The sequence below is a fragment of the Rossellomorea pakistanensis genome (genome assembly GCF_016908495.1).
Classification (GTDB): domain Bacteria; phylum Bacillota; class Bacilli; order Bacillales; family Bacillaceae_B; genus Rossellomorea; species Rossellomorea pakistanensis.
Genome location: NZ_JAFBDZ010000010.1, coordinates 1 through 48,996 on the forward strand (window position 1 = coordinate 1; position 48,996 = coordinate 48,996).

General features: G+C 39.3%; 61 protein-coding genes, 1 pseudogene and 2 other annotated features. All 62 genes and pseudogenes read right to left on the minus strand.

Annotated elements, in window-relative coordinates; translation table 11 throughout:
* Nucleotides 1-79: 79 nt before the first annotated feature.
* A pseudogene (locus JOC86_RS23715) lies at nucleotides 80-808 on the minus strand (DNA-directed RNA polymerase subunit alpha); the annotation flags it as partial.
* Between the two features lie 183 nt (nucleotides 809-991).
* A complete protein-coding gene (gene rpsK, locus JOC86_RS23720; protein ID WP_205176024.1) occupies nucleotides 992-1,381 on the minus strand; it encodes a 30S ribosomal protein S11 in 390 nt (129 codons plus the stop codon).
* A gap of 24 nt (nucleotides 1,382-1,405) precedes the next feature.
* Nucleotides 1,406-1,771 carry a 30S ribosomal protein S13 gene (gene rpsM / locus JOC86_RS23725; protein WP_205176026.1) on the minus strand — a complete coding sequence of 122 codons (366 nt, stop codon included), beginning with the start codon at nucleotides 1,769-1,771 and terminating at the stop codon, nucleotides 1,406-1,408.
* 24 nt (nucleotides 1,772-1,795) lie between these two features.
* Nucleotides 1,796-1,909, minus strand: a complete 114-nt coding sequence (gene rpmJ / locus JOC86_RS23730; protein ID WP_003156543.1) for a 50S ribosomal protein L36 — start codon at nucleotides 1,907-1,909, stop codon at nucleotides 1,796-1,798.
* Nucleotides 1,910-1,947: 38 nt separating this feature from the next.
* Nucleotides 1,948-2,166 (minus strand): translation initiation factor IF-1, encoded by a 219-nt coding sequence (gene infA, locus JOC86_RS23735; protein ID WP_003217190.1) that lies wholly within the window; start codon nucleotides 2,164-2,166, stop codon nucleotides 1,948-1,950.
* The gene (locus JOC86_RS23740) at nucleotides 2,153-2,479 is read right to left on the minus strand and encodes a KOW domain-containing RNA-binding protein (protein WP_205176027.1); all 327 of its coding nucleotides are present in this window, start codon (nucleotides 2,477-2,479) and stop codon (nucleotides 2,153-2,155) included. The genes infA and JOC86_RS23740 overlap by 14 nt, the downstream gene beginning before the upstream one ends.
* 16 nt (nucleotides 2,480-2,495) lie before the next feature.
* Nucleotides 2,496-3,242 (minus strand): type I methionyl aminopeptidase, encoded by a 747-nt coding sequence (gene map, locus JOC86_RS23745; RefSeq protein WP_205176029.1) that lies wholly within the window; start codon nucleotides 3,240-3,242, stop codon nucleotides 2,496-2,498.
* Nucleotides 3,243-3,244: 2 nt separating this feature from the next.
* A complete protein-coding gene (locus tag JOC86_RS23750; protein WP_205176031.1) occupies nucleotides 3,245-3,892 on the minus strand; it encodes an adenylate kinase in 648 nt (215 codons plus the stop codon).
* Between the two features lie 62 nt (nucleotides 3,893-3,954).
* Nucleotides 3,955-5,247, minus strand: coding sequence for a preprotein translocase subunit SecY (gene secY, locus JOC86_RS23755; RefSeq protein ID WP_205176033.1), 1,293 nt, complete (start codon nucleotides 5,245-5,247; stop codon nucleotides 3,955-3,957).
* Nucleotides 5,247-5,687 (minus strand): 50S ribosomal protein L15, encoded by a 441-nt coding sequence (gene rplO, locus JOC86_RS23760; RefSeq protein ID WP_205176034.1) that lies wholly within the window; start codon nucleotides 5,685-5,687, stop codon nucleotides 5,247-5,249. Before rplO ends, secY begins: the two co-directional genes overlap by 1 nt.
* Before the next feature lie 33 nt (nucleotides 5,688-5,720).
* Complete coding sequence (gene rpmD / locus JOC86_RS23765) at nucleotides 5,721-5,903, minus strand: 50S ribosomal protein L30 (protein ID WP_205176036.1); 183 nt, start codon at nucleotides 5,901-5,903, stop codon at nucleotides 5,721-5,723.
* A gap of 12 nt (nucleotides 5,904-5,915) precedes the next feature.
* On the minus strand, nucleotides 5,916-6,416 hold the full coding sequence (gene rpsE / locus JOC86_RS23770; protein WP_205176038.1) for a 30S ribosomal protein S5: 501 nt from the start codon (nucleotides 6,414-6,416) through the stop codon (nucleotides 5,916-5,918).
* 20 nt (nucleotides 6,417-6,436) lie between these two features.
* Nucleotides 6,437-6,799, minus strand: a complete 363-nt coding sequence (gene rplR / locus JOC86_RS23775; protein WP_205176040.1) for a 50S ribosomal protein L18 — start codon at nucleotides 6,797-6,799, stop codon at nucleotides 6,437-6,439.
* Between the two features lie 32 nt (nucleotides 6,800-6,831).
* The gene (gene rplF, locus JOC86_RS23780) at nucleotides 6,832-7,368 is read right to left on the minus strand and encodes a 50S ribosomal protein L6 (protein ID WP_205176042.1); all 537 of its coding nucleotides are present in this window, start codon (nucleotides 7,366-7,368) and stop codon (nucleotides 6,832-6,834) included.
* 31 nt (nucleotides 7,369-7,399) lie between these two features.
* A complete protein-coding gene (gene rpsH, locus JOC86_RS23785) occupies nucleotides 7,400-7,798 on the minus strand; it encodes a 30S ribosomal protein S8 (protein ID WP_205176044.1) in 399 nt (132 codons plus the stop codon).
* Between the two features lie 30 nt (nucleotides 7,799-7,828).
* A complete protein-coding gene (locus JOC86_RS23790) occupies nucleotides 7,829-8,014 on the minus strand; it encodes a type Z 30S ribosomal protein S14 (protein ID WP_205176053.1) in 186 nt (61 codons plus the stop codon).
* A 13-nt stretch (nucleotides 8,015-8,027) separates the two neighbouring features.
* Nucleotides 8,028-8,567: a 50S ribosomal protein L5 gene (rplE, locus tag JOC86_RS23795; protein ID WP_205176055.1), complete on the minus strand. Its 540-nt coding sequence runs from the start codon at nucleotides 8,565-8,567 to the stop codon at nucleotides 8,028-8,030.
* 26 nt (nucleotides 8,568-8,593) lie between these two features.
* The gene (gene rplX, locus JOC86_RS23800; RefSeq protein WP_205176057.1) at nucleotides 8,594-8,905 is read right to left on the minus strand and encodes a 50S ribosomal protein L24; all 312 of its coding nucleotides are present in this window, start codon (nucleotides 8,903-8,905) and stop codon (nucleotides 8,594-8,596) included.
* A 38-nt stretch (nucleotides 8,906-8,943) separates the two neighbouring features.
* Nucleotides 8,944-9,312 (minus strand): 50S ribosomal protein L14, encoded by a 369-nt coding sequence (gene rplN, locus JOC86_RS23805; protein WP_205176059.1) that lies wholly within the window; start codon nucleotides 9,310-9,312, stop codon nucleotides 8,944-8,946.
* A 43-nt stretch (nucleotides 9,313-9,355) separates the two neighbouring features.
* On the minus strand, nucleotides 9,356-9,619 hold the full coding sequence (rpsQ, locus tag JOC86_RS23810; RefSeq protein WP_205176062.1) for a 30S ribosomal protein S17: 264 nt from the start codon (nucleotides 9,617-9,619) through the stop codon (nucleotides 9,356-9,358).
* 20 nt (nucleotides 9,620-9,639) lie between these two features.
* Nucleotides 9,640-9,843 carry a 50S ribosomal protein L29 gene (gene rpmC / locus JOC86_RS23815; RefSeq protein WP_205176064.1) on the minus strand — a complete coding sequence of 68 codons (204 nt, stop codon included), beginning with the start codon at nucleotides 9,841-9,843 and terminating at the stop codon, nucleotides 9,640-9,642.
* Nucleotides 9,833-10,267, minus strand: a complete 435-nt coding sequence (rplP, locus tag JOC86_RS23820; protein ID WP_205176073.1) for a 50S ribosomal protein L16 — start codon at nucleotides 10,265-10,267, stop codon at nucleotides 9,833-9,835. Before rplP ends, rpmC begins: the two co-directional genes overlap by 11 nt.
* Before the next feature lie 2 nt (nucleotides 10,268-10,269).
* Complete coding sequence (gene rpsC / locus JOC86_RS23825) at nucleotides 10,270-10,926, minus strand: 30S ribosomal protein S3 (RefSeq protein WP_205176075.1); 657 nt, start codon at nucleotides 10,924-10,926, stop codon at nucleotides 10,270-10,272.
* Nucleotides 10,927-10,929: 3 nt separating this feature from the next.
* Nucleotides 10,930-11,271 carry a 50S ribosomal protein L22 gene (gene rplV, locus JOC86_RS23830; RefSeq protein ID WP_205176077.1) on the minus strand — a complete coding sequence of 114 codons (342 nt, stop codon included), beginning with the start codon at nucleotides 11,269-11,271 and terminating at the stop codon, nucleotides 10,930-10,932.
* Between the two features lie 19 nt (nucleotides 11,272-11,290).
* A complete protein-coding gene (rpsS, locus tag JOC86_RS23835; RefSeq protein ID WP_205176079.1) occupies nucleotides 11,291-11,569 on the minus strand; it encodes a 30S ribosomal protein S19 in 279 nt (92 codons plus the stop codon).
* A gap of 60 nt (nucleotides 11,570-11,629) precedes the next feature.
* Nucleotides 11,630-12,460, minus strand: a complete 831-nt coding sequence (rplB, locus tag JOC86_RS23840; protein ID WP_205176081.1) for a 50S ribosomal protein L2 — start codon at nucleotides 12,458-12,460, stop codon at nucleotides 11,630-11,632.
* 33 nt (nucleotides 12,461-12,493) lie between these two features.
* A complete protein-coding gene (gene rplW / locus JOC86_RS23845; protein ID WP_205176083.1) occupies nucleotides 12,494-12,778 on the minus strand; it encodes a 50S ribosomal protein L23 in 285 nt (94 codons plus the stop codon).
* Nucleotides 12,778-13,401: a 50S ribosomal protein L4 gene (rplD, locus tag JOC86_RS23850; protein ID WP_205176085.1), complete on the minus strand. Its 624-nt coding sequence runs from the start codon at nucleotides 13,399-13,401 to the stop codon at nucleotides 12,778-12,780. The genes rplW and rplD overlap by 1 nt, the downstream gene beginning before the upstream one ends.
* A 30-nt stretch (nucleotides 13,402-13,431) precedes the next feature.
* Entirely contained in the window at nucleotides 13,432-14,058 is a 627-nt protein-coding gene (gene rplC, locus JOC86_RS23855; protein ID WP_205176087.1) for a 50S ribosomal protein L3, read from the minus strand.
* Nucleotides 14,059-14,091: 33 nt separating this feature from the next.
* A complete protein-coding gene (gene rpsJ, locus JOC86_RS23860) occupies nucleotides 14,092-14,400 on the minus strand; it encodes a 30S ribosomal protein S10 (protein WP_007085291.1) in 309 nt (102 codons plus the stop codon).
* Nucleotides 14,401-15,147: 747 nt separating this feature from the next.
* Nucleotides 15,148-16,338 carry an elongation factor Tu gene (tuf, locus tag JOC86_RS23865; protein WP_205176088.1) on the minus strand — a complete coding sequence of 397 codons (1,191 nt, stop codon included), beginning with the start codon at nucleotides 16,336-16,338 and terminating at the stop codon, nucleotides 15,148-15,150.
* Between the two features lie 129 nt (nucleotides 16,339-16,467).
* On the minus strand, nucleotides 16,468-18,546 hold the full coding sequence (gene fusA / locus JOC86_RS23870) for an elongation factor G (protein ID WP_205176090.1): 2,079 nt from the start codon (nucleotides 18,544-18,546) through the stop codon (nucleotides 16,468-16,470).
* Between the two features lie 54 nt (nucleotides 18,547-18,600).
* Nucleotides 18,601-19,071, minus strand: coding sequence for a 30S ribosomal protein S7 (gene rpsG / locus JOC86_RS23875; RefSeq protein WP_205176092.1), 471 nt, complete (start codon nucleotides 19,069-19,071; stop codon nucleotides 18,601-18,603).
* A 46-nt stretch (nucleotides 19,072-19,117) separates the two neighbouring features.
* Nucleotides 19,118-19,540: a 30S ribosomal protein S12 gene (gene rpsL, locus JOC86_RS23880; protein WP_205176094.1), complete on the minus strand. Its 423-nt coding sequence runs from the start codon at nucleotides 19,538-19,540 to the stop codon at nucleotides 19,118-19,120.
* A gap of 105 nt (nucleotides 19,541-19,645) precedes the next feature.
* Complete coding sequence (locus JOC86_RS23885) at nucleotides 19,646-19,894, minus strand: 50S ribosomal protein L7ae-like protein (RefSeq protein WP_205176096.1); 249 nt, start codon at nucleotides 19,892-19,894, stop codon at nucleotides 19,646-19,648.
* A 199-nt stretch (nucleotides 19,895-20,093) separates the two neighbouring features.
* Nucleotides 20,094-23,690, minus strand: a complete 3,597-nt coding sequence (gene rpoC / locus JOC86_RS23890) for a DNA-directed RNA polymerase subunit beta' (RefSeq protein WP_205176098.1) — start codon at nucleotides 23,688-23,690, stop codon at nucleotides 20,094-20,096.
* 62 nt (nucleotides 23,691-23,752) lie between these two features.
* Nucleotides 23,753-27,310 (minus strand): DNA-directed RNA polymerase subunit beta, encoded by a 3,558-nt coding sequence (gene rpoB, locus JOC86_RS23895; RefSeq protein ID WP_205176100.1) that lies wholly within the window; start codon nucleotides 27,308-27,310, stop codon nucleotides 23,753-23,755.
* A 250-nt stretch (nucleotides 27,311-27,560) separates the two neighbouring features.
* The gene (locus JOC86_RS23900; RefSeq protein WP_205176102.1) at nucleotides 27,561-28,160 is read right to left on the minus strand and encodes a class I SAM-dependent methyltransferase; all 600 of its coding nucleotides are present in this window, start codon (nucleotides 28,158-28,160) and stop codon (nucleotides 27,561-27,563) included.
* 154 nt (nucleotides 28,161-28,314) lie between these two features.
* Complete coding sequence (gene rplL / locus JOC86_RS23905) at nucleotides 28,315-28,677, minus strand: 50S ribosomal protein L7/L12 (RefSeq protein ID WP_205176104.1); 363 nt, start codon at nucleotides 28,675-28,677, stop codon at nucleotides 28,315-28,317.
* A gap of 67 nt (nucleotides 28,678-28,744) precedes the next feature.
* Nucleotides 28,745-29,245 (minus strand): 50S ribosomal protein L10, encoded by a 501-nt coding sequence (gene rplJ / locus JOC86_RS23910; RefSeq protein WP_205176106.1) that lies wholly within the window; start codon nucleotides 29,243-29,245, stop codon nucleotides 28,745-28,747.
* 42 nt (nucleotides 29,246-29,287) lie between these two features.
* Nucleotides 29,288-29,432, minus strand: a sequence feature (ribosomal protein L10 leader region).
* A gap of 56 nt (nucleotides 29,433-29,488) precedes the next feature.
* Nucleotides 29,489-30,187: a 50S ribosomal protein L1 gene (gene rplA, locus JOC86_RS23915; RefSeq protein ID WP_205176108.1), complete on the minus strand. Its 699-nt coding sequence runs from the start codon at nucleotides 30,185-30,187 to the stop codon at nucleotides 29,489-29,491.
* 128 nt (nucleotides 30,188-30,315) lie between these two features.
* Nucleotides 30,316-30,741 carry a 50S ribosomal protein L11 gene (rplK, locus tag JOC86_RS23920; RefSeq protein ID WP_205176110.1) on the minus strand — a complete coding sequence of 142 codons (426 nt, stop codon included), beginning with the start codon at nucleotides 30,739-30,741 and terminating at the stop codon, nucleotides 30,316-30,318.
* A gap of 178 nt (nucleotides 30,742-30,919) precedes the next feature.
* Entirely contained in the window at nucleotides 30,920-31,453 is a 534-nt protein-coding gene (nusG, locus tag JOC86_RS23925; protein ID WP_205176112.1) for a transcription termination/antitermination protein NusG, read from the minus strand.
* Between the two features lie 164 nt (nucleotides 31,454-31,617).
* A complete protein-coding gene (gene secE / locus JOC86_RS23930) occupies nucleotides 31,618-31,791 on the minus strand; it encodes a preprotein translocase subunit SecE (RefSeq protein ID WP_205176114.1) in 174 nt (57 codons plus the stop codon).
* Nucleotides 31,792-31,831: 40 nt separating this feature from the next.
* Nucleotides 31,832-31,981 carry a 50S ribosomal protein L33 gene (gene rpmG, locus JOC86_RS23935; protein WP_205176116.1) on the minus strand — a complete coding sequence of 50 codons (150 nt, stop codon included), beginning with the start codon at nucleotides 31,979-31,981 and terminating at the stop codon, nucleotides 31,832-31,834.
* 80 nt (nucleotides 31,982-32,061) lie between these two features.
* Nucleotides 32,062-32,667: an RNA polymerase sporulation sigma factor SigH gene (gene sigH / locus JOC86_RS23940; RefSeq protein ID WP_239587829.1), complete on the minus strand. Its 606-nt coding sequence runs from the start codon at nucleotides 32,665-32,667 to the stop codon at nucleotides 32,062-32,064.
* Nucleotides 32,668-32,783: 116 nt separating this feature from the next.
* Nucleotides 32,784-33,293 carry an NYN domain-containing protein gene (locus tag JOC86_RS23945; RefSeq protein WP_205176120.1) on the minus strand — a complete coding sequence of 170 codons (510 nt, stop codon included), beginning with the start codon at nucleotides 33,291-33,293 and terminating at the stop codon, nucleotides 32,784-32,786.
* 2 nt (nucleotides 33,294-33,295) lie between these two features.
* Nucleotides 33,296-34,042, minus strand: a complete 747-nt coding sequence (gene rlmB / locus JOC86_RS23950; protein WP_205176122.1) for a 23S rRNA (guanosine(2251)-2'-O)-methyltransferase RlmB — start codon at nucleotides 34,040-34,042, stop codon at nucleotides 33,296-33,298.
* Between the two features lie 3 nt (nucleotides 34,043-34,045).
* Nucleotides 34,046-34,471, minus strand: a complete 426-nt coding sequence (locus JOC86_RS23955) for a Mini-ribonuclease 3 (protein WP_205176124.1) — start codon at nucleotides 34,469-34,471, stop codon at nucleotides 34,046-34,048.
* 2 nt (nucleotides 34,472-34,473) lie between these two features.
* On the minus strand, nucleotides 34,474-35,871 hold the full coding sequence (gene cysS / locus JOC86_RS23960) for a cysteine--tRNA ligase (RefSeq protein ID WP_205176126.1): 1,398 nt from the start codon (nucleotides 35,869-35,871) through the stop codon (nucleotides 34,474-34,476).
* On the minus strand, nucleotides 35,852-36,517 hold the full coding sequence (gene cysE / locus JOC86_RS23965; RefSeq protein ID WP_205176128.1) for a serine O-acetyltransferase: 666 nt from the start codon (nucleotides 36,515-36,517) through the stop codon (nucleotides 35,852-35,854). The genes cysS and cysE overlap by 20 nt, the downstream gene beginning before the upstream one ends.
* Nucleotides 36,518-36,587: 70 nt before the next feature.
* Nucleotides 36,588-36,819: a binding site (T-box leader), on the minus strand.
* Nucleotides 36,820-36,864: 45 nt separating this feature from the next.
* Nucleotides 36,865-38,322, minus strand: coding sequence for a glutamate--tRNA ligase (gene gltX / locus JOC86_RS23970; RefSeq protein WP_205176130.1), 1,458 nt, complete (start codon nucleotides 38,320-38,322; stop codon nucleotides 36,865-36,867).
* 103 nt (nucleotides 38,323-38,425) lie between these two features.
* Entirely contained in the window at nucleotides 38,426-38,908 is a 483-nt protein-coding gene (gene ispF, locus JOC86_RS23975) for a 2-C-methyl-D-erythritol 2,4-cyclodiphosphate synthase (protein ID WP_205176132.1), read from the minus strand.
* 3 nt (nucleotides 38,909-38,911) lie between these two features.
* The gene (ispD, locus tag JOC86_RS23980) at nucleotides 38,912-39,601 is read right to left on the minus strand and encodes a 2-C-methyl-D-erythritol 4-phosphate cytidylyltransferase (RefSeq protein ID WP_205176134.1); all 690 of its coding nucleotides are present in this window, start codon (nucleotides 39,599-39,601) and stop codon (nucleotides 38,912-38,914) included.
* Nucleotides 39,602-39,619: 18 nt separating this feature from the next.
* Nucleotides 39,620-40,705, minus strand: coding sequence for a PIN/TRAM domain-containing protein (locus JOC86_RS23985; protein WP_205176137.1), 1,086 nt, complete (start codon nucleotides 40,703-40,705; stop codon nucleotides 39,620-39,622).
* Nucleotides 40,706-40,924: 219 nt separating this feature from the next.
* Nucleotides 40,925-41,998, minus strand: coding sequence for a DNA integrity scanning diadenylate cyclase DisA (disA, locus tag JOC86_RS23990; protein WP_205176139.1), 1,074 nt, complete (start codon nucleotides 41,996-41,998; stop codon nucleotides 40,925-40,927).
* 5 nt (nucleotides 41,999-42,003) lie between these two features.
* The gene (radA, locus tag JOC86_RS23995) at nucleotides 42,004-43,380 is read right to left on the minus strand and encodes a DNA repair protein RadA (RefSeq protein WP_205176141.1); all 1,377 of its coding nucleotides are present in this window, start codon (nucleotides 43,378-43,380) and stop codon (nucleotides 42,004-42,006) included.
* Between the two features lie 169 nt (nucleotides 43,381-43,549).
* Complete coding sequence (clpC, locus tag JOC86_RS24000; RefSeq protein WP_205176143.1) at nucleotides 43,550-45,991, minus strand: ATP-dependent protease ATP-binding subunit ClpC; 2,442 nt, start codon at nucleotides 45,989-45,991, stop codon at nucleotides 43,550-43,552.
* 2 nt (nucleotides 45,992-45,993) lie between these two features.
* Nucleotides 45,994-47,073 (minus strand): protein-arginine kinase McsB, encoded by a 1,080-nt coding sequence (locus tag JOC86_RS24005; protein ID WP_205176145.1) that lies wholly within the window; start codon nucleotides 47,071-47,073, stop codon nucleotides 45,994-45,996.
* Nucleotides 47,073-47,615, minus strand: coding sequence for a protein-arginine kinase activator protein McsA (locus JOC86_RS24010; protein WP_205176147.1), 543 nt, complete (start codon nucleotides 47,613-47,615; stop codon nucleotides 47,073-47,075). Before JOC86_RS24010 ends, JOC86_RS24005 begins: the two co-directional genes overlap by 1 nt.
* A 14-nt stretch (nucleotides 47,616-47,629) precedes the next feature.
* Nucleotides 47,630-48,091 carry a CtsR family transcriptional regulator gene (locus tag JOC86_RS24015; protein WP_205176149.1) on the minus strand — a complete coding sequence of 154 codons (462 nt, stop codon included), beginning with the start codon at nucleotides 48,089-48,091 and terminating at the stop codon, nucleotides 47,630-47,632.
* A 629-nt stretch (nucleotides 48,092-48,720) separates the two neighbouring features.
* On the minus strand, nucleotides 48,721-48,996 hold a 276-nt coding region (locus JOC86_RS24020; RefSeq protein ID WP_205176151.1), incomplete at its 5' end, for a hypothetical protein.

Below are 48,996 nucleotides of genomic sequence, written 5' to 3' on the forward strand. Positions count from 1 at the left end.
AATCAAAATTAAACCACATATATCAACAAAAAAAAAAAAACACTTAAACAAAACTAATATCTACAAATATAACAAAATTATCTTCTTCTTTTTCTACCATAATTTCTGCATTCTGAGCTTCGTCAGTTAGACCTACGAATATATTTAAATGTTCGTTTAGAATTTTTGCACCTAAAGAAATCGCTTCTTTTGGTCCAATACTTCCATCAGTCCAAACATCAAGAGAAAGTTTATCATAGTTCGTCATTTGACCAACACGAGTATTCTCTACTTGATAGTTAACGCGAGAAACTGGAGTGTAAATAGAGTCGATTGGGATCACGCCAATTGGAAGATCCTCACGCTTATTTTGTACAGCAGGATTGTATCCACGACCGCGTTGTGCAGATAAACGCATACGGAAGTGACTATTTGATGAAAGTGTAGCTAAGTGTAAATCAGGATTTAACACTTCAACATCACTATCATGAGTAATATCAGCTGCTGTTACCACTCCTTCACCCTGCACATCAATTTCAAGCGTTTTTTCCTCATCAGAGTAAATTTTCAACGCTAGCTTTTTGATATTCAAAATGATGGATGTTACATCTTCCACGACGCCTTCAATTGTTGAAAATTCATGCAGTACTCCATCTATTTGAATAGATGTGACAGCGGCACCTGGGAGTGAGGATAATAGGATACTACGTAAGGAGTTAACCAAAGTTTTACCATATCCACGCTCAAGTGGTTCTACGACGAACTTTCCAAACTTGGCATCATCGCTGATCTCAACCGTTTCAATTTTTGGCTTTTCAATTTCGATCATTAATATTTACCCTCCTTCAAAACGTCGAAACCCCGGTAAAATATCTATAAATGATCATTTAACCGAAATTCCTCATGTACGTTCCCGATTGTGCACCAACAACTGGATTAACATTTTCTGAATGAAACGTATCAATATATCATATCCCATTATTGACAAGGATACAAAATTTATACAGAAAAATTAAACACGGCGACGTTTTGGTGGACGGCATCCATTATGAGGAACTGGAGTTACGTCTCTGATTGCAGTAACTTCTAGACCTGCAGCTTGAAGAGCACGGATTGCTGCTTCACGACCTGCACCAGGACCTTTTACAGTTACTTCAAGAGTTTTTAAACTATGTTCCTGAGACGCTTTAGCTGCTGTTTCAGCTGCCATTTGTGCTGCAAATGGAGTAGATTTACGAGAACCTTTGAATCCAAGTGAACCTGCACTTGACCAAGCCACAGCGTTTCCATGAACGTCAGTGATTGTTACGATTGTGTTGTTAAAAGTTGAACGGATATGTGCAATACCTGCTTCAATATTCTTTTTCACACGACGCTTACGAGTGTTAGTTTTGCGTGCCATTTAGAAGGAACCTCCTTTACTTAATTATTTTTTCTTGTTCGCTACAGTCTTACGAGGACCTTTGCGTGTACGAGCATTGTTTTTTGTATGTTGTCCGCGAACCGGTAAACCACGACGGTGACGAAGACCGCGGTAAGAACCGATTTCCATTAGACGTTTGATGTTAAGAGAAACTTCACGACGAAGATCCCCCTCAACTTTCAATTTGTCAACGATATCACGGATTTTTCCTAATTCGTCATCAGTAAGATCACGAACGCGAGTATCTTCAGAAACACCAGCTTCTGCTAGAATTTTTTCTGCAGTTGTTTTACCAATACCGAAAATATAAGTTAGTGAAATGACAATACGTTTGTCACGTGGAATGTCTACACCAGCAATACGTGCCATAGTAATAGCGCACCTCCTTTAAGATTAGCCTTGTTTTTGTTTGTGTTTAGGGTTTTCACAGATAACCATTACTTTACCTTTTCTGCGGATGACTTTGCATTTCTCACAGATTGGCTTTACAGATGGTCTGACTTTCATCTTATTCTAACCTCCTTGATAGTACGGAGTGCAAAAGATTATTTATAACGATAAGTAATTCTTCCACGAGTTAAGTCATAAGGAGACAGCTCAACTGTCACTTTATCTCCAGGTAAAATGCGGATAAAGTGCATGCGGATCTTTCCAGATACGTGAGCAAGTACCGTATGACCATTTTCTAATTCTACCTTGAACATTGCGTTAGGTAAAGTCTCAGCAACTGTACCTTCCACTTCAATTACATCATCTTTCGCCATCGAATTCGTCTCCCTTCTTAACATCTTCTAAGACCTCATTCACAAACTTTGTAAGAGCATATCGCAACTTTCCATTTGTGACGCGCCCGGTCTCTAGTATACTGCTCTGAACTTCCGGAGAGATATAATCGTAAAACGTAAGGTGGGAGATGTTTTTTTTCTTAGGACGATCAAACTTTCGTTTCTCACCATCCGCAATCAAAACAAAGCGTTCATTAATCTGTTGAATAATAACAGCATGTTGGCTTGTGTCTCTTCCCTTATTAATTTTCACGATTTGACCTATTCTCGGAGTCGATTCGGACTCGATCAATTCAGATCACCTTCACTTAGGCTTTCGTTAATATCTCGTAACCTTCTTCTGTAATGGCAATGGTATGTTCGAAATGCGCACACATTTTACCATCTACTGTAACAACTGTCCAGTTATCCGATAATGTCTTTACATAGCGATTACCCGCATTCACCATTGGTTCAATAGCAAGTATCATGCCAGGCTTTAAGCGTGGACCTTTACCCGGTGGCCCGTAATGAGGAATTTGTGGATCCTCATGTAAGTCTTGACCAACACCGTGTCCAACATACTCGCGAACAATGGAAAATCCATTAGCTTCTACAAAGGTTTGTATAGCATGAGAGATGTTCGATAGACGTTCGCCTGGTTTTGCTTCTTTTAAGCCGATATATAAAGAATCTTCTGTTACATCTAATAGCTTTTGAGTTTCATCATCTATTGTGCCAACAGGATATGTCCAAGCAGAGTCACCATGGTAACCATTATATTTTGCACCTATGTCGATACTAATAATGTCGCCTTCTTTTAGACTGCGATCTCCCGGAATTCCATGTACAAGTTCGTTATTAACGGAAGCACAGATACTGCCACGAAACCCATTATAACCTTTAAATGAAGGAATTGCATCAGATGCCCGAATAAAATTCTCGGCAATTGCATCCAATTCTTTCGTTGTTATTCCTGGGGTAATGTGCTTTTGCAATTCCTTGTGAGTTAAAGCGACTATCTTACCTGCCGTACGCATAATATCAATCTCACGAGGGGTTTTACAAATGATCATTATTAATTGCCCCCAAGTAATTCATCAATGTCAGCAAACACTTGTTTGATGTCCTGCTGCCCATTTATATTTCTTAAATACCCTTTTTCTTCATAGAAGGAGAGTAGGGGTTGTGTTTGTTTAATGTTTACATCAAGACGGTTTTGAACCGTTTCTTCATTATCATCTGCACGTTGATATAATTCTCCGCCACAGCGGTCGCAAACACCAGATTCAGATGGTGGATTGAACACTAGATGATAGGTTGCGCCACAATTTTTGCAAATTCGACGTCCTGTAAGGCGTTCCATTAAAATACCTTTATCTACATCAATGTTAATCACATAATCTATTTTTTTACCAAGATCGGATAACATGTTTTCAAGAGCGTCAGCTTGTGCTACCGTTCTTGGAAACCCATCAAGCAAGAAGCCTTTATGACAATCTTCCTTGCTAAGACGTTCACGAACAATACCAATTGTAACCTTGTCAGGGACAAGCTCACCTTTATCCATAAAAGACTTAGCTTCCAATCCTAGTTCCGTACCTTCTTTGATAGCCGCACGGAACATATCTCCCGTTGAGATATGAGGGATTCCGTATTTTTCAACGATCTTTTCGGCTTGAGTTCCTTTTCCTGCACCTGGTAAGCCCATTAGCACAATGTTCACTCGTATTTCCCCCTCAGTCTCTTTTATGGTTTCAGGAACAATAATTGTTCCTAAAACCTTTTTTATTTAATGAAACCTTTGTAATGACGTTTAACTAACTGAGCTTCCAATTGTTTCATGGTTTCAAGAGCAACACCTACTACGATGAGCAAGCTCGTTCCTCCAATTTGCGCTGATTGTGGTAACCCGGCAAATTTAATGAAGAAAATTGGAAGGATGGAGATAGCAGCTAAGAAAATCGCACCTACAAAAGTTAGGCGGTATAGCACACGAGTCAAGTATTCTTGAGTGTTTTTCCCCGGACGAATACCTGGAATGTAACCACCCTGCTTTTTCAAGTTCTCAGACATTTGTTCTGGATTAACTTGGATAAAAGCATAGAAATAAGTAAATGCAATAATCAAAGCTACATAAATAGCCATACCAATCGGCTCAGTATAATCAAAGATATACTGAATCGTACTTGTTATGTCATTGGTTCCGAAGAACGTAGCAATGGTTTGCGGTGTAATAATGAAGGATATCGCGAAGATAACCGGGATTACACCAGCCGCATTTACTTTTAAAGGTAAGTGTGTAGATTGACCACCCACTGGATTGTTACCCGTTGAACGCTTAGCATATTGAATTGGAATTTTACGTAGTGCTTGTTGAATAAACACAGTACCAACCACAATAGCAATTACCGCTAATACAATTAATGCTAACACAACGATACGAAGGAATAACTGTTCTCCAGCTCCCTCAATCTGCTGAGCATAAATTTGGTTCACAGTGTTTGGAATAGCAGCAACAATTCCAGCGAAGATTAGAATGGAAATACCATTCCCTACACCCTTTGATGTGATTTGCTCTCCTAACCACATAAGGAAAGCAGTACCTGCTGTTAGCACTACAGCAATTAACAGGTAAGAAGTTACACTAGAGTCTTTGATTAAAACTCCACCATACATTTGGTTAAATCCATAGGACATACCTAATGCCTGGATGAAGCCAAGGATTATCGTGAAATAGCGGGTAAATTGAGCTAATTTACGTCTCCCTACTTCACCTTGCTTTGACCACTCTGTAAACTTTGGGACTACATCCATTTGAAGTAGTTGAACAATGATAGAAGCCGTAATATATGGCATGATTCCCATTGCCAGAATAGAGAAGTTAATCAAAGCACCGCCTCCGAATGTATTAAGGAAACCGATTAGACCTGCTTGATCCTGTGCTTTAAGGACTTCAGAGTCCACACCAGGAACCGGAATAAAAGTTCCAATTCGGAAAACGATTAACATTAATAGGGTGAAGATAATCTTTCTTCTTATATCACCCACGCGCATAAAATTGGAGATTGTCTGAAACATTAAATCACCTCAGTTTTACCGCCAGCAGCATCAATAGCTTCTTTGGCAGAAGATGAGAATTTGTGTGCTTTTACAGTTAGCTTCTTCTCGATATTACCTTTACCAAGAATTTTAATACCAGCTTTTTCACTGCTTACTACACCAGTTTCAATAAGAAGTTCTGGAGTTACTTCTGTTCCATCTTCGAAGCGATTTAATGCATCTAAATTTACGATTGCATATTCTTTACGATTGATGTTAGTGAAACCACGTTTAGGTAGACGTTGGAATAAAGGGGTTTGACCACCCTCAAAACCAAGACGTACTCCGCCGCCAGAACGTGCGTTTTGACCTTTATGACCTTTTCCAGCAGTTTTACCATTACCAGAACCGATCCCACGGCCTACACGATTACGCTTTTTGCGTGAACCTTCAGCAGGTTTTAACTCATGTAATTTCATGTCGGGCACCTCCTTGTTAAAAAAAGTATCTTATTAAACTTCTTTAACCGTTACTAAGTGAGCAACCTTATTAATCATGCCACGAATAGCAGGATTATCTTGCTGTTCAACTGTTTGATGAAGTTTACGTAAACCAAGAGCTTTAACTGTTTCGCGTTGGTTTTCTGGACGACCAATCACACTGCGAGTGAGGGTAATTTCTAGTTTGTTCGCCATTGTTATCCCTCCTTATCCTAACAGTTCTTCTACTGATTTTCCACGTAATTTAGCTACGTCTTCAGCGCGTTTTAATTGTTTTAGTCCTTCGATTGTTGCACGTACCATGTTAATTGGAGTGTTAGATCCTAGAGATTTTGAAAGGATATCTGATACACCAGCTAACTCAAGTACCGCACGAACAGGTCCACCTGCGATAACACCTGTACCGGCAGATGCAGGTTTAATAAGAATTTCTCCAGCACCAAATCGTCCGATAATTTCGTGAGGAGTTGTTCCACCTACCATTGGTACTTCAACTAAATTTTTCTTAGCATCTTCAATCGCTTTGCGAATTGCATCAGGTACCTCTTGAGCTTTACCAGTACCGAAACCAACGTGACCATTCTTGTCTCCTACTACTACAAGAGCAGCAAAACGGAAACGACGTCCACCTTTAACAACTTTCGCAACACGATTGACTGTAACTACGCGTTCTTCAAGTTCAAGTTTATTTGGATCAATACGACGCATGTAATTGTCCCTCCTTTTTATTAAAATTCTAAGCCGTTCTCACGAGCTGCTTCAGCTAATGCTTTAACACGACCATGATATAGGTAACCACCGCGGTCGAATACTACAGATTTTAACCCTTTTTCCACTGCACGTTTTGCTACTAATTCTCCAACTTTAACAGCAGCATCTACGTTACCAGTTGATTCAAGTCCTGCTTCCTTATCAACAGAAGAAGCACTTACGATTGTTACACCATTTACGTCATCGATAAGTTGAGCATAAATGTTTTTATTTGAACGGTATACGTTTAGACGTGGACGCGCTTCCGTTCCAGTAATCTTAGAACGTACACGAGCATGTCTTTTCTTACGTACCTTATTTTTATCTGGCTTAGTGATCATTGAGGTCACTCCTTTCCTCTACCTATGCGGCATTATTTACCAGTTTTACCTTCTTTACGGCGCACATATTCGCCTTCGTAACGAATACCTTTACCTTTGTAAGGCTCTGGGGAACGAACAGCACGAATGTTAGCTGCAGTTGCACCAACGCGTTCTTTATCGATACCCTTTACAGAAACTTTTGTATTAGCAGGAACATCGATTTCGATTCCTTCTTCAGGTTCAATCTCAACTGGGTGAGAGTAACCAACGTTAAGAACAAGTTTCTTGCCTTGTTTTTGAGCACGATAACCTACACCGATAAGCTCTAAATTTCTTTCAAATCCTTTAGAAACACCTTCAACCATGTTAGCAATTAGGGCACGAGTTGTACCGTGTAATGCACGATGATCTTTAGCATCTGAAGGACGAGTGATATTTACAATGTTCTCTTCCAATTCTACCTTAATATCCGGATTGAATGTACGAGATAATTCACCTTTAGGACCTTTAACTGTTACTTTGCTTCCTTCAATCGTAACTGTTACGCCTGCTGGAACCTCGATAGGTTTTTTACCTACACGTGACATATTGTTGCACCTCCATTCATTTCAAAAAATATTACCAAACGTACGCTAGTACTTCTCCACCAACTTGTTTCGCACGAGCTTCTTTATCAGTTATAACTCCTTGAGAAGTAGAAACAAGAGCAACACCAAGTCCGTTAAGTACTTTAGGTACCTCGTTAGCTTTAGCATATACGCGTAGTCCTGGTTTACTGATACGTTTTACACCAGTGATAACACGTTCGTTATTAGAACCGTACTTTAAGAAAATGCGGATAACACCTTGTTTGCTATCTTCAACAAATTCTACGTCACGTACGAAACCTTCACGTTTAAGAATTTCAGCGATTTCTTTTTTGATGTTAGAAGCAGGTACTTCTAACTTCTCGTGACGTACCATATTCGCATTACGAATACGAGTTAGCAAATCTGCGATTGGATCTGTCATTGTCATAATATTTTACCTCCTTCCCAAAATAGGGTATTACCAACTAGCTTTTTTGACGCCAGGAATTTGACCCTTATATGCGAGTTCACGGAAACAAATACGGCAAAGCTTAAATTTGCGGATTACTGAATGTGGACGTCCACAACGTTCACAACGTGTATACGCTTGAACTTGATGCTTTGGCGCGCGTTTTTGTTTCGCAATCATTGATTTTTTAGCCACATTTTCGCCTCCCTTACTTTTGGAATGGCATTCCGATTTGTGTCATTAATTCACGAGCTTCTTCATCAGAGTTAGCAGTAGTAACGATAACAATATCCATACCACGTACTTTTGAAACTTTATCGTAGTCAATCTCTGGGAAGATTAATTGTTCTTTAATTCCAAGCGTGTAGTTTCCACGACCGTCAAATGCTTTTTTAGAAACACCACGGAAGTCACGTACACGTGGAAGAGATACAGAAATTAATTTATCTAAGAATTCGTACATGCGTTCACCGCGAAGTGTAACTTTTGCACCGATAGGCATACCTTCACGTAAACGGAATCCTGCGATAGATTTTTTCGCTTTTGTTACAACTGGTTTTTGACCAGTGATTAATGCTAATTCTTCAACAGCAACATCTAATGCTTTTGCGTTTTGAACAGCATCACCAATACCCATGTTCACAACAATTTTGTCGATTTTAGGTACTTGCATTACTGATTTATAATCGAACTTGCTCATAAGAGCAGGCGTAATTTCACTATTGAACTTTTCTTTTAGGCGGTTCATGTAGAGTACCTCCCTTCTATTGAGAACTATTTATCTAAAACTTCACCTGATTTAATTGCTACACGTACATTCTTGCCATCAACCGTCTTAGATCCTACACGAGTTGGCTCGTTAGACTTCGGATCAAGTGGCATTACATTTGATACATGAATAGGTGCCTCTTGGCTGATGATGCCGCCTTGCGGATTAACTTGAGAAGGTTTTGAGTGTTTTTTAACAACGTTCACACCTTCAACAAGCACACGGTCTTTTTTAGGGAATGCTGCAAGTACTACACCCGTTTTTCCCTTGTCTTTTCCCGTGATGACCATTACTTTATCGCCTTTTTTTACATGCATTTTGTCGCACCTCCTTGAATGGCCAATTCAGTAATCTATTAAAGAACTTCTGGAGCTAAAGATACAATTTTCATAAAGTTGCTGTCACGTAGTTCACGTGCAACAGGTCCGAAGATACGAGTTCCACGTGGACCTTTGTCATCCTTGATAATTACACAAGCATTCTCATCGAATTTGATGTATGAACCATCATTACGACGAACACCACTCTTAGTACGAACAACAACCGCTTTTACAACGTCACCTTTTTTAACAACGCCGCCTGGTGTTGCTTGTTTTACTGTGCACACGATAACATCACCGATGTTAGCCGTCTTACGACCAGAACCGCCAAGTACTTTAATTGTAAGAACTTCACGAGCACCAGAGTTATCAGCAACTTTTAAACGTGATTCTTGTTGAATCATGTAGGTAACCTCCTTTCGGAATAAACATCAATCCGAACATATATTAGATAATTACTGCTTTTTCAATTACTTCAACTAAACGGAAACGTTTTGTAGCTGAAAGTGGACGAGTTTCCATGATACGCACGATATCGCCAATTTTAGCTTCGTTTTGCTCATCATGAGCTTTGAACTTTTTAGAGTACTTTACGCGTTTGCCGTATAGTGAGTGCTTTTTGTAAGTTTCAACCATTACAGTGACTGTTTTATCCATTTTGTCGGAAACAACACGCCCAGTGTAAACCTTACGTTGATTGCGTTCACTCATTGAAGCAAACCTCCTCTCAATTATCGATTATTTACGCCGATCTCTCTTTCACGAATTACAGTTTTCATACGAGCGATCGCTTTACGAACTTCACGGATGCGAGCAGTGTTTTCAAGTTGACCCGTCGCAAGTTGGAATCGTAGGTTGAATAACTCTTCTTTAAGAGATTTTACTTTTTGTTCTATTTCGGCAGTGGTTAAGTCACGAATTTCATTAGTTTTCATTTGATTCACCACCAATTTCTTCTCGTTTTACAAACTTACACTTTACAGGAAGTTTGTGTGCTGCAAGACGAAGAGCTTCACGAGCTACTTCTTCTGAAACACCAGCAATTTCAAACATGATTTTACCAGGTTTTACAACTGCTACCCATCCTTCTGGAGCACCTTTACCGGATCCCATACGTACTTCAAGTGGTTTAGCAGTATAAGGCTTGTGAGGGAAAATTTTAATCCAAACTTTACCGCCACGTTTCATGTAACGAGTCATTGCAATACGAGCCGCTTCGATTTGACGGTTTGTAATCCAAGAAGCTTCAGTAGCTTGTAAACCATATTCACCGAATGCTACTTCAGCACCGCCTTTAGTGCGACCACGCATTTTACCACGATGTTCGCGACGATATTTAACGCGTTTAGGTAATAACATAATTATTTTCCTCCTTCCTCAGATTTCTTCTTTGCAGGAAGGACCTCTCCACGATAGATCCACACTTTCACACCTAGTTTACCGTAAGTAGTATCTGCTTCAGCATGAGCATAGTCAATGTCAGCGCGAAGTGTATGAAGTGGAACAGTTCCTTCGCTGTAGTGTTCAGCACGAGCGATATCTGCACCGCCTAGACGACCAGAAACTTGAGTTTTGATCCCTTTAGCTCCTCCACGCATTGCACGTTGAATCGCTTGTTTCTGAGCACGACGGAAAGATACACGGTTTTCTAATTGGCGAGCAATGTTTTCAGCGACTAATTTTGAATCTAAGTCAGCTTTTTTAATTTCAACGATATTGATGTGTACGCGTTTACCAGTTAGGTCGTTTAACGCTTTACGTAACGCCTCAACTTCTGTACCACCTTTACCGATAACCATACCAGGTTTTGCTGTATGAACTGTAATATTGATGCGGTTAGCTGCACGTTCAATTTCTACTTTAGAAACAGATGCATCCACTAAACGTTTTGCAATATATTCACGTACTTTAAGGTCTTCGTGTAGAAGATTCGCATAATCTTTATCAGCGTACCATTTTGATTCCCAATCACGAATTACTCCAACACGCAGTCCGACTGGATGTACTTTTTGACCCACGAATTATCCCTCCTTCTTTTCTGATACCACTACTGTGATGTGGCTTGTGCGTTTTAAAATTTGGCTTGCGCGTCCCATCGCACGAGGACGGAAGCGTTTCAATGTTGGCCCTTCATTAACATAAGCCTCTGTAATAACAAGATTGTTAACGTCCATATCATAGTTATGCTCTGCGTTCGCTACAGCAGATTTTAATACTTTCTCAATCACTGGAGAAGCAGCTTTTGGAGTGTGCTTCAAAATAGCTACCGCTTCGCCTACTTGCTTACCTCGGATTAGATCTACAACTAAACGTACCTTACGAGGAGCAACACGAACTGTTCTAGCAACAGCTTTAGCTTGCATTAGGATAACCTCCTCTCAATTAGCGTCTTGATTTCTTATCATCACTAGCATGACCTTTGTAAGTACGTGTTGGTGCGAATTCACCAAGTTTATGACCTACCATGTCTTCAGTGACGTATACTGGCACATGTTTACGTCCATCGTAAACAGCGATTGTGTGACCGATGAATGCTGGGAAGATCGTTGAACGGCGAGACCAAGTTTTAATTACTTGTTTTCCCTCTGTTTCGTTCAGTTTCTCGATCTTTTCAATTAAATGATCATCAACAAAAGGTCCTTTTTTTAAGCTACGACCCATGTTTGAACCTCCCTTCGCGATTGCTCTACGGCTCTACATTTGAACCGTAGTACAACCCCGTTATTTTTTGCGACGACGCACAATAAATTTATCTGACTTATTGTTTTTCTTACGAGTTTTGTAACCAAGAGTTGGTTTACCCCATGGCGACATTGGTGATTTACGTCCAATTGGAGCGCGTCCTTCACCACCACCGTGTGGGTGATCGTTAGGGTTCATTACAGATCCACGTACAGTTGGGCGCTTACCTAACCAACGAGAACGACCTGCTTTACCAATGTTGATAAGTTCATGTTGTTCATTACCAACTTGACCTACTGTAGCACGGCAAGTTGCAAGAATCATACGAACTTCACCAGAATTTAAACGTACAAGTACATATTTACCTTCTTTACCAAGTACTTGTGCAGAAGTACCAGCTGAACGTACTAATTGACCACCTTTTCCAGGTTTAAGTTCAATATTGTGAACAACCGTACCAACTGGGATGTTGATAAGTGGTAATGCATTACCTACTTTAATATCTGCTTCAGGACCAGACATTACTTCCATACCTACTTCAAGTGACTTAGGTGCCAGGATGTAACGCTTTTCTCCATCCACGTAGTTAATTAGTGCAATATTTGCTGAGCGGTTTGGATCGTATTCGATCGTAGCAACGCGTCCTGGTATACCATCTTTTTCACGTTTGAAATCGATGATACGGTATTGACGCTTATGACCGCCACCTTGATGACGAACTGTTAACTTACCTTGGTTGTTACGGCCACCTTTTTTGTGTAAAGGCGCTAGTAATGACTTTTCTGGTTTGTCAGTTGTAATCTCCGCAAAGTCAGATGTAGTCATACCGCGACGACCATTAGAGGTAGGTTTATACTTTTTAATCGCCATATCTTTTCCCTCCTCTTCTAAATGCTTACTTTATTATACTTCAAAGAATTCGATTTCTTTGCTTTCAGTTGTAAGAGTAACTACCGCTTTACGACGTTTGTTGGTATAACCAGCATGACGTCCCATGCGCTTGAATTTACCTTTGTAATTCATGATGTTTACTTTTGCAACGTTTACGCCAAAGATTTCTTCAACTGCATCTTTAACTTGAGTTTTGTTCGCTCTAGTATCAACTTCAAAAGTATACTTTTTGTCAGCCATAAGATCAGTCGAACGTTCTGTGATAACGGGGCGCTTAATGATTTCGCGTGCATCCATTATGCAAGCACCTCCTCTACTTTTTCAACTGCTGCTTTAGTCATGACTAGCTTATCATGTCCAACAACATCAAGTACGCTAATTCCGTTTGCAGTTACAACAGTAACTCCAGGGATATTGCGAGCAGAAAGAGCTACGTTCTCGTCAAGACCATCTGTAACAACTAATGTTTTAGAGTTAACAGAAAGACCTTTTAATACATTAGCAAATTCCTTTGTTTTTGGAGCATCAAAAGCAAGTGCTTCTAATACTAAAATGTTTTCTTCTGCTACTTTAGTAGAAAGTGCAGATTTAATAGCTAAACGGCGTACTTTCTTTGGAAGTTTGTAGCTGTAGCTACGTGGAACCGGTCCAAATACAGTACCACCTCCGCGCCATTGTGGGGAACGAATTGACCCTTGACGAGCACGTCCTGTTCCTTTTTGACGCCACGGTTTACGACCACCGCCGGCTACTTCAGAACGGTTTTTTACTTTGTGAGTTCCTTGACGTAAGGAAGCTCTTTGCATTAGAACTGCTTCAAACAAAACTTGTTTGTTTGGTTCAACACCAAAGATTGAATCGTTAAGTTCGATATCACCAACTTTAGATCCGCTTTGATTAAATAAAGCTACTTTTGGCATTCCTTTTTCCTCCTTTCCTATAAGTCTCTATTATGCTTTAATCGCACTTTTGACTTTGATTAATGCTTTTTTAGGTCCAGGAACATTTCCTTTCACTAATAGAAGGTTGCGTTCAGCATCCACTTTTACGATCTCAAGGTTTTGGATCGTGATTTGTTCTCCACCCATACGTCCTGGTAGTAATTTACCTTTGAATACGCGGTTTGGATCAACAGGTCCCATTGAACCAGGGCGACGGTGGTAACGAGAACCGTGAGACATAGGTCCGCGGGATTGATTATGACGCTTGATCGCACCTTGGAAACCTTTCCCCTTAGATACTCCAGTTACATCTACAATATCGCCTTCTGCGAAAATATTAACTTTGACTTCTTGACCAACTTCGTACTCTTCCACGTTTATTCCGCGAATTTCACGGATGAAGCGCTTAGGAGCAGTTTCTGCTTTAGCAACATGGCCTTTTTCAGGTTTGTTTGAAAGCTTTTCGCGTTTGTCTTCGAATCCAACTTGGATTGCTTCATATCCATCAACATCAGTTGATTTCTTTTGAAGGACAATGTTTCCAGTAGCTTCAATTACTGTTACAGGGATAAGATCACCGTTTTCAGCAAAAACTTGAGTCATACCGATCTTTCTTCCTAAGATTCCTTTGGTCATGAGTCACACCTCCTAAAATATGTTTGTATAAGATTAAAGTTTGATTTCAATATCTACACCAGATGGTAAGTCTAAACGCATAAGCGCATCAACTGTTTGTGGTGTTGGGTTCACAATATCGATTAAGCGTTTATGTGTACGCATTTCGAATTGTTCACGAGAATCTTTGTATTTGTGTACAGCACGTAGGATTGTATAAACAGATTTTTCTGTTGGAAGTGGGATCGGTCCAGAAACCGCCGCACCAGAACGTTTTGCTGTTTCAACAATTTTCTCTGCTGATTGATCAAGGATTCTGTGATCATACGCTTTTAAACGGATACGAATTTTTTGTTTTGCCATTATTTTCCCTCCTTTATCGCCTATTTGAAATAGACATTCTCCATGGAAATTTCCCACGCACTCGCCATGGCAAAGCGGCCGGGTGTGTCAGCAACCTTCCATTTCATCGCAGTCAAAGACCAACATTGTCTATTATATCTAAAACACAAAGCGGATGCAAGATTTATTGCGGAAAATCTTTGTGTTTTGCACACTTTTTCTATTATACAAACCTAATAGACTCTTTTCAAGTGTGAATACTATTTTCGGAATATTTCTCAAGCCGTAAATACGATATAGAGAATCATTTTATAGGATGAGAAAAATGGATGGGAACAAAAATGGGAATCATGAATATCCAGAATCACTTGTTGGATTCCCCTCTCCAAGAGCACCAGAAGAAATTGTTCGAGGTAATGGGGGAAATGTTTAATTCGTCATTCAACAGTGTTAGGGAAAAAAGTTTGTCCACTTTCGTTAATCATTTGCCTGATACAGTATTATTTGTTCAGAATCAAAATAAATTGACCAGTCGACAAAATTAGGCATTTTCCGCACACCTGTTGCCAAACCCTTCCTTATACCATTTATGTACCCCATCAAGGTCACTCATTACATGGGACAAGCTGGGAATGATAGGGAACAAAGTAGTGAGCCTGCACCACATTAAACACATTCATTTCTAAGTATCAACATACATGTATTTTATATTTCTATACGAAAAAAAAAGTGGATGGGCGTCCCCATCCACTTTCGTGTTTATTGTAATTATTCAGTGATTGTAGCAACTACTCCAGCGCCTACAGTACGTCCACCCTCACGGATAGAGAATTTAGTACCTTCTTCGATCGCGATTGGAGAAATTAGTTCAACTGTCATTTCTACGTTATCTCCAGGCATAACCATTTCTACGCCTTCAGGAAGATTACAGATACCAGTTACGTCAGTTGTACGGAAGTAGAACTGCGGACGGTAGTTAGAGAAGAATGGAGTATGACGTCCACCCTCTTCTTTAGAAAGAACATATACTTCAGCTTTAAACTTTGTGTGTGGAGTGATTGTACCTGGCTTAGCAAGTACTTGACCGCGTTGGATATCTTCACGAGAAACCCCACGAAGAAGAGCTCCAATGTTATCACCAGCTTCTGCATAATCAAGAAGCTTACGGAACATTTCTACACCAGTTACAGTAGTTTTAGATGGCTCTTCTGTAAGACCGATGATTTCGATCTCGTCACCAACTTTAACTTGTCCACGCTCAACACGTCCTGTAGCAACTGTTCCACGACCTGTAATTGAGAATACATCCTCTACAGGCATCATGAATGGTTTTTCAGTGTCACGTTCTGGAGTTGGGATATATTCATCTACTGCATCCATTAATTCGTAGATTTTTTCTTCCCATTCTGCTTCACCTTCAAGAGCTTTAAGAGCAGAACCTTTGATTACAGGAACATCGTCGCCTGGGAAATCGTATTCAGAAAGAAGATCACGAACTTCCATTTCTACTAGTTCTAGTAATTCTTCATCGTCTACCATGTCACATTTGTTCATGAATACAACAAGGTAAGGTACACCTACTTGACGAGAAAGAAGAATGTGCTCACGAGTTTGTGGCATTGGGCCATCAGCAGCAGATACTACTAGGATTCCACCATCCATTTGAGCAGCACCAGTGATCATGTTTTTAACATAGTCAGCATGTCCTGGGCAGTCAACGTGTGCATAGTGACGAGTGTCAGTTTCATACTCAACGTGCGCAGTAGAGATTGTGATTCCACGCTCTCTTTCTTCTGGAGCACCATCAATTTGGTCGTATGCCATTGCAGTACCACGGTTAAATTTCTTATGAAGAACAGTTGTGATAGCAGCAGTTAAAGTAGTTTTACCATGGTCAACGTGACCAATTGTACCGATATTAGCATGTGATTTGGAACGATCGAATTTTTCCTTAGCCATTTGGAAATCCTCCTTTGATTTTAAAAGAAATAAGTATTTTATTTGGAAGTTTGAAGATGGTAGACTACCATCTTCAAAGCTACCATTGCTTACAATAGTAGTTATACTTTATAAGAGATGAGAAATCAATTACTCACCTTTATTTTTTTTGATAATTTCTTCAGAGATTGATTTAGGAACTTCTTCATAGTGATCGAAGTGCATTGAATATGTTCCACGTCCTTGTGTGTTAGAACGTAATGAAGTCGCATATCCAAACATTTCAGATAGTGGTACGAACGCCTTAACAACTTGAGCGTTACCGCGTGCTTCCATACCTTCTACGCGTCCACGACGAGAAGTTACGTCTCCCATAATATCTCCAAGGTATTCTTCAGGAATAACAACTTCAACTTTCATCATTGGCTCTAGGATTGCTGGATTACATTTTGACGCAGCGTTCTTAAGTGCCATAGATGCAGCGATTTTGAATGCCATTTCAGAAGAATCGACATCATGGTAAGATCCATCAACAAGACGAGCTTTAACATCCACAAGTGGATATCCAGCAAGTACTCCGTTATCCATTGCATCTTCTAATCCAGCTTGTACTGCAGGGATGTATTCGCGAGGAACAACACCACCGACAATCGCGTTTTCGAATTCAAATCCTTTTCCTTCTTCGTTAGGAGAGAACTCGATCCAAACGTGACCGAATTGTCCACGTCCACCGGATTGACGAGCAAACTTACCTTCAACTTTTGCATCAGAGCGGAAAGTTTCACGATAAGATACTTGTGGAGCACCAACATTAGCTTCTACTTTGAATTCACGCTTCATACGGTCAACGATGATATCTAGGTGAAGCTCACCCATACCAGCAATGATAACCTGACCAGTTTCTTGGTCTGTATGTGCACGGAATGTTGGATCTTCTTCTTGTAATTTTTGAAGAGCTGTAGTCATCTTATCTTGGTCAGCCTTTGATTTAGGCTCAACAGATAATGAGATAACAGGCTCAGGGAATACCATTGATTCTAAGATAACATGATCTTTTTCATCACATAAAGTATCACCAGTTCCAGTATCCTTCAGACCTACCGCTGCAGCGATATCTCCAGCGTATACTGTAGAGATCTCTTCACGAGAGTTAGCGTGCATTTGCAGGATACGACCTACACGTTCACGTTTCCCTTTAGAAGAGTTTCTTACATACGATCCAGAATCTAAAGTACCAGAATATACGCGGAAGAAAGTTAATTTACCGACATAAGGGTCAGTAGCTACTTTAAACGCTAGAGCAGAGAATGGTGCATCGTCGCTAGATGGACGACTTACTTCTTCTTCAGTATCTGGAATGAATCCTTTAATATCTTCAACATCAGTTGGTGCAGGAAGATAATCAAGAACAGCGTCGATCATTAATTGAACACCTTTGTTCTTGAATGCTGAACCACAAAGAACCGGGTAGAAATCTACTGTAAGGGTAGCTTTACGAATTGCTGCTTTTAGCTCATCGTTAGAAAGCTCTTCACCTTCTAAATATCTCATCATTAGTTCTTCATCAAAATCAGCTACCGCTTCAATCAGTTTTCCACGGTATTCTTCTGCTTGTTCTTTGTATTCATCAGGAATTTCACGAGCTTCTGCACGTGTTCCTAAATCGTCTTCATAGAAGTAAGCCTTCATTTCTACAAGGTCAATAATTCCATCAAATTCATCCTCAGCACCGATAGGTAACTGAATTGGATGTGCATTTGCTTGAAGACGGTCATGGATTGTTCCTACTGAATAAAGGAAGTCAGCCCCGATTTTGTCCATTTTGTTTACGAACACAATACGAGGAACCCCGTATGTTGTAGCTTGGCGCCAAACAGTTTCTGTTTGTGGCTCAACACCAGATTGTGCATCCAGTACAGCTACAGCACCATCAAGTACACGAAGAGAACGTTCAACTTCAACAGTGAAGTCTACGTGTCCTGGAGTATCGATGATGTTGATACGATGACCTTTCCATTGAGCTGTTGTCGCAGCAGAAGTGATCGTAATACCACGTTCTTGCTCTTGCTCCATCCAGTCCATTTGGGAAGCACCTTCGTGAGTTTCACCAATTTTGTGAATGCGTCCAGTATAGAAAAGGATACGCTCAGTTGCAGTTGTTTTCCCCGCATCGATGTGAGCCATGATCCCGATATTACGAGTCTTTTCTAAGGAGAACTCTCTAGGCATGTGGTCTTTCTCCTTCCTTATATGAGTATTATTTGTTTAGTAGTTAAGTAAAGATTACCAACGGTAGTGAGCAAATGCTTTATTTGCTTCAGCCATTTTGTGTGTATCTTCACGTTTCTTAACAGATGCTCCAGTGTTATTGGCAGCATCAAGGATTTCGTTAGCTAAACGCTCTTCCATCGTTTTCTCACCGCGAAGACGAGAGTAGTTTACTAACCAACGAAGACCAAGAGTTGTACGACGCTCAGGGCGAACCTCAACTGGTACTTGGTAGTTTGAACCACCTACACGACGTGCTTTAACTTCCAATACTGGCATGATGTTTTTAAGCGCTTGATCGAAAACTTCCATCGCGTCTTTACCTGAACGTTCGCTAATAATATCAAACGCAGCGTAAAGTTTCTTTTGTGCTTTACCTCTCTTACCGTCAACCATAATTTTGTTGATTAAACGAGTAACGAGTTTTGAATTATACATTGGATCTGGTAATACGTCTCTTTTTGCTACAGGTCCTTTACGTGGCATGTGTTTTCCTCCTTTCAATTCAGCTTTATGCAATTAATCTGTTAGATTATTTTTTTGCAGCTTTTGGTCGTTTAGTACCGTATTTAGAACGGCCTTGCATACGTCCTTCAACACCAGCAGTGTCTAATGCACCACGAACGATGTGATAACGTACCCCCGGTAAATCTTTTACACGTCCACCACGAATTAATACTACGCTGTGTTCTTGTAAGTTGTGACCAATTCCAGGAATATATGCAGTTACCTCAATACCGTTAGTTAAACGAACACGTGCATATTTACGTAATGCCGAGTTCGGTTTTTTCGGTGTCATCGTACCAACACGAGTACAAACACCACGCTTTTGTGGAGAAGACACATTTGTTTGTGCTTTCTTAAAGCTGTTATAGCCTTTATTAAGCGCTGGTGAATTTGACTTTGCTGATTTAGATTGACGAGGCTTACGCACTAATTGGTTAATAGTTGGCATGGAAATATCCTCCCTTCATTTATCTTTAAGCCCACACATCCAGGTGGTTCATTTTTGGGTAAAAACAAAGTTTTTGTAGATAACCTCACACCTACAAAAACTATTTTAATGGATTATAGCTACAGCTGCGGCTCCAACCTCAATACCACAAGATCTGCCGAGCTTACGCATCGAATCTACTCTTGATACTGGTACTTTTAGTTCAGTGGCAGTTTGAATTATTTTTGTTGTTACTTTAGGATCTGCATCCTCGGCAACTACTACTTCTAATACACGACCACTTTTGAGAGCTTTTACTGCCTGCTTAGTTCCTACAATCACCTTATCGGCCTGCGACACTTTTTCATAAGACATTTGATATCCTCCAAAGTAACAGGTTGGAATGAATAGGAGCAACCTTGAATATATTATCATCTTCAAATATTAATGTCAACAAAGAATATGAAGAAAATAATTTAACCTAAACATTTGATAGCATTTTATTATACAAAGTTACGACCCTTGTTATTTAGGGGTTATGTCCTTAAACAAGGGTCGAACCTTTATTCTATAACTATTCTACTGTTACAGTTTCTTCTTGAACTTCCGCTAACACTGGTTCTGCTTTACGGTAACGTTGCATACCCGTTCCAGCTGGAACTAGCTTACCAATGATAACATTCTCTTTTAAGCCTAGTAACTCATCGCGCTTACCTTTAATCGCTGCATCCGTTAACACACGAGTTGTTTCTTGGAATGATGCGGCAGATAAGAATGAGTCTGTTTCCAGAGATGCTTTCGTGATTCCAAGTAATACCGGACGACCTGTTGCAGGAATTTTACCTTCCAGCAATGCTTTTTCATTAGAGTCAGTGAATTGATGGATATCCAGTAGTGTTCCAGGTAGCACTTCTGTTTCTCCTGCATCAATAACTCTAACTTTACGAAGCATTTGTCGTACCATTACTTCTACGTGCTTATCTCCAATTTCAACCCCTTGCATACGATATACTTTTTGTACTTCGCGCAATAGGTACTCTTGAACAGCAGATACATCACGAACTTTAAGAAGTTCTTTTGGATCGATAGAACCTTCTGTAATTTCTTGACCTCTACCGACTTTATCATTTACTGCATACTTCAGGCGAGCTGTGTATGGGGCAGTATATGATCGGGTTTCAACTTCACCTTGAACAGTAATTTCATATTGACGGTCTTTTCCTTCACCGATAGAAGTAATGACACCATCAATTTCTGAGATGACAGCTTGACCTTTAGGGTTACGAGCCTCAAAGATCTCCTGAATACGAGGTAGACCTTGAGTGATATCATCTCCTGCAACCCCTCCTGTATGGAAGGTACGCATCGTTAACTGTGTTCCAGGTTCACCAATCGATTGCGCAGCGATAATACCGACCGCTTCCCCAACTTCAACTTTTTGACCAGTTGCAAGGTTTGTACCGTAACATTTTTCACACACACCATGGCGTGTATTACATGTAAATGCGGATCGAATATAAACCTCTTCAATTCCTGCTTCAATAATTGTTTCAGCAAGCTCTTCATTGATTAGTTGATTCTCAGCAACGATGACTTCCCCTGTTCCAGGGTGCTTCAGTGTACGGCGAGAATATCGTCCAACTAAACGTTCGACCAACGGTTCAATTATTTCAGTTCCATCTTTAATGGATCCAACTTGTAATCCTCTGTCCGTTCCACAGTCTTCTTCACGGACAATTACGTCTTGAGCAACATCTACTAGACGACGAGTCAGATATCCTGAGTCAGCTGTCTTCAGAGCCGTATCGGCAAGACCTTTACGGGCACCGTGTGTAGAAATAAAGTACTCAAGAACCGTTAGACCTTCACGGAAACTTGATTTGATCGGTAATTCAATGATTCGACCTGCCGGGTTGGCCATAAGACCACGCATACCAGCTAGCTGAGTGAAGTTAGATGCATTACCACGAGCTCCCGAGTCACTCATCATAAAGATCGGGTTACTTCTATCTAAGGTCGCCATTAGTTTACCTTGAATTGTATCTTTAGCAGCACTCCAGATGGAGATGACACGATCATATCTCTCATCTTCCGTAATAAGACCACGTTTAAATTGCTTTAGAACGTTATCTACTTTTGATTGTGCTTCCATAAGGATTTGTTCTTTTTCAGCTAATACTACGATATCGGCAATACCTACGGTGATACCAGCTTTAGATGAATATTTAAATCCTAGATCTTTCATCTTATCTAACATACGAGAGGTTTCAGTGATATGAAAGTTTTTAAATACTTCTGCAATGATATTTCCTAAGAATCCTTTTTTAAACGGATTAATAAGCTCTCGTTTTTGGAATTCTTCTTCAATATTAGCAGTTGGATCAACAAAATACTTTTCAGGTGTCGCTACCTCAAGATTCTCTTTTGTTGGTTCATTAATGAACGGGAATGATTCAGGTAAAATTTCATTGAAAATAACTTTACCCACAGTTGTTAAAATTAGTTGTTTATTTTGCTTTTCTGTGAAAGTATTTTTATTTAAAGAACCTGCGTATACTGCAATACGCGTGTGAAGATGTACATAACCATTTTGATAGGCAAGCAATACTTCATTTGCATCTTTAAATGTTTTTCCTTCACCAACTGCACTTTCACGTTCCATCGTTAAGTAATAATTACCTAATACCATATCCTGTGAAGGTGTAACAACTGGTTTCCCATCTTTCGGATTAAGAATGTTTTGTGCCGCAAGCATAAGCATGCGTGCTTCTGCTTGTGCTTCAGACGATAGTGGAACGTGAACAGCCATTTGGTCTCCATCAAAATCCGCGTTGTATGCTGTACATACAAGTGGATGTAAACGAATAGCTCTTCCCTCCACTAGAGTTGGTTCGAAAGCTTGGATACCCAATCTGTGTAGTGTAGGTGCACGGTTAAGCAGCACTGGATGTTCTTTGATTACTTCTTCTAGAACATCCCACACTTCTGGTTGGATACGTTCAATTTTACGTTTAGCACTCTTGATATTATGGGCAAGACCTTTTTCAACAAGTTCTTTCATTACAAAAGGTTTAAACAATTCCAACGCCATTTCCTTAGGTAAACCACATTGATACATTTTCAGATTCGGACCAACTACGATTACAGAACGACCAGAATAGTCAACACGTTTCCCTAATAGATTCTGACGGAAACGACCTTGTTTTCCTTTTAGCATATGTGAAAGGGATTTTAGCGGTCGATTACCAGGACCCGTAACAGGGCGTCCACGTCGACCATTGTCAATAAGTGCGTCAACAGCTTCTTGAAGCATACGCTTTTCATTTTGGACGATAATGCTTGGCGCACCCAAGTCTAATAAACGTTTTAACCGATTATTACGGTTAATAACACGACGATATAAATCATTTAAATCAGATGTCGCAAAGCGTCCTCCATCTAGTTGAACCATCGGGCGCAATTCAGGAGGAATAACAGGAAGTACTTCAAGGATCATCCAATCTGGGTCGTTCCCAGAGTTTCTGAATGACTCTACAACTTCCAAACGTTTGATTGCTCTAGTACGACGCTGACCTTGTGCTGTTTTAAGTTCTTCTTTTAAGAAATCAGCTTCTTTATCCAAGTCGATATCTTGCAGAAGTTTTTTGATCGCTTCAGCTCCCATTGCTGCTTGGAACTTCACACCGTATTTTTCACGATATGCACGATATTCTTTTTCAGAAAGCAATTGCTTTCTTTCTAAAGCCGTATCACCAGGCTCTGTTACAACATAAGAAGCAAAGTAAATGACTTCTTCAAGAGCCCGTGGGGACATATCTAAGACAAGTCCCATTCGGCTTGGAATTCCTTTGAAATACCAGATATGTGAGACAGGAGCAGCTAATTCAATATGTCCCATACGTTCACGACGGACTTTGGCTTTTGTGACCTCAACACCGCAACGGTCACAAACTACTCCTTTATAACGAACTCGTTTATACTTTCCACAATGACATTCCCAATCCTTTGTTGGACCGAAAATACGCTCACAGAACAAGCCGTCTTTTTCTGGCTTTAACGTACGATAGTTAATTGTTTCCGGCTTTTTCACTTCACCATAAGACCATGAACGAATCTTATCAGGTGAAGCAAGACCAATCTTCATGTATTCAAAGTTATTGACATCTAGCAAGGGGCCTACCTCCCTTTTAATCTACAGGTTCTAACCCTAATTGCTCAAAAATCCAGAAAGTTTTATTCCTTCGACCCTACTATTTCGGATTCTTGTTCTTGCGTTTCAGCGATATTAAGAGTATCTGCTTGTTGGACCTCTTCTTCTTCTTCTAAATCACGCATTTCAATTTCTTCATCATTACTTGAAAGGATTTTAACATCCATACCTAAACTTTGAAGTTCTTTGATCAGTACTTTGAAAGATTCTGGAACTCCCGGTTCAGGGACATTTTCACCTTTGACAATAGACTCATAAGTCTTCACACGACCAACAACATCATCTGATTTAACAGTTAGAATTTCTTGTAATGTATAGGCAGCACCGTATGCTTCGAGCGCCCATACCTCCATCTCACCGAAACGCTGTCCACCAAATTGAGCTTTACCACCCAATGGTTGTTGTGTAACAAGTGAATATGGACCAGTGGAACGTGCATGAAGCTTATCATCAACCATATGTGCAAGTTTGATCATGTACATGATCCCAACTGATACGCGGTTATCAAAAGGCTCACCCGTTTTTCCATCATAAAGGACTGTTTTAGCATCTCTAGCCATCCCAGCCTCTTCGATTGTTGCCCACACGTCTTCTTCATTCGCTCCATCAAATACAGGAGATGCAACATGGATACCTAAGTACCTAGCTGCCATTCCGAGGTGAAGCTCTAGAACCTGACCAATGTTCATACGAGATGGTACCCCTAGTGGGTTTAACATGATATCAATCGGTGTTCCATCTGGCAAGAAAGGCATATCTTCTTCTGGAAGGATACGTGAGATAACACCTTTATTCCCGTGACGACCCGCCATTTTATCTCCTTCAGAAATTTTACGTTTCTGAACGATATAAGCACGGACTAATTGGTTTACACCTGGTGGCAGCTCATCACCATCCTCACGATTGAAGACCTTGACGTCAAGGACGATACCTCCTCCACCATGTGGTACACGAAGTGATGTATCTCTTACTTCACGTGCTTTTTCACCAAAGATAGCATGTAAAAGCCTTTCCTCTGCAGTTAGTTCTGTCACACCTTTTGGCGTTACTTTACCAACAAGAAGGTCTCCATCTTTCACTTCAGCACCAATACGGATAATTCCACGTTCATCAAGGTTTCGTAAAGCATCTTCCCCAACGTTTGGTATATCACGCGTGATCTCTTCAGGTCCAAGTTTCGTATCACGTGACTCAGATTCGTACTCTTCAATATGAATAGATGTATATACATCATCTTTCACTAGACGCTCACTCATGATGATGGCATCTTCATAGTTATAACCTTCCCAAGTCATGAATCCAACCATTACGTTTCGTCCAAGGGCAAGCTCACCTTTTTCCATTGAAGGTCCATCAGCGAGAATCTCACCCTTCACAACACGATCGCCTTCACTTACGATTGGGCGTTGGTTGTAACAAGTTCCTTGGTTAGAACGGATAAATTTTTGCATTCTATATTTATCAAGGTCACCTTTAACTTCTTGACCATCGATTTCTTTAATACGTCTTACCCATACCTCTTTAGCTTGAACACGTTCAACAATTCCTTCGTGCTTACAAATTACTGCAGCACCAGAATCTTTTGCTGATACATGCTCCATTCCAGTTCCTACAATAGGGGCTTCTGGTTGCATAAGAGGTACCGCTTGACGTTGCATGTTCGCTCCCATTAATGCACGGTTTGAATCGTCATTCTCTAAGAACGGAATACATGCTGTCGCAGCTGATACTACTTGTTTTGGAGATACATCCATGTAATCAACACGCTCGCGTTTAACTACCGTGTTCTCTCCACGGAAACGAGCAATAACTTCATCATCTAAGAACGAACCGTCGTCACCTAAACGAGCATTCGCCTGGGCTACTACATAATTATCTTCTTCATCTGCCGTTAAGTAATCGAATCTGTCTGTTAACTTCCCAGTCTCCGGATCAACGCGGCGATAAGGAGTTTCGATAAAGCCGAAACGGTTAACTTTCGCAAATGAAGAAAGGGAATTGATTAACCCGATGTTTGGTCCCTCAGGAGTTTCAATAGGGCACATACGTCCATAGTGTGAGTAGTGAACGTCACGAACTTCCATACCAGCACGTTCACGAGTTAAACCACCAGGTCCCAATGCTGATAAACGGCGTTTATGAGTTAACTCAGCAAGAGGGTTCGTTTGATCCATAAATTGAGATAGCTGAGAACTACCAAAGAATTCTTTAATAGACGCAATTACCGGTCTGATATTAATTAATTGCTGTGGAGTGATCGTGTTCGTATCTTGAATAGACATTCTTTCACGAACTACACGCTCCATACGAGAAAGACCGATACGGAATTGGTTTTGTAATAATTCTCCAACTGAACGAAGACGACGATTCCCTAAATGGTCAATATCGTCTGTATTTCCAACGCCATGTAAAAGATTAAAGAAGTAACTAATAGAAGAAATGATATCAGCAGGTGTGATATTCTTTATTTCTTCTTCAACATAAGCATTACTTATTACGTTAATTACTTTCTCGCCTTCTTCATTTGGTGCATAGATTTTAATAGATTGTAGAACAACCTCTTCTTCAATGACACCACCAACTTGATTAAATGTAGTGAAACCAACACCACTTTCAAGTTGATCAAGAATACGATCTAAGTTTCTCCGGTCAAGGGTAGTTCCTTCCTCTGCAATGATTTCGCCTGTTTCAGGGTCTGCTAGAGTTTCTGCTAGAGTTTGACCAAATAGTCGATTCTTAATATGAAGTTTTTTATTCATTTTGTAACGACCTACATTTGCTAGATCGTAGCGTTTTGGATCAAAGAAGCGTGATACTAGTAGACTTTTCGCGTTTTCTACTGTAGGTGGTTCACCTGGACGTAAACGCTCATAAATCTCTAATAGCGCTTTATCGATACCTTCTGTGTTATCTTTTTCAAGAGTATTCCGTATATACTCGTTATCACCAATCAAATCGATGATTTCTTGATCAGAGCCAAACCCAAGTGCACGTAATAATACCGTTACCGGTAATTTACGAGTACGGTCAATCCGCACATGCACTACGTCTTTCGCATCTGTTTCATACTCAAGCCAAGCTCCACGGTTTGGAATGACAGTTGCGGTAAATCCTTTTTTACCGTTCTTGTCAATTTTTCCACTGAAATACACACTAGGTGAACGCACAAGCTGTGAAACAATAACACGCTCTGCTCCATTAATGACAAATGTACCTGTTTCGGTCATTAGTGGAAAATCACCCATGAATACGTCTTGATCTTTTACTTCTCCAGTTTCCTTGTTTACAAGACGGACTTTTACTCTTAATGGTGCAGAGTAAGTTACATCTCTTTCTTTCGACTCTTCCACCGAGTATTTAGGCTCTCCCAGACTATAATCAATAAATTCTAAAGAGAGATTACCAGTGAAGTCCTCGATTGGAGAAATGTCACGGAACATTTCCCTTAAACCCTCATCAAGAAACCATTGATAGGAGGATGTTTGAATTTCGATTAAATTTGGTAAATCTAAAACTTCACTTATACGCGCAAAACTTCTGCGTTGGCGGTGTCGTCCATACTGAACTAGTTGACCTGTCAACTGATTCACCCCTCAAATCAAGAGTTTGGTTGCGTCTATATGCCTAATAATAGATTTTTTAGGTCTATCAATAGACAAAAAGAAAAAGGGTTTTACTTTATTCTAAGAAAACCTCATTTTCACATGACGGACTATTATTTTATAATCTTTTCCATATAAACCATATTATATACATTTGGACATAATACCGGAAAATAATATTTTTGCATTTTATAATATTAACATAGCCTAAAAACTACGTCAATCAAATTTATTTGACTGATTTTAGTATATAGTAACCTTTTTTCTTTAAAACTACTTCAACATTATGAAAAACCTCTTCTAGTTTTTTCATAGCTGATGGAGCGCCTTGCTTCTTCTGTATGACCACCCATAGCTCACCTTTTTCTGCTAGGTGCTCATAACTCTTAGACAAGATAGCGTGAACTACGTCTTTTCCTGCTCTAATAGGCGGATTTGTCAAGATCGCCGCAAAGTTCTTCTCTTGTACTCCTTCAAGTGCATCACTTTCGTAAACTGTTACATTTGCAACTTGGTTAGAGACAGCATTATCTCTTGATAATAGCAACGCCCTACCATTTACATCGACCATATGCACATTACGTTCAGGGTTAGACTTCGCAATTGAAAGACCGATTGGGCCGTATCCGCACCCTACATCTAAAATAGGGCCATCCACTTTAGGAGCTTCGAAAGATTCTATTAGTACCCTTGAGCCAAAGTCAACTTCATTCTTCGAAAAAACTCCCTGATCGGTTTTAAACTGAAATTGGTAACCACGTAATTGGAATTTGAAGTGTTGAGGATTACTTTCAATATTAGGGTTACGGGAATAATAGTGTTCTGACATCCTATCCCCTCCATTACTATAAGAAAGTGAAGTGCAATGCTGATCATCAGCACCATTACAAAGGAAGAGTTTAAAATTCTCCCACTCATTTATACCTAGTGGAGTTAAGTAGAAAAAAGCCCGCTTATTCAGCGAGCTTTTTAGTCTGTCGTTATTACTTAACTTCTACGCCAGCTCCAACTTCTTCAAGTTTAGCTTTAAGTTCTTCAGCTTCTTCTTTAGAAACGCCTTCTTTAAGAGCTTTAGGAGTGTTATCAACAAGTTCTTTCGCTTCTTTAAGTCCAAGACCAGTGATCTCACGAACAACTTTGATAACTTTAATTTTTTGAGAACCAGCGCTCTCAAGAATTAGATCAAATTCAGTTTTTTCTGCAGCAGCGTCGCCACCAGCACCACCAGCTACAGCTACAGGAGCAGCAGCAGTTACACCAAATTCTTCTTCAATTGCTTTTACTAAGTCGTTCAGTTCAAGAACAGACATTTCTTTAATTGCATCGATAATTTGCTCTTTACTCATTTTATATTTCCTCCTTAAAAGTTGTTTGATTTAAATATATAAACCGAGTATTTTTTAGCTTACTAACTTACGCGCCTTGCTCTTCTTTTTGATCTGCAACGGCTTTTGTTGCCAACGCAAAATTGCGCATTGGAGCTTGTAGCACGCTGAGAAGCATAGAAAGAAGTCCTTCGCGAGATGGAAGTTCAGCGATTGCCTTAACTTCTTCAACAGATGTAATCGTACCTTCGATAACACCCGCTTTGATTTCTAGAGCTTCGTGCTCTTTCGCAAAGTTGTTAATAATCTTTGCTGGAGCAACTACTTCTTCGTTACAGAATGCAATTGCGTTTGGTCCAGTTAAGAATTCGTTTAATCCTTCAAGACCAGCTACTTCTGCTGCACGACGTACCATAGTGTTTTTGTACACTTTGAAGTCGATTCCTGCTTCACGAAGTTGCTTACGAAGTTCTGTTACCTCAGAAACATCAAGTCCGCGGTAGTCAACAATAATTGTTGATACACTCGCTTTTAGTTTATCAGAGATCTCATCAACGATTTGTTTCTTTTGTTCAAGAATGCTGCTCATCATTACACCTCCTGTAGATTTGCTGATGAACATTTATACCGATAATAACAATAAAAATGCCTCCACATCACAGACGTGGAGGCATTGCAAATTGACACCTTTCAGGATCAATCTATATCGCAAATTACCTCGGTAGGAAATTAAGCCATCCGGCACCTACTGTCTATGGTACAAATGTTATTCATTTTTACAACAAAATAAATTATATTAAATTGACAATTAAATGTCAACCTACTTTTATAATTATTTTACTGCGAAAGTAGAAGGATCTACTTTAACTCCAGGTCCCATTGTAGAAGTAACAGAAATGTTTTTCACATAAGTACCTTTAGCTGCAGCAGGTTTAGCTTTTTGGATAGTATCAAACATTGTTGTAAGGTTTTCAACTAACTTACCATCTTCGAATGATGCTTTCCCAACGGGAACATGTACGTTACCAGCCTTATCGGCACGGTATTCAACTTTACCAGCTTTAATTTCATTAACAGCTTTTTCTACATCGAAAGTAACTGTTCCAGTTTTAGGGTTTGGCATTAAACCTTTTGGTCCAAGTACACGACCTAGTTTACCAACTTCACCCATCATGTCAGGAGTTGCTACGATTACATCGAATTCGAACCAGCCTTGGTTGATTTTATTGATAAGGTCTTGATCGCCTACATAGTCAGCTCCAGCAGCTTCTGCTTCTTTAGCTTTATCACCTTTAGCGAAAACAAGAACACTTTGAGTTTTACCAGTTCCGTTCGGAAGCACAACAGCTCCACGGATTTGCTGGTCGTTTTTACGAGTATCTACACCTAAACGGAATGCCACTTCGATTGTAGCATCAAATTTAGTGGTGCTTGTTTTTTTAACTAGTTCAACAGCTTCTGCTACTGAATAAGCTTTTGTACGATCTACAAGCTTTTGTGCTTCTAGAAATTTTTTACCTTTTTTAGCCATAATAATTTCCTCCTTGATTGTGGTTTTAGCGGAATAACCTCCCACGAATAAAGGTTGCGAGTGAAACTACTATTTCATCATCGCAACCTTGTCCAGTAGAAACAGAAACATTAAAAATTAACAGAGAATTAGTCTTCGATAACAATTCCCATGCTACGTGCAGTACCTTCTACCATGCGCATTGCTGAATCAACACTTGCCGCATTTAAGTCAGGCATTTTTGTTTCAGCGATTTCACGCACCTTGTCACGCTTGAGCGTCGCAACTTTTTTACTATTCGGCTCACCTGAACCAGACTCGATTCCAGCTGCTTTCTTAAGTAAAACCGCAGCAGGTGGAGTTTTAGTGATGAATGTAAATGAACGGTCTTCGAATACCGTGATTTCAACTGGGATAATTAAGCCAGCTTGATCAGCTGTACGAGCGTTAAATTCCTTACAGAATCCCATGATATTCACACCAGCTTGACCTAATGCAGGACCAACCGGCGGAGCTGGATTCGCTTTACCAGCAGGAATTTGTAATTTAACCATCTTAATTACTTTTTTAGCCACGAGACACACCTCCTTAAAGTCCGTGATGTGGTATTAGGGCCAATTATTGCCCTCCCACTCATAAATAAATGTCTTTATCAACATAAAGAATTATAGTAAGTTCAGTATCTCTTTTGTCGAGACACACTGACTTATGAAATATTATCACTTTTCCATTTGGATTTCAAGTTGTTTTCCATTATAATTTATCAATTTGTGCGAAATCTAATTCTACTGGAGTTTCACGTCCAAACATATTTACGAGTACTTTTACTTTTGCTTTAGCAGCATCAATCTCCTCGATTGTTCCTGTAAAGTTAGCAAACGGTCCTTCATTTACAGTGACGGTTTCACCTAGTTCAAAGTTTACATCTACTTTCTTTTCAGCCATTCCCATTTGTTTTAATAGGGATTGAACCTCCTCAGGAAGTAGAGGCGTTGGCTTTGAACCAGAACCAGTCGATCCCACGAATCCCGTTACTCCAGGCGTGTTTCGAACAACATACCAAGAATCATCTGTCATGACAATTTCAACAATAACGTAACCAGGGAAAACTTTCTTTTTCACTACTTTTTTCTTACCATCTTTAATATCTGTTTCTTCCTCTTCAGGAACCATTACGCGGAAGATCTTATCTTGCATTCCCATAGATTCAACGCGCTTCTCAAGATTTGCTTTAACCTTGTTTTCATATCCTGAATAAGTATGAACAACATACCAATTCTTCTCCATTTTATAGGACTCTAGGTCCGTCCCTCCTTGCAATTACAATATGATTATTTATGCCCAAATGAAAAAACCCGTTAACCGGGCTTGTAGAAAAGAGAATCTATTAACTTCCATTATACCATGTAATGACCGTCTATATACAATGAATGTCAAAGACTTGAAAGATATTACTTCAGAATAAGATTAATAAGTTCAGAAATGCCTAAATCAACAACAGTGAAAAACAGAGCAGCGAATACAACTGTTACTAGAACCGTAATCGTATATCTTGTAAGCTCTTTTCTTTTAGGCCAGCTGACCTTTTTCATTTCTGATGAAACATTACGAAAGAAATTAAACATTCGTTTGCAACCTCCAACTATAACAATGGGCATTTTAGTATTATTTTGTTTCCTTGTGGACTGTGTGAGCATTACAATTCTTACAATATTTCTTTATTTCAAGTCTTTCGGATTTATTCGAGTTATTACCAGCAGTACTATAGTTACGCGTTCCGCAACCCGTACATGCTAGTATAATCTTTTTTTGCATTTTTTCCACCTGCAATGTGCGATATAAGTCCTAACAAAAATAACATGCAAGTCAAATAGTGTCAATAACAGCCTTTGTATCTAGAAAGTGATTTCCCTCACCTCTAGATATCTTTCAAGTTTTCTTTTGACCCTTTGTAATGCATTGTCAATAGACTTAACATGTCGGTCTAGTTCCTCTGAAATCTCTTGGTAGGATTGACCATCAAGATAAAGCGCCAATACCTTCCTCTCTAAATCACTTAAGAGCTCTGCCATCTTATCTTCCATGTTATCAAATTCTTCTCTATTTATAATGAGTTCTTCAGGATCCATCACTTTAGTCCCTGATATCACATCCAACAAGGTTCTATCCGATTCATCATCATAGATGGGCTTGTCCAATGAAACATAGGAATTTAGCGGTATATGCTTTTGTCTCGTTGCTGTTTTGATCGCCGTAATGATTTGCCTGGTAATACAAAGTTCCGCAAACGCTTTAAAAGAAGTTAGTTTGTCTTCTTTATAATCACGAATTGCTTTATATAGTCCAATCATCCCTTCTTGGACTATATCTTCTTTATCTGCACCAATAAGAAAATAAGATCGTGCCTTAGCTCTCACAAAATTCCGATATTTTTTAATAAGAAAATCTAGTGCTTCGCTTTCGCCATTATGAACCATCTCTATGATGACTTCATCGTCCATCAGATCAAATTGTTCCTTTAGTACGCCCACCTTGTTGTTTAAGCTCACACATATCCCCCCGCGCAAAACAATAGATAGAAATATTATACAGTACAATTTTTTCTATCGTCAACCGCTCATCGCTCTCCTCTGCGCCATTTTTCAAAAATTTCTGCCACTTCTGCACTTAATGAGATCTTAGAACTAGGCTTTTTATCAACCGTTTTTCGTACGTTCCTTTTTATTTTCTTGTCAATAGTTTCCACTTCATTCAGTAGTTCTCTTGCAGATTTCCTCAATGCACCTTGCCCAAAGATTGCCCATTGCTCTGTAAAGTCTGAAGTCGCTACATAGATCTGTGTTTTGATATTATTCAGTTCTATTGCCAGTTTTTCAATTCTTTCATCCGCTGTTTCATTTTCCCGTGTAAAAATCACTTCTACTTTATAATTATTATATTTTCTGGAAATGCCTTGTACATAATAGGCATCAAAAACAACAATCACTTTATAGCCGGTATATCCTTGGTATTCTGCCATCCTCTCTACTAAGCGGTCTCTTGAAGCAGATAAATCTTTGGTTTTCAGTTCATTAAGTTCAGGCCAGGCTCCGATGATATTGTAACCATCCACAAGGAGAATGTTCATGCTCATTCTCCTTGCGGGTGGCGTTTACGGAAGACCTCATACATTAGAATACTAGCTGCTACTGATGCATTTAAAGAGGTAACATGCCCCACCATTGGTAAGTGAATAAGAAAATCACATTTGTCTCTTATAAGACGACCGATTCCCTTCCCTTCACTTCCTATTACTAAACATATCGGAAGTGTTCCATCAAGATTTCGGAAGTCATCGCTGCCTTTAGCATCTGTTCCTGCTACCCATACTCCACGTTCCTTCAATTCGTCTATCGTTCTAGCTAGATTCGTAACTCTTGCGACAGGGATATGTTCAATTGCACCAGTAGAGGATTTTGCTACAGTAGATGTTAAACCTACAGCTCTCCTTTTCGGAATAATAATTCCGTGAGCCCCGACGGCATCTGCTGTTCTCATAATAGAACCAAGGTTATGCGGGTCTTCAAGTTCATCCAGTAACAAAAAGAAAGGAGCTTCGTTATTCGCTTCTGCTTTTGCAAATAAATCATCTATATGGGCATACTCATAGGCCGCTATTTGCGCAACGACTCCTTGATGATGCTCGGACACCATTTGTTCAATTTTTTGCTTAGGAACAAACTGTACCAGCACGTTGGACTCTTTTGCTAATCTCATTAATTGTTGCATGGCACCCTTTTGAGAACCTTCGGCAATCCAAATTTTATTGATTTCTCTATTGGATTTTAACGCTTCCATTACTGGATTTTTACCTGCAATAAATTCATGTTGTTGCATATGCTATTTTCCTCCTTTTTCCTTAGACATAATAACTTCAAATACATATTGCATTATTTCTTCCAGGCGTGTTTTATTATTCTGCAAAAACAAATATCCGACTAATGCTTCAAATGCAGTACTATGACGATAGGTTTGGACATCTGTATTTTTAGGGGTTGTCCCAGATTTTGCATTTCTACCACGACGGACTATTGACATCTCTTCTTCTGATAAATAATCTTGATTCATTAATTCCTTCAAAATTGCCGCTTGTGACTTCGCCGAGACATACCTTGTTGCTGTTCGATGAAGCTGATTCGGTTTAACTCTACCAGTTTTCAACAAGAGTTGCCGTACGTATGTTTCGTAGACGGCATCTCCCATATAGGCAAGAACAAGACCATTTAATTGTTTTTCATCTATCGTTTCATTTTGCTCATAAATCATATTTATCCCCTCTTCCAACGTGTACCCTGAGGAGTGTCTTCAAGAATGATATTAAGACTTTTAAGCTCATCTCTAATTTCATCTGCTCGTTTAAAATCACGGTCTTTCCTTGCTTGAATTCGTTGATTAATTAAGTCTTCGATATCCTCATCCAGTAGTTCTTGTTCTTCTAAAGTAAGACCGAGAACCGTAAAGAACTCTTCAAATTGTTTCATGAATGCATCAATAACTTTAACAGAGGTATTCTTCTCCATAAGATAATAATTCGCATGTTTAGAAAGCTCAAACAAAATGGATATTCCATTTGCTGTGTTAAAATCATCATCCATCGCTTCAATGAATTGCTCCTTTAAGGAAACAATCTCTGAGAGCCATTTCTCATTGTGATCGGTTAGTTCTGCGCTTAGTTCTTTACGATGTTTTAAATTTTCGTAGGAAGTTTTTATACGATCCAAAGCTGCCTTCGAGTTTTCCAATAGTTCTAAATTATAATTAATCGGATGACGATAATGTACAGATAACATAAAGAATCTTAAGACTTGAGGATCTTGCTCCTTAATAATGTCGTGAACAAGGACAAAATTACCTAGAGATTTGGACATTTTTTCGTTATCAATATTAATATAACCGTTATGCATCCAATAACGCGCAAAGGTTTGGCCTGTTAAAGCTTCTGATTGAGCAATTTCATTTTCGTGATGAGGGAAGGTTAAATCTTGCCCTCCTGCATGAATATCAATCGTTTCACCTAAGTATTTTTTTGCCATGGCAGAGCATTCAATATGCCAGCCTGGACGCCCTTCCCCCCAAGGACTACCCCATGAAATTTCTCCCTCTTTAGCCGCTTTCCAAAGAACAAAATCTAAAGAGTCTTCTTTTTTATTTCCTACTTCAATACGCGCTCCCACTTTCAGCTCATCAATTGACTGATGTGAAAGTTTTCCATATCCATCAAAGGATCTCGTACGATAATAAACATCACCTTGAGATTCATAAGCATGACCCTTTTGAATTAGTGCTTGAATAAATTCAATAATTGTATCAATATTTTCTGTTACTGTCGGATGAGCTGTTGCTCGTTTACACCCTAGGGCTTCTGTATCTTCAAAATAAGCATTGATAAATCTTTTCGCAATCGTTGGGACCTCTTCACCGAGTTCGTTCGCAGCTTTGATGAGCTTATCATCGACATCTGTAAAGTTGGAAATAAAATTAACATCATACCCTCTATATTCTAAATATCTTCTTACTGTATCAAATACGATAGCTGGCCTGGCATTCCCAATGTGTATAAAGTTATAGACTGTAGGGCCGCACACATACATCTTTACCTTCCCTTCTTCTAAAGGCTTAAACACTTCTTTTTTTCTTGTCAAAGTGTTATATATTTGAATGCTCATCAATTTGTTCTCCTTTCTGCCTAACCATTTCTAAGTCTCTTGTTAAATGATCGATTTGTCTTTGAAGATCATTGCATCTATCCATAACCGGGTCTGGCAAGTCACAATGATTCAGATCCTTCATTTTTACACCGTCTTTAATGACGACTTTTCCAGGAATACCGACAACAGTGGAATTGGAAGGGACGTCATTCAACACAACCGAACCAGCCCCTATCTTTGAATTCTCTCCAACTGTAATCGATCCTAATACTTTTGCACCTGCTGCAATAAGAGCGTTATCTAAAATGGTCGGATGCCGCTTACCTTTCTCTTTCCCCGTTCCACCGAGAGTCACTCCTTGATAGAGTGTGACATTATTACCGATTTCACACGTCTCGCCAATAACAATTCCCATTCCATGATCAATGAAAAATCGCTTACCAATCTTTGCACCAGGATGGATCTCAATCCCTGTAAAGAAGCGGCTTACCTGAGAAATGACCCTGGCTATAAAATAGAATTTTCTTTTATAGAAAACATGAGCTATGCGATGAGACCAAATTGCATGTAGTCCTGAATACGTCAATATCACTTCAAAATAACTTCTTGCTGCCGGATCTTGTTCAAACACCGCTTCGATATCTTCTTTAAAGGCACTAAACATCCATTCTTCCCCCTATCGTTTGATAATAATAAGAATAATAAGAACGAAAAAAAAAGCGCCTCCGTCAAAAGACAGAGACGCTTTGTGCGCGGTTCCACTCTGTTTAGGGTACAGCCCTTATGAAAGGACTAATCCCCCAACTCGAACCTTTTTAACGGCTGGTAACCGCCTTTGCCTACTACTATTCTGCAAAGGGCTCTGAGGTGCATTTCAAAAAACGAGGGGCTTAAACCACTTTCAGCCGGTGATGGTTCTCTCTTATCAGCAATCGTTTTTTTACTTCTCCTCATCAACGCTTTTCATTTATTTAATGAGTACTCTTAATATATTATATTTTCTCTAAAATGTTAACCTAAAAGACTCTGTAAACGGTGTTTTACTTTGTCTTTCCCTAAAAGCTCAATAGCACTAGGGAGCTCTGGTCCATGTGTTTGCCCCGTCACAGCAACCCGGATTGGCATAAATAGCTTTTTCCCTTTATGACCTGTAGACTTTTGAACAGCCTTAATGGAAGCTTTAATTTCCGCAGCCTCATATTGTTCTAATTCGTCAATTTCCTCCAAGAATGCCGCTAATACTTCTGGAACTTGTTCCTCATTTAGAACCTCTTTAGCGTCCTCATCATAGGACAAATCTTTATTAAAGAACATTTCCGAGAGTTCAACAATCTCAGCTCCGAAGCTCATTTGCTCTTGATAAAGACCAACTACTCCACGAGCCCATTCACGATCTGCCCCTGACATATTTTCATCTAATTTTCCTGCTTTCACTAAGTGTGGAAGAGATAATTCCACTACTTGGTCTAGGTCAAGGTTTTTCATATACTGATTATTCATCCAAGTCAGCTTTTGTTTGTCGAACACAGCAGGAGACTTAGATAAGCGTTCTGGATCGAATATCTCAACAAACTCATCGTGAGAAAATAGTTCCTCTTCTCCCTTAGGAGACCAGCCTAGCAGCGCAATAAAGTTGAATAATGCTTCTGGAAGATACCCTAGTTCTTCATACTGTTCAATAAATTGGATAATAGATTCATCACGTTTACTTAATTTCTTACGGCTTTCATTTACTATTAACGTCATATGTCCGTAAACAGGCGCTTCCCATCCAAGAGCCTCAAAAATCATTAACTGCTTTGGAGTATTTGAAATATGGTCATCCCCACGTAAAACATGGGAGATTTTCATTAAATAATCATCGACCGCCACAGCAAAGTTATATGTAGGAGTCCCATCCTTTTTGACAATGACAAAGTCACCAATACCATCTGAATCAAATGAAACTTCATCTTTAACGATGTCATTGAATGAATAAACTTTCCCTGGCTGGATTTTGAAGCGAATACTTGGCTCTCTTCCCTCTGCTTCTAACTCCGCTCTTTGTTCATCTGTAAGGTTACGGCATTTCCCTGAATAACGCGGCATTTCTCCACGAGCCTGTTGTGCCTCACGTTCTGCTTCAAGCTCTTCCTCTGTGCAATAACATGTGTATGCTAACCCTTTTTCAAGTAATTCATTATAGTATTTTTTATAAATATGGTTACGTTCAGATTGGCGGTATGGACCGAAATCCCCAGGTTTATCTACACTTTCATCCCAATCCATTCCAAGCCATTTAAGGTAGTTTAGCTGGCTCTCTTCTCCACCTTCGATATTTCTTTTCTTATCGGTGTCTTCAATACGGATAATGAATTTCCCACCTACACTACGTGCATAAAGGTAGTTAAATAAAGCGGTTCTTGCATTTCCAATATGTAAATGTCCTGTTGGACTTGGTGCATAACGAACTCTTATTTCACCTGACATTTCAATTCCTCCTCATTATAAACATTACTTCTTAATCCTTGACTTATTTTATCACCGTTAAATAAGTGGTTAAAGCGAAACTTCCATCATTTAATAGTAAAAATTATTTTGAAGTAGCTTTTATCAAAATCGTAGCTTGAGCAGCAATTCCTTCTCCTCTTCCTGTAAAACCAAGCTTTTCTGTCGTCGTCGCTTTCACGTTCACCTGGCTAGTCTCTCCTTCAAGTAGACTTGCAATACGCTCTTTAAACTGTTCAATATATGGAGCCATCTTTGGCTTTTGAGCAATGATCGTACAATCAATATTCCCAAGCTCATACCCTTCTTGTTTCACAAGCTCCCAAACATGCCCTAAAAGTATAGCCGAGTCGGCGTCTTTAAATTCTGGGTCAGTATCAGGAAAGTGCTTTCCGATATCCCCTGCTCCAATAGCACCTAAACAAGCATCGGCAATTGTATGTAACAGCACATCAGCATCTGAATGACCAAGAAGTCCCTTTTCATAAGGAATTTCTATTCCACCCATAATAAGGGGTCTGCCTTCTGTTAACTGATGAACATCAAATCCTTGTCCAATTCTAAACATTGATTATACTCCTTTTCGCGACTTTTCAATAATGGCTTTTGCAAAATAAAGATCTTCTGGGGTTGTTAATTTTATATTATCATAATCACTTTCAACTACCGCCACTTTAACCCCTAACCTCTCAACTAATGAAGCATCATCCGTTCCAAAATACTGATCAGACGCGGCTTTCGAGTGGGCTTTTTCTAATAAAGAAACACGAAAAGCTTGTGGGGTTTGCACCATCCACAAGCTTGAGCGTTCAACGGTTTCTTGAACAAACCCGTTTGCCGCCTTCTTTATCGTGTCCTTAACTGGAACCGCAGCAATTGCCGCTCCATCTATATTGACTCGGTTGACTAAAGAATCTATATGCTCTTTTTTAATAAAGGGACGCGCACCATCGTGTACAAGAACAATCCCTTCTTCATCAATGGTTTTAAGAGCGTTATATACACTGTCTTGGCGCTCTTTACCGCCCATTACAAATGGAGCTACCTTTGTTAAACCGAAATCCTTTACCAAGTTAGAAAAAGCTTCTTTATCATCAGGATGGATTGAAAGAATAATCTGTTTACAATCTTGATCTGCTTCAAACACTTGCAGAGTATGAACAATTACTGGGCGATCTTCCAATTGAAGCAATAGCTTATTTTTCCCTGCTCTCATTCTTTTCCCTTTTCCCGCAGCAGGAATGATAACTTGGTAGTTCATTTTTTGTTTCTCCTTATCCTATAACGCTTTTTCTAATTGTTTTGGTTTAGCAAAAATCATTCTGCCCGCCGAGGTCTGCAGAACACTCGTCACAAGGACATCAATCGTTTTACCAATATAATTCCGCCCCTCTTCAACGACAATCATTGTACCGTCGTCAAGGTAAGCAATTCCTTGATTTTGCTCCTTACCATCTTTAATGACTTGGACTAGAAGCTCTTCTCCAGGTAAGACAACAGGTTTTACTGCATTAGCTAGATCATTAATATTCAACACTTGAACACTCTGAAGATCACAAACTTTATTTAAGTTAAAATCATTTGTTACGACGATCCCATTGGTAATCTTAGCAAGTTTGACTAGCTTACTATCCACTTCTTGAATTTCTTCAAAATCACCTTCATAGATTTGCACCTCGACAGGAAGTTCTTTTTGAATTCGATTAAGGATATCTAATCCTCTCCGTCCACGATTTCGTTTCAGAACATCTGAGGAGTCGGCAATATGCTGAAGTTCTTCTAGGACAAACTGCGGAATAACAATAATCCCATCTAGGAATCCAGTCTGACAAATATCTGCAATCCGTCCATCGATGATAACGCTTGTATCTAATATTTTTAACGTTTTAACAGCGTCATCTATTTCTTCTTCTGGTTTTTTCTTACCTTTATTAGCCATCGAAAATAAATTAATTAATTCATCTCTCTTTTTGAACCCGACTTGAAATCCTAAGTATCCTAACAATAGGGTCAGAAGAATGGGAACAACCGTGTTTACAATTGGAATTTCCATTTTATTAAGTGGAATACCAAATAAATACGCCATGATTAGACCAAAAATAAGACCTAAACTTCCAAATAAAATATCCGTAACGGGAGCTTTCACTAATGTATCTTCAAACCAATTCACAAATCCTACTACATAATCAACTGCCCAAAAGGTTAAGAGATAAAAAATAATTGCTCCTAAAATGGCAGCCATATACGGGTTATTAATAAAAGGAATGTCTGAAATATTTAATAGACCTAAAAGATCGGGAAGAAGGAAAATTCCCAGTGTCCCTCCGCTGATAAGAAAGCACACTTGTACGATTCTTTTTAACATCCCCTCACCTCCTTCTAATCATTATAAACAATTTCCTATTTTTGAAACGTGTGAAAAGAGAATATTTTTTGAATGTAACAGAAACGAAATCTATTTGTTATATCAGTATAATAAAAAAGGATAGAGTCCCTTTGTTGCAAGGCTATCACATTTCAAAGTTGATTGTCAATTTTTTGAAAAAATTATATTTTATCATACTAGTTAAGTTCAAACAATACCCTATAACTGGCGATCGGCAAATATTTGCTCTTTGATAAGCTTTAGACCTTGTTTGATTTTACGTGCTCGAACCTCTCCAATCCCTTCAACATCATCCAATTCCTCAACGGTTGCTTTTACCACATTAGGTAAAATCGAAAAGGAAGTGATTAGGTTTTCAATTATGACAATCGGCAGTCGCGGAATCTTATTCAGTACTCTATACCCTCTTGGACAAATCCCATCATCCAAATGAATGTATCCATTGTAGCCGAGTAATTTCAAAAGGACCATATCATCTAATACTTCAGAATGAACCAATTCCTGAAACTTATATAATATTTCAAACGGCTTAACATTTCTGTCACTAGCATAATCACGAATGATCAGCATGGCTTCTTCCTCAATATCCGATAGAAGTTCATTCATTTGAAGACGAATTAATCTGCCTTCTGTCCCTAGCTCACTCAAATAGGTCAAAAGTTCATTTTTTATTCTAAGGACCATTTCAAATCGATGTAACACTTGAAGTAAATCACTATACGTGACAAGTTCTTCAAACTCTATGACGGATAAATTCGAAATACTTTGGTCTAATACGACTTTATACTTTTCTAAAGTTTGAATCGCTTGATTTGCTTTTGTTAAAATCACGGAAATATCTTTTAGTGCATATCGAAAATTACCTTGATACAATGTAATGACATTTCTTCTTTGTGAAATCGCAATCACGAGCGCCTTTGTCTGTTTCGCTACACGTTCTGCCGTACGGTGACGCATTCCTGTTTCTGAAGAAGGAACGGTAGCATCTGGGGCAAGCTGGGCATTTGCAAGAATAATTTTACTTCCAGCATCATTGAGGATAATCGCCCCATCCATCTTCGCTAATTCGTATAAATAGCTAGGAGAAAAAACACTATTAATATGGAATCCTCCATCCATGAGTGACCTTACTTTGTCGTTATATCCTACAACAATTAGACCACCCGTATTTGCGCGTAAAACATTATCTATCCCTTCCCTTATTGGAGAGCCGGGAGCAACAAATTGCAAGATATCGGACATCGATTTTTCAGCCGTTTTCTTATCCTCCATCCACTCTATCCTCCTAATGCGTACTTTAACGCTTCGTTAATATTTGTTACTCCGATTATTTCAATACCGGAAGGCACTTTCCATCCACCGATATTATTTCTAGGAATGATAACCCTTTTAAATCCTAGCTTTGTTGCCTCCTGAACACGCTGTTCGATTCTCGACACCCTTCTTATTTCCCCTGTTAACCCTACTTCGCCGATAATACAGTCCTGTGCATCGGATGTTTGATCTCTAAAGCTTGATGCGATACTGACTGCAATAGCTAAATCAACTGCCGGTTCATCTAATTTCATCCCACCAGCGACCTTTAAATAGGCATCTTGATGTTGTAAAAGCATTCCTGCCCTTTTTTCAAGAACGGCCATAATAAGAGAGACACGGGCTTGATCTATTCCTGTAGCCATCCTTCTTGGATTGTTAAAGCTAGTCGGAGTAATTAATGCTTGTATTTCGACAAGAACGGGTCTCGTTCCTTCCATTGAGGCCACAACTGTTGAACCCGCTGCACCTTGAGAGCGTTCTTCCAAGAAAATTTCAGACGGGTTTTCCACTTCCTCCAAGCCTAGTTCTTTCATTTCAAAAATACCCATTTCATTTGTTGACCCAAATCGATTCTTTACCGCTCGAAGGATACGATACGAATGGTGTCTTTCTCCTTCAAAATATAAAACGGTATCCACCATGTGCTCTAACAACCTTGGTCCAGCAATGGACCCTTCTTTAGTAACATGCCCGACAATAAAAACGGCAATTCCCTTTGTTTTCGCAATTCTCATCAGTTCGGAAGTACACTCTCTCACCTGCGATACACTTCCAGGTGCTGATGTGACCTCAGGATGGAAAACAGTTTGAATGGAGTCCACAATAACAAAATCAGGAGATAGAGATTCAATCGTTTGGGAGATGGATTCTAGATTTGTTTCAGAATAAATATATAAATCTTCCGCTTTGATTTCCAAGCGGTCTGCTCTAAGCTTAGTTTGTTTAATAGATTCCTCTCCAGAAATATATAACACTTTGTGCTTAACCGCTGCTAGCTGAGAAGAAACTTGAAGTAAAAGTGTGGATTTTCCAATTCCTGGGTCACCGCCAATTAACACCAAGGATCCTGGAACAACCCCCCCACCTAATACTCTGTTCAATTCCTTTGATTGTGTAAGAACACGGGGTTCTTCCTTTGATTCAACGGAAATTAACTTCTCAGGTTTAGATGGCGTTGTAGAAGAACTATGTATAAAGGCTCCTTTAGGTTGTTTACCGGTGATTTCCACCTCTTCGACCATCTTATTCCACTCACCGCACCCTGGGCATCTTCCCATCCATTTTGCCGATTCATAACCACAAGATTGACACATAAACTTTGTTTTCTTTTTCGCCACACTTAACGTCCTCTCTACCTTATCTATAGTATGTTAACGCTTCTACTTGAATTCTTTTTTTGAGATGATTGTAACTGTTTTCCGTAATGGATTCAATCAATATTACTTCCACAGAGTTGGATATAAAAAAAAGGTACGCGATTACATCCACGCGTACCTCTATTAACTATTAGGAAACCGTTGAACTAGCCTCTTTTATTTTGACAGTGAAGTCATTATCTTCAACGTCAATCACCACACTTTGACCTGTTAACACTTTTCCTTTTAGTAGCTCTTCTGAAAGGCGATCTTCAATATGTTTTTGTATCGCGCGACGGAGCGGGCGTGCACCATATTCAGGATCGTACCCTTCGCCTGCAATCTTCTCTTTAGCCTCTTCTGTTAGCTTAAGCTCGATGTCTTGTTCTTGCAGACGTTTTGTCAGCTGATTCGACATAAGCGAAACGATATGCTTTAAGTGTGATTTTTCAAGAGAATGGAACACAATCGTTTCATCGATACGGTTTAGGAATTCAGGACGGAAGGCTTTCTTTAGCTCTTCCATTACTTTTCCTTTCATATCTTTATAATCATGTTGGTCATCACCGATATTAAATCCAACATGCTTATTACGTTTAAGTGCTTCTGCACCAACATTAGATGTCATGATTAATACGGTATTTCTAAAGTCAACTGTACGCCCTTTAGAGTCGGTCAAACGACCATCCTCTAATACCTGAAGTAAAATATTAAACACATCTGGGTGTGCTTTTTCAATCTCATCTAATAGAATAACCGAGTAAGGCTTTCTCCTTACTTTCTCCGTTAATTGACCACCCTCTTCATATCCCACATATCCTGGAGGAGAACCAACAAGTCTAGATGTAGAATGCTTCTCCATGTATTCAGACATATCAATACGAATCATGGCATCCTCGTCACCAAACATGGCTTCTGCTAATGCACGACCTAGCTCGGTTTTTCCTACTCCTGTTGGCCCTAGGAAAATAAACGAACCAATAGGTCTCTTTGGATCCTTTAAACCTGCACGGGCACGTCTAACAGCTTTGGATACAGCGATTACAGCTTCCTCTTGACCAATGACTCTTGAATGTAAAATCTCCTCAAGCTTTAATAATTTCTCCGTTTCTGTTTGCGCCAGTTTAGAAACGGGTACTCCCGTCCAGCTAGAAACGACCTTCGCAATATCTTCCACACTCACTTCTGTGTTTTCTTGACCTTGCTTCTCTTTCCACGTTTTCTTCGTTTCTTCTAGCTCTTCACGTAAGCGCTGTTCTGTATCACGTAATGATGCAGCTTTTTCGAATTCTTGACTTTGAACCGAAGCATCTTTTTCTTTACGAATTTCTTCTAGCTTGATTTCAAGTTCTTTCAAATTCGGTGGAGTCGTATAAGAACGTAAACGTACCTTTGAACCTGCTTCATCAATTAAGTCAATCGCTTTATCCGGTAAGAAACGATCAGAGATATACCGGTCCGAAAGCTTAACAGCTGCTTCAATTGCCTCATCTGTAATCGATACTCTATGGTGGGCTTCATAACGATCCCGTAGCCCTTTTAAAATTTGAATGGACTCTTCTGCTGTAGGCTCATCGACTTGAATTGGCTGGAATCTTCTTTCAAGAGCCGCGTCTTTTTCAATATATTTTCGGTATTCATCAAGCGTTGTTGCTCCAATACACTGTAATTCACCACGTGCAAGCGAAGGTTTTAAAATGTTTGAAGCATCAATAGCTCCTTCTGCTCCACCTGCTCCAATGAGTGTATGAAGTTCATCAATGAAAAGAATAATATTACCTGCCTGACGAATTTCGTCCATTACCTTTTTCAAGCGATCTTCAAATTCACCACGATATTTTGTTCCAGCCACCACTGTCCCCATGTCAAGGGTCATTACTCGTTTATCTCTTAAGATTTCTGGTACTTCATTAGAGACAATTTGCTGAGCTAACCCTTCTGCAATGGCTGTTTTCCCTACACCTGGCTCCCCAATGAGTACAGGGTTGTTCTTTGTTCTTCTACTTAGAACTTCAATGACCCTTTGAATTTCTTTGCTACGCCCGATAACCGGATCTAAGCTTCCTTCACGTGCTATAGAGGTTAAATCCCTTGCTAAACTATCAAGGGTTGGAGTATTGGCACTTGCATTAGAGCCACCTTGATGATTACTTGATTCACTACTTCCTAATAGTTGAAGAACTTGTTGTCGGGCTTTATTCAAGCTAACTCCAAGATTCGTCAGTACTCGAGCAGCTACACCTTCTCCCTCGCGAATTAAGCCTAGCAGAATATGCTCTGTTCCAACATATGAATGTCCTAATTTACGAGCTTCATCCATTGAAAGCTCGATTACTTTTTTAGCTCTAGGAGTATAGTGAATTGTCTGTGCCTGCTCTTTTCCTTTCCCAATTAAGCCCTCTACTTCCTTTTGAATTTTTTCAGGACTTAAACCTAATGCAGTAAGAGCTTTAGCGGCAATCCCTTCTCCTTCTCTAACAAGCCCTAATAGAATATGCTCTGTACCAATATTGTTGTGAGAGAGGCGTATTGCCTCTTCTTGTGCTAAAGCTAATACCTTTTGTGCTCTTTCTGTAAATCGACCAAACATCATAACTATTCCTCCTCGCTTGTTTGATTCTCAAGATTAAGTCTTGCTCGAATTAATGTCGCTCTTCTAACATCTCTTTCATTTGGACTCAGCGGCCCTCCTGAATATTGTTGAAGAAATCCTGGTTGAGTAAGAATCATTAGTTCATTTAATATATTCTTAGAAACATTTCTTATATACCCTAAGTCAATTCCTAATCTTACATCTGATAAACAAGTGGCTGCTTCCTTCGACTCTATTATTCGGCAATTTTCAAGTACGCCATAGGATCGAAACACCCTGTCCTCTAATTGTATGTTTGAGGTTTTAACTAATGCGTCTCGGGCAGCCTGTTCCTGTGCAATTAACTGTTTAACAACACCTAATAAATCATCTACTATATCTTCTTCTGATTTCCCTAATGTCATTTGGTTAGAAATCTGAAAGATATTACCTAATGCTTCGCTACCTTCCCCATAAATTCCTCTAACAACCAATCCTAATTGATTAATAGCAGGAATAATTTTATTCATTTTATTTGCAAGCGTAAGACCCGGAAGGTGAATCATTACAGATGCCCTAAGCCCTGTACCGACATTTGTGGGGCAGCTTGTTAAATATCCACGTTTTTCATGGAACGCAAAATCGAATTTACTTTCTAACCAATTGTCCATTTCTTCAGCTTTTTGTAACGCTTCAGTAAGCTGTAACCCAGGATACAAACATTGTATTCGAAAATGATCCTCTTCGTTGATCATGATACTAATATCTTCATTATCAGAGAGTATGACAGCACCGTGCCTTGACCTTTCTACTAAGTTCGGACTAATAAGGTGCTTCTCCATAAGTACTCTTTTTTGAAGAGATTGCAACTCATCCATTAACAAAAACTCTGGCTTTTTATTATCAATTAATTGTTCTTCTAAAAAGTATTTGACACCATCAACGATCTGTTTGGCATCTTTAGAAGTAAAGAGGGTCGGAAACAAGAAATCCCTTAAGTTTCTTGCTAATCGGATTCTCGTGCTTAAAACAATATCTGAATACGGCCCCTCTTCACTCATCCAGGAGCTCACAGCTTGATTCAAAAACTTTTCCATAGACATTACTGTCCCCCTCCATTCTTTAAGTTCTTTTCAAGGGAACGTACTTCGTCTCGAATCTCCGCTGCTTTTTCAAACTCTTCCTGTTGAATTAACTCTTGTAAATGAGCTTTTAACTGCAAAATTTTCTTTTTGACATGAATTTCTCCACCAATTCTTTGTGGGATCTTACCGTGATGTTCCACATTCCCACTATGAACACGCTTTAAAATTGGATCAAGATAATCTTTAAAAGTTTCATAGCAGTTTGCACATCCAAAACGACCGACCTCAACAAATTTATCAAAGGTCATTTTACATTTATTGCATTGAAGAACACTACTTGATGAAAAAGGTTCCTCTGTCGGCTTTTGCATTGCTGCATTCATATTAAAAAGACCAGCCAGTAAGTTGTTTACTGAAAACCCAGGACTACCTCCAAACATAAACATCTCACCTTTTCCTTGGGCACATCCTTCACAAAGATGGACTTCCGTTTTTTCCCCGTTAACCACCTGTGTAAAGCGGAGAGTCGCAGGTCTTTCGTTACATTCCTGACAATTCATTCATTCTCTCTCCCTTATTTATATTTCAATGTTTCTAACATCGCTTTTAACATCCTTGCCCTAAGCTCATCACGCTCAGGCAAATCCATGTATATAACCGATCGATCCATCACACTAATCATTATCTTGGCTTCTCTCGGAGAGATCACGTTCTCTTCTACTAGTCGAGAAATCACATCGACGGCTGCTGCTTGTGGAATTCGGTGCGAAAATAAGGTCAGGAGATGATCAATGAGATGGGCCTGATCATGAGATTTCACTTTCATGATACGGATATAGCCTCCCCCCCCTCTTTTACTCTCAACCATATATCCTCTTTCTATCGTAAAACGTGTATTAATAACATAATTAATTTGTGAGGGGACGCATTGAAACTTATCTGCAATCTCACTTCTCTTTATTTCTACTATTTCACTGCCAGTAGCCTCTAAAACATTTTTGAGGTAACTTTCAATGATATCGGAAATATTCCTCATCAGTCCTCCTCCTCTTTTGACTTTGACTATATTTGACGTTAATTATACAATAAATAATCTCCAGTTGGCAATCGAATAGTCTGCCTTAAAAAGTTTCCCACTTTCAAGCTATTTCTAAACCTTTTATGATAAAAATATAATTAAAAATTTCGCTGATTATGTTAATGACATTTATCAAGTTTTATCTAACATAATTGACCCTAATGTTTTTGTCTTTAAATTAGAAGGACGAATTTGAACTTCCACACTCTAATAAATACGTTAAATCTACTTGCCTATAAAGCGATGTATGGTATCCCCAAAGCCTTGATAATCCCAAATAAAAAAAGAAACTTTTCACTTTATAGATCATCTATTATCCATTGTATTCAAGACCATAATACAGGGTTTCAATAGCGATTAATTGATTATCCGATAAGTTAGAAGTAATGGTCTTTAAAGAAATTGACTTTCTTTTTGTTTTTGAACAGATGGTTTAACCCAGCTTACACTCTTTCTAATTGCTTCATTTAAATCAAGGCTTTTATAGAATGTTGTCATATAGTGTCGAATAACGATAGAAAGGGGAAAGTTGAAAATTGAAGTAGAAAAGTTGAAAATTAGCGACATCATTTTGTTTTTTTCAATGGTTACACTCCAGTATTAATACTACTTTTCATAAAAAACCTTTGATATATAATAAGACTGTTGAATAACTGAACATTTTGATTAACAAATCTCACGTTTTCACAAAATGATTTCGAACTTAGGAATTTTATAATTAACAACACAAAAAAAGAGTATCCTGAGAAGGTTACTCTTTTCCAATTAGCCTGGCGATGTCCTACTCTCACAGGGGCCCCCCAACTACCATTGGCGCTGGCTGCGGCTTCCGATGAGCTTCGGATCTCTTCGTCCGCTTCTCT

What these genes read in the sequence shown, in the direction of transcription:
- rplR (WP_205176040.1), bottom strand. Translation starts at nt 6,799, where the DNA reads ATGATCACTAAGCCAGATAAAAATAAGGTACGTAAGAAAAGACATGCT.
- rplW (WP_205176083.1), bottom strand. Translation starts at nt 12,778, where the DNA reads ATGGATGCACGCGAAATCATTAAGCGCCCCGTTATCACAGAACGTTCG.
- rpsM (WP_205176026.1), bottom strand. Translation starts at nt 1,771, where the DNA reads ATGGCACGTATTGCTGGTGTAGACATTCCACGTGACAAACGTATTGTC.
- rplL (WP_205176104.1), bottom strand. Translation starts at nt 28,677, where the DNA reads ATGAGTAAAGAGCAAATTATCGATGCAATTAAAGAAATGTCTGTTCTT.
- cysE (WP_205176128.1), bottom strand. Translation starts at nt 36,517, where the DNA reads ATGTTTAGTGCCTTTAAAGAAGATATCGAAGCGGTGTTTGAACAAGAT.
- cysS (WP_205176126.1), bottom strand. Translation starts at nt 35,871, where the DNA reads ATGAGCATTCAAATATATAACACTTTGACAAGAAAAAAAGAAGTGTTT.
- JOC86_RS24015 (WP_205176149.1), bottom strand. Translation starts at nt 48,091, where the DNA reads ATGAGGAATATTTCCGATATCATTGAAAGTTACCTCAAAAATGTTTTA.
- rplF (WP_205176042.1), bottom strand. Translation starts at nt 7,368, where the DNA reads ATGTCACGTGTAGGTAAAAAACCTATCGAGGTTCCAGCAGGCGTAACA.
- rpsS (WP_205176079.1), bottom strand. Translation starts at nt 11,569, where the DNA reads ATGGGTCGTAGCTTAAAAAAAGGACCTTTTGTTGATGATCATTTAATT.
- rplX (WP_205176057.1), bottom strand. Translation starts at nt 8,905, where the DNA reads ATGCATGTAAAAAAAGGCGATAAAGTAATGGTCATCACGGGAAAAGAC.
- rplO (WP_205176034.1), bottom strand. Translation starts at nt 5,687, where the DNA reads ATGAAATTACATGAGTTAAAACCTGCTGAAGGTTCACGCAAAAAGCGT.
- JOC86_RS23945 (WP_205176120.1), bottom strand. Translation starts at nt 33,293, where the DNA reads ATGAACATTCTCCTTGTGGATGGTTACAATATCATCGGAGCCTGGCCT.
- rplD (WP_205176085.1), bottom strand. Translation starts at nt 13,401, where the DNA reads ATGCCAAAAGTAGCTTTATTTAATCAAAGCGGATCTAAAGTTGGTGAT.
- rpsG (WP_205176092.1), bottom strand. Translation starts at nt 19,071, where the DNA reads ATGCCACGTAAAGGACCTGTAGCAAAAAGAGACGTATTACCAGATCCA.
- rplV (WP_205176077.1), bottom strand. Translation starts at nt 11,271, where the DNA reads ATGCAAGCTAAAGCTGTTGCTAGAACAGTTCGTGTTGCTCCTCGTAAG.
- gltX (WP_205176130.1), bottom strand. Translation starts at nt 38,322, where the DNA reads ATGTCAGGTGAAATAAGAGTTCGTTATGCACCAAGTCCAACAGGACAT.
- rpsK (WP_205176024.1), bottom strand. Translation starts at nt 1,381, where the DNA reads ATGGCACGCAAAACTAACACTCGTAAGCGTCGTGTGAAAAAGAATATT.
- infA (WP_003217190.1), bottom strand. Translation starts at nt 2,166, where the DNA reads ATGGCGAAAGATGATGTAATTGAAGTGGAAGGTACAGTTGCTGAGACT.
- rpsH (WP_205176044.1), bottom strand. Translation starts at nt 7,798, where the DNA reads ATGACAATGACAGATCCAATCGCAGATTTGCTAACTCGTATTCGTAAT.
- disA (WP_205176139.1), bottom strand. Translation starts at nt 41,998, where the DNA reads ATGGAGGATAAGAAAACGGCTGAAAAATCGATGTCCGATATCTTGCAA.
- secE (WP_205176114.1), bottom strand. Translation starts at nt 31,791, where the DNA reads ATGTTTAATTTCTTTCGTAATGTTTCATCAGAAATGAAAAAGGTCAGC.
- rpmJ (WP_003156543.1), bottom strand. Translation starts at nt 1,909, where the DNA reads ATGAAAGTCAGACCATCTGTAAAGCCAATCTGTGAGAAATGCAAAGTC.
- rplN (WP_205176059.1), bottom strand. Translation starts at nt 9,312, where the DNA reads ATGATTCAACAAGAATCACGTTTAAAAGTTGCTGATAACTCTGGTGCT.
- nusG (WP_205176112.1), bottom strand. Translation starts at nt 31,453, where the DNA reads ATGGAGAAGAATTGGTATGTTGTTCATACTTATTCAGGATATGAAAAC.
- rpsJ (WP_007085291.1), bottom strand. Translation starts at nt 14,400, where the DNA reads ATGGCAAAACAAAAAATTCGTATCCGTTTAAAAGCGTATGATCACAGA.
- rpmG (WP_205176116.1), bottom strand. Translation starts at nt 31,981, where the DNA reads ATGCAAAAAAAGATTATACTAGCATGTACGGGTTGCGGAACGCGTAAC.
- rpsQ (WP_205176062.1), bottom strand. Translation starts at nt 9,619, where the DNA reads ATGAGTGAACGCAATCAACGTAAGGTTTACACTGGGCGTGTTGTTTCC.
- JOC86_RS24010 (WP_205176147.1), bottom strand. Translation starts at nt 47,615, where the DNA reads ATGAATTGTCAGGAATGTAACGAAAGACCTGCGACTCTCCGCTTTACA.
- JOC86_RS23985 (WP_205176137.1), bottom strand. Translation starts at nt 40,705, where the DNA reads ATGTTAAAAAGAATCGTACAAGTGTGCTTTCTTATCAGCGGAGGGACA.
- rplE (WP_205176055.1), bottom strand. Translation starts at nt 8,567, where the DNA reads ATGAACCGCCTAAAAGAAAAGTTCAATAGTGAAATTACGCCTGCTCTT.
- clpC (WP_205176143.1), bottom strand. Translation starts at nt 45,991, where the DNA reads ATGATGTTTGGTCGATTTACAGAAAGAGCACAAAAGGTATTAGCTTTA.
- sigH (WP_239587829.1), bottom strand. Translation starts at nt 32,667, where the DNA reads ATGGACGATGAAGTCATCATAGAGATGGTTCATAATGGCGAAAGCGAA.
- secY (WP_205176033.1), bottom strand. Translation starts at nt 5,247, where the DNA reads ATGTTTCAGACAATCTCCAATTTTATGCGCGTGGGTGATATAAGAAGA.
- JOC86_RS23885 (WP_205176096.1), bottom strand. Translation starts at nt 19,894, where the DNA reads ATGTCTTATGAAAAAGTGTCGCAGGCCGATAAGGTGATTGTAGGAACT.
- rpmD (WP_205176036.1), bottom strand. Translation starts at nt 5,903, where the DNA reads ATGGCGAACAAACTAGAAATTACCCTCACTCGCAGTGTGATTGGTCGT.
- rlmB (WP_205176122.1), bottom strand. Translation starts at nt 34,042, where the DNA reads ATGCAACAACATGAATTTATTGCAGGTAAAAATCCAGTAATGGAAGCG.
- rpmC (WP_205176064.1), bottom strand. Translation starts at nt 9,843, where the DNA reads ATGAAAACTAATGAAATTCGTGACTTAACCACTGCCGAAATAGAACAA.
- rpsE (WP_205176038.1), bottom strand. Translation starts at nt 6,416, where the DNA reads ATGCGTCGTATTGATCCAAATAAACTTGAACTTGAAGAACGCGTAGTT.
- fusA (WP_205176090.1), bottom strand. Translation starts at nt 18,546, where the DNA reads ATGCCTAGAGAGTTCTCCTTAGAAAAGACTCGTAATATCGGGATCATG.
- JOC86_RS24005 (WP_205176145.1), bottom strand. Translation starts at nt 47,073, where the DNA reads ATGTCTATGGAAAAGTTTTTGAATCAAGCTGTGAGCTCCTGGATGAGT.
- rplC (WP_205176087.1), bottom strand. Translation starts at nt 14,058, where the DNA reads ATGACCAAAGGAATCTTAGGAAGAAAGATCGGTATGACTCAAGTTTTT.
- rplP (WP_205176073.1), bottom strand. Translation starts at nt 10,267, where the DNA reads ATGTTATTACCTAAACGCGTTAAATATCGTCGCGAACATCGTGGTAAA.
- JOC86_RS23900 (WP_205176102.1), bottom strand. Translation starts at nt 28,160, where the DNA reads ATGTCAGAACACTATTATTCCCGTAACCCTAATATTGAAAGTAATCCT.
- rpsL (WP_205176094.1), bottom strand. Translation starts at nt 19,540, where the DNA reads ATGCCAACTATTAACCAATTAGTGCGTAAGCCTCGTCAATCTAAATCA.
- JOC86_RS23955 (WP_205176124.1), bottom strand. Translation starts at nt 34,471, where the DNA reads ATGATTTATGAGCAAAATGAAACGATAGATGAAAAACAATTAAATGGT.
- rplB (WP_205176081.1), bottom strand. Translation starts at nt 12,460, where the DNA reads ATGGCGATTAAAAAGTATAAACCTACCTCTAATGGTCGTCGCGGTATG.
- map (WP_205176029.1), bottom strand. Translation starts at nt 3,242, where the DNA reads ATGATCATTTGTAAAACCCCTCGTGAGATTGATATTATGCGTACGGCA.
- ispD (WP_205176134.1), bottom strand. Translation starts at nt 39,601, where the DNA reads ATGAACTACCAAGTTATCATTCCTGCTGCGGGAAAAGGGAAAAGAATG.
- rplJ (WP_205176106.1), bottom strand. Translation starts at nt 29,245, where the DNA reads ATGAGCAGCATTCTTGAACAAAAGAAACAAATCGTTGATGAGATCTCT.
- rplA (WP_205176108.1), bottom strand. Translation starts at nt 30,187, where the DNA reads ATGGCTAAAAAAGGTAAAAAATTTCTAGAAGCACAAAAGCTTGTAGAT.
- ispF (WP_205176132.1), bottom strand. Translation starts at nt 38,908, where the DNA reads ATGTTTAGAATTGGACAAGGATTTGATGTTCATCAGTTAACAGAAGGC.
- tuf (WP_205176088.1), bottom strand. Translation starts at nt 16,338, where the DNA reads ATGGCTAAGGAAAAATTCGATCGTTCCAAATCACATGCTAATATCGGT.